Origin of the sequence: Luteimonas sp. TWI596 (genome assembly GCF_039674105.1) — a bacterium.
Taxonomy (GTDB): Bacteria; Pseudomonadota; Gammaproteobacteria; order Xanthomonadales; family Xanthomonadaceae; genus Luteimonas.
Map to the genome: position 1 here is coordinate 54,383 of NZ_JBDJMU010000014.1, position 56,696 is coordinate 111,078.

Consider the following 56,696-nt stretch of genomic DNA (forward strand, 5'->3'; position numbering starts at 1 on the left):
GAACTCGAGGAAGCGCTCGAGAAGAACGAGACCATCACTGGCCGCATCAGCGGCAAGGTCAAGGGCGGCTTCACCGTCGACATCAAGGATGTCCGCGCGTTCCTGCCCGGCTCGCTGGTCGACGTGCGCCCGGTCCGCGACCCGGTCTACCTCGAGGGCAAGGAACTCGAGTTCAAGCTGATCAAGCTCGATCGCAAGCGCAACAACGTCGTCGTCTCGCGCCGCGCGGTCGTCGAGAGCGAGCACTCCGAGGAGCGCGAAGCGCTGATGGAGAAGCTGGTCGAGGGCGCCGTGCTCAAGGGCGTGGTCAAGAACCTCACCGACTACGGCGCGTTCGTCGACCTGGGCGGCATCGACGGCCTGCTGCACATCACCGACATGGCCTGGAAGCGCGTGCGCCATCCGTCCGAAGTGGTGGAAGTGGGCCAGGAGCTCGAAGTCCGCGTGCTCAAGTACGACCGCGAGCGCAACCGCGTCAGCCTCGGCCTCAAGCAGCTGGGCGAGGATCCGTGGGACAACATCTCGCGTCGCTACCCGTCCAACACCCGCGTGTTCGGCAAGGTCTCCAACGTGACCGATTACGGCGCGTTCGTCGAGATCGAGCCGGGCGTCGAGGGTCTGGTGCACGTGTCGGAGATGGACTGGACCAACAAGAACGTCAACCCGTCGAAGGTCGTGCAGGTCGGCGACGAAGTCGAGGTCATGGTGCTCGACGTCGACGAGGAGCGTCGTCGCATCTCGCTGGGCATCAAGCAGGTCACCAGCAACCCGTGGGAGACCTTCGCCGCGATCCACAAGAAGGGCGACAAGGTCGACGGCCAGATCAAGTCGATCACCGACTTCGGCATCTTCATCGGCCTGGACGGCGGTATCGACGGCCTGATCCACCTGTCGGACATCGCCTGGAACTCCACCGGCGAGGACGTGGCCCGCAACTTCAAGAAGGGTGACACCCTCGAGGCCGTCGTGCTGGCGGTCGATCCCGAGCGCGAGCGCATCTCGCTGGGCGTCAAGCAGCTCGAGCAGGACCCGCTGGGCCAGTTCATGGCCAACAACCCGCGCGGCTCGAAGGTCTCGGGCACCGTGAAGGAAGTCGACGCCAAGGGTGCGGTCATCGACCTGGGCGAGGGCGTGGAAGGCTACGTGTCGGCGCGCGACATCAGCGACCAGCGCATCGACGATGCCAGCCAGCATCTGAAGGTCGGTCAGGAGATCGAGGCCAAGTACTTCGGCATGGACCGCAAGACCCGTTCGCTGCAGCTGTCGATCCGCGCCAAGGACGAGGCGGAGACCGCCGAGACCCTGGCCGAGTACAACAAGCAGGCCTCGGACGCGTCGAGCGGCACCACCAAGCTGGGCGCGCTGCTGCGCGAGCAGCTGGGCAACAAGTCGGAGTAATGCGTTCGGCGCCGGTCCGGGGACGTCCCCGGACCGGCGTTTGCGCATCTGCAAGAACGAGACATGACGAAGTCGGAACTCATCGAGCTGCTGACCCAGCGGCAAGCCCATCTCAAGGGCGAGGACGTCGACCTGGCGGTCAAGGCCATGCTCGAAATGATGGGCGGCGCGCTGGCGGCAGGCGATCGCATCGAGGTCCGTGGCTTTGGCAGCTTCTCGCTGCACTTCCGACCGCCGCGGACCGGCCGCAATCCCAAGACTGGCGACGCCGTGGCGCTGCCGGGCAAGCACGTCCCGCATTTCAAGCCGGGCAAGGAACTGCGCGATCGCGTCAGCGACGTGCAGCCGTTGCCTGCGGACGAGTGAGCGCCCTGGGGCGCGCCGTTCCCCGTCCCTTCGGTGTCGCCGCGTGCGGTTGGCACCGCCGATCCCCGAGCGGTTAGGATCGACGGCGGCCCGCAGGCCGTCGCGCGATGCCGTGGCCGCGTGTCCGCTCGCGCCCGCCGTCGCGCGAAAGCGGCGACCTTCCTGATGGAGCGTGATCCATGGCGTTTGTCACCGAGTGGTTCTGGTTCTTCCTTCTGCTGCCGATCGCGGCGCTCAGCGGCTGGGTGATCGGGCGACGCGGCGGCGAGCGGCACAGCGATACCCAGGTCAGCCGGCTGTCGACGACGTACTTCCGCGGCCTCAACTACCTGCTCAACGAACAGCCAGACAAGGCGATCGAGCTGTTTCTGCACATCGCCGAGCTCGACAAGGACACCTTCGAGACCCAGGTCGCGCTCGGCCACCTGTTCCGGCGGCGTGGCGAGGTCGATCGTGCGATCCGCCTGCACCAGGGGTTGGTGCAGCGCCCCGATCTCAACGACCAGCAGAAGGTGCAGGCGCTGCTGGCGCTGGGCGAGGACTACATGAAGTCGGGCCTGCTCGACCGCGCCGAGACGGTGTTCAGCGATCTGGCGCGCATCGATCAGCGGGCGCCACACGCGCTGCGGCACCTGATCGGCATCTACCAGGCCGAACGCGACTGGGCGAAGGCGATCGAGAACGCGACCCGCTACGAGGCGGCGACCGGCGAACCGATGGGCAAGCTGATCGCGCAGTTCGAATGCGAACTGGCCGATCGCCATCGCTCGGCCGGCAACCCCGACGAGGCCCGCGCAGCGGTCGCGCGGGCCTACGCCGCCGATTCGGGATCGGTGCGCGCCGGCATTCTCGAAGGCCGGATCGAAATCGATGCCGGCAACGACGCTGCGGCGATCCGCGCGTTCGAGCGTGCGGCCCGCCACGATCCCGATTTCCTGCCCGAGATCCTCGGGCCGCTGCTGGCCGCCTACGAGCGGGTCGGCGACACGCCTGGCGCGCGCAACTTCATGTCGCAGATGACCGAACACTACCCGGGTGTGGCGCCGGTCCTGGCACTGACCCGACTGGTCGAACAGGAAGAAGGCGTGCACGCGGCGCGGACCTATCTGGCGCGCCAACTCAAGGATCGTCCGTCGGTCCGGGGCGAGGCCGCGCTGATCGATCTCACCCTCGCCGACGGGGTCGATCCGGCCGGCACGCTGCAGGAACTGCGGTTGATCACCGAGCAGTTGCTGGTGCGCAATCCGAGCTACCGTTGCAAGCAGTGCGGCTTCGGCGCCCGCAGCCATCACTGGCAATGTCCCAGCTGCAAGGAGTGGGGCACGATCAAGCCGTTGCTGAACTACGCCGTGGTCTGAGTGCAGCCGCAGGCGCTCATCGCAGTCGTCATTCTGGCTCTGGTCTCGACGTCGCTGGGGACCTGGCTGGCGCGGCGCTATGCACTGTCGCGCAAGCTGGTCGACGTGCCGGGCGAGCGGCGCAGCCACGCGGCGCCGACGCCGCGCGGTGGCGGCATCGCGATCGTGGTCGTCATGCTGGGCGTGCTCGCCTGGATGGCCTGGCAGGCGGCGCTCCCCGGGGTGCACCTGGCGTTGTTGATCGGCCTTGCGCTGGTCGCCGGTATCGGCTGGATGGATGACCACCGGCCGTTGTCGCCATGGTCGCGGCTGGGGGTCCACGCGGTCGCCGCCGCGCTGCTCGCGGGGGCGGTGGCCCATGCCGGCCAGCCCCTGTGGTGGGGCGCTGCGGTATTCGTACTGGCCGTCGGTCTGATCAACGTCTGGAACTTCATGGACGGGATCGACGGCATCGCCACCAGCCAGGCGATGCTGGCCGCGCTGGCGGTGGCGTGGGTGGCCGGGCCCTGGGGCGGGGCCGGCGTGCTGGCGATCGCGCTGCTGGCCGCCTGTGGCGGCTTTCTGCCATTCAACTGCCCGAAGGCACGGATCTTCCTTGGCGACGTCGGCAGCGGCAGTCTCGGCTATGTGCTGGCAGGGCTGATCGCTGCGGCATCGCTCGAGATCGGTCATCCGGCGGTCTGGGCGTTGTGCTTTCCGCTCGCGCCGTTCCTGATTGACGCCTCGTTGACACTCGTTTCACGCATGCTCCGCGGCGAACGCTGGTGGACGCCGCATGTTCAGCATGTCTACCAGCGCGCCGTGCAGGCCGGGCATCCGCATGCGAGGGTCGCCGCAGGCTATGCGGCGCTGTCGATGGTCGGGGTCCTGGTGTGCGGATTGCTCGCCGGGCACGGTGGCCCGGTTATCATCGGAGCCTTGGTCGCATGGTATCTGCTCATTGTCTGTGTCTGGTGCGCGGCTCGTGTCCGCTTGCTCGCCGGGCAACGTTGCCCTCAAGGATGAATCGCGATGCATGATGTAAGGACCCGGCTCGGCGTCCTGGGACCGCGTGTGGCCGTGGTCGCACACGACCTGGCCATGGTCTGGCTGTGCTGGGTCGGCCTGCACCAGTTCCGTCTTTCGGTCATGGCGCAGGCGCCTGCGTTCTCGCCGGTGTCGATCGAGGTCGCGCTGATTCTGCTGGCGCAAGGCGTGATCTTCTGGCGCGTGGGCCTGTATCGTGGCGTGTGGCGCTTTGCCAGCATCCCGGACCTGCTCAACATCGTGAAGGCGTCGGTCCTGGGCCTGCTCGCGATCCTGCTCGTGCTGTTCGTTTACAACCGGCTCGATCTCGTCCCGCGCAGCGTGCTGATCGTCTACCCGTTGCTGCTCGCAGCGTTGCTGGGCATGCCCCGGCTGCTGTACCGGGCCTGGAAGGACCACGGCAGCGTGCGGCTGGACCAGACCGCCACGCGGGTGCTGATCCTCGGCGCCGGCCAGGCCGGAGAGACGCTGGTCCGAGACTTGCGCCGGACCGGGGCCTACGATCCGGTCGGCTTCCTCGACGACGCGCCGAAGTTGCGCGGCAGCCAGTTGCAGGGCGTGCCGGTGCTGGGGCGGGTCGAGGACGTGGAGCGGATCGCCCCGGAGACCGCCGCCAAGCTGCTGGTCATCGCGATGCCCTCGGCCGATGCCGCGGCGATGCGCCGCGTGGTTGCGGCCTGCGAACGGACAGCGCTGCCGTTCCGGACCGTGCCGCGGCTCGACGACCTGCTGGAAGGCCGCTCGCTGCCGGGCGAGTTGAAGGAAGTCGCGATCGAGGATCTGCTCGGGCGCAAGCCGGTGCTGCCCGATTGGAAGGCGATTCGTGGCTGGCTGCGCGGGCGCTGCGTGCTGGTGACCGGAGCCGGCGGCTCGATCGGATCGGAACTGTGCCGACAGTGTGCGCGCCACGGTGCCGCGCAGATCGCGTTGGTGGAGATCGACGAACTCGCGCTGACCCGCATCGAGGCCGAACTGCGGCGCGACTTCCCGCATATCCGGGTCACGCCGGTGCTCGGCGACTGTGGCGATCCGGCGGTGACCGCGCATGCGATGCGGCTGTCGTCGCCGGACGCGGTGTTCCATGCCGCGGCCTACAAGCAGGTGCCGGTCCTGGAGCAGCAACTGCGCGAGGGCGTCCGCAACAACGTGCTGGCCACCCGCAACGTCGCCCGTGCGGCAGTCGAACACCGCGCGAGCACGTTCGTGCTGATCTCCACCGACAAGGCGGTCGATCCGGTGAATGTCCTCGGGGCGACCAAGCGTCTGGCCGAAATGGTCTGCCAGGATCTGGCCGGTGACGGCGGAACTGGCTTTGTAACCGTGCGTTTCGGCAATGTGCTCGACTCGGCCGGTAGCGTGGTGCCGCTGTTCCGCGAACAGATCCGGCGCGGCGGCCCGGTGACCGTGACCGACCCGGAAGTCACGCGCTACTTCATGACCATCCCCGAAGCCTGCCAGCTGATCATGCAATCGGTCGCGATCGGCGCCTCGCAGGCCGTCTACACGCTCGACATGGGGGAGCCGGTCTCGATCCGCCTGCTGGCCGAGCAGATGATCCGCCTCGGCGGCAAGCAGCCCGGTCGCGATATCGCAATCGTCTACTCGGGCCTGCGCCCCGGCGAGAAGCTGCACGAAACCCTGTTCCACGCCGACGAACGCTATCGGCCCACCGTACATCCGAAGATCCTGCAGGCCGAGGCGCGCCCGGTGCATACCGAGAAGCTGGCATCGGCGTTGGCGCGGCTCGACGAGGGCGTCGCGCGCTACGATCTCGAGCAACTGGCAGCGACGCTGCGCGAGGCCGTGCCCGAGTTCAAGCCGGTCGTTGTGGATCCCGCGCTGCAGCGTACCGGTACCACGGCGACCATCGTTGCCTTTCCCCCACGACACGCGAGACAACCATGACGCAAAGGATTCGAAAGGCGGTGTTTCCCGTTGCCGGCCTGGGAACGCGGTTTCTGCCCGCGACCAAGACCGTCCCGAAGGAAATGCTGCCGATCGTCGATCGCCCGCTGATCCAGTATGCGGTCGACGAGGCGATCGAGGCCGGCTGCGACACGCTGGTGTTCGTGACCAACCGCTACAAGCACGCGATCGGCGACTACTTCGACAAGGCCTACGAGCTCGAACATCGGCTCGAGGCGTCGGGCAAGCATGAATTGCTGGAGAAGGTGCGCCGGCCGCTGCCCGACGGGGTGCGCGCGATCTTCGTGACCCAGCCCGAGGCGCGTGGCCTGGGCGATGCGGTCCTGTGCGCGCGGCCGGTGGTCGGCAACGAGCCGTTCGCGGTGATGCTGCCCGACGACCTGTTGTGGAACCGGGGGGGCGATGGCGCGCTCAAGCAGATGGCCGATGCGCATGCGCAGACCGGCGCGAGCATGATCGCGGTGCAGGACGTGCCCCCGGAGAAGACCGCCAGCTACGGCATCGTCGCGACCGATCCATTCGAGGGCCGGCATGGCCGCATTCACTCGATGGTCGAAAAGCCCAAGCCCGAGGAGGCGCCGAGCAATCTGGCGGTCGTCGGCCGTTATGTGCTCGATGGACGCATTTTTTCATTGCTCGAGAAGACCCCGCCGGGCGCAGGCGGGGAGATCCAGCTCACCGACGCCATCTCGGCCTTGCTCGCCGAAAAGCCGGTACATGCTTACCGCTTCCGCGGCACGCGCTTCGATTGCGGAACGCATCTGGGCTTGATCGAGGCGACGATCCGATACGCACTCGACAACGAAAAGCTCAGCGAACCGGCGGCAGCGCTGATGCGCGACGCGCTCGACGAGCTCGGGGTTCGCGACCTCGACTGACGACAGCCCAGCCGCCGGGTCCGCGCGCGCCATGCTGCGCGCTGTCAGGGCGCGACCGTGCAATCGGGAAAGCGGGCGAGATACTCGTCCAGTGGTGGCATTCCCAGGCCGGCGCGCAGCGCGTCGACGCGCTGCGCGTCTTCCAACGGTTGCGGCGCGCGCCGGCCCTCAATGCACGTGACCTGGGTGCCGTAGCGCTGGCTGCCGTCGAGCTTGAGCATGACCCGGTCGTAGAGAAAGCCGTAGCGGGTCGTCAGGGGCGTGCCGACATGGCGCCGCTGCATGGCGCGCAGGGTCTGGTACTGGAGATCGGGCCGCTGGTCTGCGTGTTGGACCAGCAGCCAGAGCTGGGCCTGTGCCTGCTCGGGCAGTGCGGTGGGCGCAGGCCAGCCATCGTGACGGGCCATCAGCTGCGCCGCGTATGCGGCATTGTCCGCGTCGAGCCTGCGGACATCATCGCCGAGCGCGAGCGCGTAGGTCGCGTACAGCGGATCGCCTGGCCCCGCATCGCGGCCGGGCACGCCATCGAGGGCATAGCGCAGGATCTGGTCGTTGAGGGCCCGCCGTTGCAGCTCCGCCGCCACGGTGCGCAGCGCCTCGCCGTCGGGTGGGGAGGCCTGCACCTGGGACGCGATCTCTACCGCGCGGCGCAGGCCCAGCACATAAGGCCAGGCCGCCTTGGCTGCCGCGTCGAAGGCCGGCCAGTCGTCGAACGTGGCGGCTGTCGCCTCCGCATCCACGATCAGGCCGCATCGCCGGTCGCCGTAACAGGCCTCAGGGAGCGACGCGGCATCGATCCCCCGCGTCCGTAAGGTATCGCGCAGCGCCGCGGTGCGTGCGCGGCGCGCGGCCTCGGCCCAGTCCAACAGCGCGCGCCAGCGTGCGCGCTCGGCCGGGTCGGGCGAAAAGCGCGGCTGGACCCAGTCCAGACGGGTGAGGTCGAGCGGCGCGTCTTCGGCGGGGAGGCGGTCGAGCAATGGGGGCGGCGGCGTGCTGCCCCCGGCTGCCGAACCGGCAGCGAACAGAAGCAGCGCGCTCAGCGCTCGCCGCATTGCGCGGAGCATCGATCAAAGGCTGGCCGGGCAGGATGCCCGGCCGGCGTCTCAGGCATCGGCATCGTCGACGACGATGATCTGCGCCGAGACCTGGGCCGAGAGTTGGGTCCGTGAGGTCGTCCCGCCGGCGACGGCGTCGATCTCGCTGTCGGTGAGGTCGCGCGCAAGCTGGCGGCTGAGCAGGCGGTAGCTGCCTGGCGCATCGGCTGCAGGCGATTGGGGCGCGGGTCCTGGCTTCGACATGGCGACGTCTCCTTTGCGATTCGCAGCGCCGTCGACATGGCGGCGTCATCGGTGTCTTAGTGCATCGCGGTGCCAGTGTCAAATCGAGACGGGGCCTGGACCGAGCCGTTGGCGCTGGCGCGTGCTCGCATGGCGGTCGCAGTCTGCGGTAGAACACCCGCATCTCTCTCGTCGGAGCACTTGCATGCCTGGACACCTGCGCGTCGTCACGCATCCCGGAGATGTCCATGCGGGCGCGGTGGCGTGGGCGCTCGCCGATCGCGGGATCGCGACGCGCTGGATGTGCTTGGGCGACTTCCCGGCGCGCGCCACCCATAGCTTCGAATTGCGCGCGGGCACGGACGCGGGCACGGCGGGCGGGCTGCCCGACACCGATTGCGATTTCGTCTGGATTCGCAGGATGGGCGCTCGCCCGGCGTGCCGGCGGGCCTGGATGCCCGCGATGCGGAGGCCTGTCAGCGCGAAAGCGAGCGCTTCTTCTGGGGATTGCTGCATGTGCTTGCACCCCAGGCCTGGTGGGTCAACCCGCTCACGAGCTTCATGACCAGCCGGCACAACAAGTTGCATCAGCTGCGCCTGGCGCAGGCCTGCGGCATGGTCGTGCCCGACACGCTGGCGAGCAACGACCCGGCGCGTATCCGCGCGTTCGTGCGTGCGCACAGTGGCCGAGTCATCGCCAAACCGTTCTTCCCGCATCTGTGGAACACGCGCGACGGCCGGTCGTACGAGTATCTGTCCTCGCTGGTGACCGAGCAGGACCTGGATGATCCGCGCGTGCTGCAGGCGTCCCCGCTGATCTACCAGCACTTCGTCGACAAGGCGTTCGAAGTGCGGGTGGCCGTGTTCGGGCAGGCGGTGATCGCCGCGCGCCTGGACACGCGCGGCGACCCCGACCTGGCCGTGGACTGGCGCCACGCCGCCAAGCATCCGACGGTGACCCCGTTCCAATTGCCCGATCCTGTGCGCGAAGGCTGCTTGCGGGTCATGGCGATGCTGGGGCTGGTGCACGGCTCGTTCGACTTCATCGTCCGGCCCGATGGCGGCTTCGTCTTCCTGGAGGTCAATGAGTCAGGGCAATGCCTGTGGATGGAAGAGGATTGCCCGGACTTGCCGGTGCTTTCTGCGCTCGTGGGCCTGTTCCTGGCGCGTCGGCCGGATTTCTCGAACGCGGATCTGGCGCAGTTTCCCTACCGGTTCGGCGCGTTTCGCGGAAGCCCGGATTACGAGGCGTTCCAGCAGAGCGCGGCGCAGGACCACTTGCCGGTGTCGATGGAAGGGGTGGTCTTCCAGGAGTGACGCGCGCGTTTTGGGTGGCCGGACAGCGACGCGCTCCCGACTGAGGGGAGGGCGGCGTCCGGCTGGTAGGCGGCTGCCGACCCGAAGCTGCACGCTCGTTCTCGCGAACGAGGGAGATGAGGCAAAAAAAAGCACGCCCGCAAGGGGCGTGCTTTCTGTCAACGGTGTCCAAGGACACCGCGGCGGATGGATCAGGCCAGGCCGGCCTGCTTCATCACTTCGGCGGCGTAGTCCTCGACGACCTTCTCGATGCCTTCGCCGACGGCCAGGCGCTGGAAGCGCAGCACGTCCGCGCCGGCGGCCTTGAGCGTGGCCTCGACCGTCTTGTCGGTGTCGAGCACGTAGGGCTGGCCGTAGAGCGTGACCTCGTTGACGATCTTGTTGAGCTTGCCGCTGATGATCTTCTCGAGGATGTCGGCCGGCTTGTTCTTGTCCTTGTCGGACATCTTCGCCAGCTCGATTTCCTTTTCCTTCTCGATGAACTCGGCCGGGACGTCGGTGGCCTTGTTGTGCGGCGGGTTCATCGCCGCGACGTGCATCGCCAGGCCACGCGCGAGGTCGGCATCGCCGCCCTGCAGCTCGACCAGCACGCCGATGCGGCCGCCGTGGACGTAGGCCGCCAGGTTGTGGCTGCTCTCCATCCGCACGATGCGACGCACCTGCACGTTCTCGCCGACCTTGGCGATGACGGCAGCGCGCGCTTCCTCGACGGTCTCGCCCGACGCGAGCTTCGCAGCCTTGAGCGCATCGATATCGGCGGCGCCGGAGGCGAGGGCGGCTTGGGCGACGGCCTCGGTGAAGCGCAGGAAGTTGTCATCCTTGGCGACGAAGTCGGTCTCGGAGTTGATCTCGACCAGCACCGCGGCGCGATCGTCCTGCGTGGCGACGATGCGGCCTTCGGCGGCGACGCGGTCGGCCTTCTTGTCGGCCTTGGCCAGGCCCGACTTGCGCAGGGCTTCGGCGGCGGCGTCGATGTCGCCGGCGGTCTCGCTCAGTGCCTTCTTGCACTCCATCATGCCGGCGCCGGTGCGCTCGCGCAGTTCCTTGACCAGGGATGCGGTGATTTCCATGGATGACCTCAGTGTTCGGTGGATGCGTCGGCCGCGCGGTGCGCGGCCGGTCGTTGGCGGTCGCCGCTCGCAGACGAGCGGCGATCGCGCCGGAGGCGCTGCGGCTGCGCAGCATGGCGCAGCCGCATGTCGCGGCGATTACTCGGCCGCGACGTCCTCGGTCTTCTTGCCGCGCGGGGCGCGGGCCGGCTTGTCGCCGCCTTCTGCAAACTCTTCCTCGCGCACGGTCGCCGCGCTCGGCGCGGCCGCCTTGCCTTCGAGCACGGCGTCGGCCGCGGCGTTGGCGTACAGCTGCACGGCGCGGATCGCGTCGTCGTTGCCCGGGATCGCGTAGTCCACCAGCGCCGGATCGTAGTTGGTGTCGACGACGGCGATGACCGGAATGCCGAGCTTCTTGGCTTCCTGGATCGCGATGTTCTCGTGGCCGATGTCGATGACGAACAGCGCGTCGGGCAGGCGGTTCATTTCTTTGATGCCGCCCAGCGACGCTTCGAGCTTGTCGCGCTCGCGACGCAGGCCCAGCACTTCGTGCTTGACCAGCTTGTCGAACGTGCCGTCGGTCTCGGCCGACTCGAGCTCCTTCAGGCGCGACACCGACTGCTTGACCGTGCGGAAGTTGGTCAGCGTGCCGCCCAGCCAGCGCTGGGTCATGTACGGCATGCCGCAACGCTCGGCCTCTTCCTTGATCGCCTCGCGCGCGCTGCGCTTGGTGCCGACGAACAGGATCATGCCGCGCTTCTGGGCGATGCCCGAGATGAAGTTCATCGCGTCGTTGAACAGCGGAACCGTCTTCTCGAGGTTGATGATGTGGATCTTGCCGCGGGCGCCGAAGATGTACGGCGACATCTTGGGGTTCCAGTAGCGCGTCTGGTGGCCGAAGTGCACGCCGGCTTCCAGCATCTGGCGCATGGTGATCTGAGGCATTTGGATGATCTCGTGATGATGGAATCGAACGAAGCCGGTGTCGTGGCAAGTCCGCACGTGAGATGTGCAGCACTTGGCGATCGGACTCGCATCTCGATTCCGGGGTTGGGCCTCCCTGTCGCCTCCGTGGCCGAACCTCTTGCGAGGCACCCCGGCACGGGTCGATACGACAGGTGTGTATTCGCCGGTGACGCCCGGCGTTGCGTGTCGGACCCGGCGAGCGGGCACGGCAAGCGCGGGATTCTAACCTGCGCCGCAGCCAGCGCGCAATCTGAACGCGCCTCGGCGCTCAGAAGCCGATATCGACTCGGAGGGTGTCGCGGTAGACCCCCGGCGGTGGCGTGGCCTGGGTGGGGTCGATCAGCGCCCGGTACGTGAAGCCCTGGGCCGTTGCGCCGGTGTGGACGCCGGGATTGAGCTCGGCGCCGGCGCTCGAACGCCGCTCGGCACCGACGCTGCCCCAGCGCTCGTCAGAGGCCGCACCCTTATAGAGCGCGTAGCGCAGGAACTGGGTGGGCGCGAGGTCGTCGCGCATGCGCCGCCAGCCCGCCGAGAAGTGCTGTCCGTCATCGATCCCGACCGTGTACGCGGCGCCCGCGCTGCAGCGGACCGTGATGTGCTGCACCACCGGACCGAATGCGCCGGCCAGCGGGGCGCTGCCGAAGTCGAGCGGCGGGGCGGCGATCGCGCAGTCGTTCTCCAGCCGCAGCACGACATTCACGCTCGTTGAAATGCCGGTGCCCCACGCGAGCGGCGTCAGCAGACCGGGGCGCTGGAAGCCCGGACTCTGCGAGTAGGCGCACAACGGTCCGATCCCGAGGGTACAGATCGAGAAGAACCAGCGCAGGTTGACCACACCGGTGTAGGTGCCGGCGCGCAGGCCTGCCGTGGGCGTGGTGCGGATGTACAGCGGCAGGCTGCCGCCAGGTCCGCTGAACAGGTTGAGCAGGTTCAACGCCGAGAAATCGAACTCCTGGCCCTGGCCGAGCTGCGGCCCGGTGCTCTGCGCCAGGACCGTGAACGGAACCGGGGGCCCACCGCCGTCGTGGACCAGTTGGAACGTCGAGGTCTCCAGTCGGACCTTGATGTAGGAGGTGCTGATCAAGGCCAGTGCGCTGCAGGTCAGGCCGCCGCTGCCGGCCGCCTGTCGCGGGCCGTCGGCCAAGGCCAGCGTGCCGGTAGTACCAAGGTCGGCGTGCGCGTTGGCCACCGCGCACGACCCGGTGTCCTGTGCTTGCGCGCCGCTGCCGGCGGCGAGCAGCGCGAGCAGCAGCAGGCGCGGACGTGCGCGCGGCGGCGGGGCGGGGCGGAGACGTATGCGCATCATCGGCAGGCCAGCGGACCGATTCGCGCCAGGCCCTCGGCGCCGGGGTCGAGCGAAAAGCGGACGGTGCACGCAGGCGCGCCGGCGGGATGCGCGGTGAGCGTGTTGTCCGGCGCCAGCCTCGACAGATAGACCAGGCCGTCCCAGCCCACATGCGCAGCTTCGCCCTGCGCGCTGCTCACCGGGGTGCCTGGTGCGAGTTCCGCGCCTGACGCATCGTGCAGCGTGACCAGGGCCGACAGGGTACGCTCGACCGGGAACCGCATCACATAGCCGCTGCCGCGGCGCACCGCGACGCGCTGCTCGACGATCGGCGTTTGCACGTTGGTCGGCAACTGCAGTGGGTCGATCTCGAACTTCGCGGCGTACTGCGCCCCGGACCACGGCACCAGCAGCCGACCGTGGCGATCGGTGGTGCCGACGGTCACGTTCTCGTAGCGCACTGGAATGTCCGCAAAGCCGTTGGTGTCCACCACCACGAAGGCATCGGAGATCCGGTTCGACAGAAAGGTGCCGCCATCCATGCGCACGATCGCGCCGGCGGCATTGGCCCACAGCGTGTGGGCGCCGGCGCCGCCGCGCACGCCGCCGCCGAGCTGGATGTGGCGGTTGCGCCACAGGGCGTCGAGCTCGAGCTGATCATCGCCCGCGGCAAAGCGGCTGTAGCCCAGGCCAAGCCCGAGTCCTCCGTCGCTGGGCACAGGGCGTGTGTAGCGCAGGCGTTGCGCATCGCCGCGTCCACTGGCGCGATCATGCGTTGCGGTGACGTTGCCGCGCCGCAGCGACACCACCAGTTGCGCGACCGCCGACCAGTCGCCGCCGTCGATGTCGCGGTTGCCCGACAGGTAGAGGCCGATGTCCCGCCACGGCGATACGCTCCACGACAGGTTGACCAGTCGGGTCCGCGAAGCGTCGGCGTTCTCCAGCGCGATGTGGCCAAGCCCCACGCTGCCCCAGCGCCCGAGCGCGACGCTGCCGGCGACCACCGTTGTCCGTGGCCGGAACGGCAGCGTGGTCCGCGGGTCGTAGCGGGCCAGGTCCACGAAGTCGCGATCGCTGCGCTGGTGCTGCGCCGACAGCGTCAATCCGCGGCGGGTGTACTGGTAGCCGACATCGACCTGGCCGCCCGAGCGGCCGCGCGATTCGCTATGGCTGTAGGCAGCATTGACCACCCCCAGCATGCCCAGCCGGACGACGCCGCCGGCACCGAGCCGGGTCAGATCGTCGGCGGCCTCACCGAGCGCCTCGACGGTGAGCGCATCGGTGAGGCCGCGGCTGTAGGCGGCCGAGGCCACCACCGGGCCGTAGGCGAAATTCTCGACACCGTAGTCGCGGCGCAATGCACCGGCCGCGAGCGCAAAGTCGCTCAGGCCCGGCGCGAGAAGGCGGCTGCTGACGTAGAACGGCACCGCCGTGGCGACTTGCCGCCCCAGCGCATCGGTGACCACCACCACCGCCTCGCCGGCGCCGTTGATGAACGGCACCTCGGTCAGCGCAAAGGGACCGGGGTCGACGCGCTCGCGCGCGGCGAGACTGCCGTTGACGTACAGGTCGACCGCCGATGGCACGCCGGCCTGGCCCGCGAACTGCGGCAGCGGATAGGTGACGATGTCGGGGCGGAGCGAGAAATCGCGTGAGAACTGCAGCCCGGCCACCCGGACCGGTGAGGTCCAGGCCGGCCCTCGCGTGATCAGGTCGCCGGCCTCCCAGAGCCGTGCCTGCGCTTCGTCGACACGGATCCATCGGGTGTCATAGCGGACGAACGCCCGGCCCGCGGCGCCGCCATGGCGCCAGGCACCCGACGACGACACCGTGCCGGCGTCGCCGAACAGGCGCACGTCGGTCCACAGCGAAGTCGCGGTGGCGGCGTGCGGCGCGCGGGTGGCATACAGATCGTAGTTGAGCAGCAGCCCGCGGCTGGCACGCGAGTCGTGGCGGGCGGGTCCGCCGTGGCGCTCGAAGTGCTGGCTCGGTAGCCAGTCGGCAGGCACCTCGATGTGCAGGCGCAGGGTGGCGACGTCGTACTCGACGGCGACGCCCGGCAGGCGGTCGATCGCGACCCGGCCGTCTGCATCCGGGGCGTCGACGCGCACGTGCAGCGCCTGCAGCGCTTGCGCATCGACCAGGTAGTGCCCATCGCGCAGTTCGACCGGGACCACACGTCCCGATGCCAGCCCGTTGACGACCAGTTCCAGGTGCACCAGGCCCTCGCCGATGGCGTCGGTCGCCCGCGGGGGCGGCGGCAGCCGGCCAGGTGCCGGCGTCGCGGCCTCGGCCGTCGGCGCCGGTGCCAGGCCTGCGCACAGCAGCGCCGAGGCCAGGCACGCCGTCGACGGCCGGGGCATCAGCGCCTCGATGCCTGCACCGGCGGAATCGTGCGCAGGCGCCGGTGGTCGTCGATGTGCGCCTCCAGCGTGCCGTCGGCCTGCGCGGCATCGGTCAGCGGCCAGCGCGCGAAGCTGCCGGCCAGCACGTAGCCCAGCTGCGCATTCTCCAGCGGGACGTGGGCGCCGCCTGGGCGGCGGAATCCCAGCGCGGTCAGGCGCGCGTGGCGCTGGCCGCGGTTGTGGACCAGCACAAAGACCTGGCCGTCGCGCCGTTGCAGCTCCCATGCCAGTTGTGGCCCCACCCGGCCGGTCGCGTCGTCGTGGACGAAGAGCGGGATCGAATAGCGGAACTGAAAGCGCACGCCGGCCGGGGAGCCCACCGGTTCCTGCGCATCCTCGGCGCGCTGGACTGGGATCTCGTCGACGACGATCCGGTAGGCGAGCTCCCCGGCGACGGCCGGGATTGCGGTGGTTCGCGTCAGGCGGACCAGTTGACGCTGGCCGGGGGCGATCCGTGCCATCGGCGGCGAGCCGACGATGGCCTGCTGCGGTCGATAGTCGTCCTCGCCGTCGACCTGGTGCCATTCGAACACGCGCAACTGCAGGTGCGCGGTGGTCCGGCCCTGGTTCTCGATCCAGAGTGCGGTGGCCTGTTCGCCGTGGCGGATGGTCGGATTGACCGGCCAGATCAACAACGAATTGGCGGCCGGCGCGGCGATCGTCGCCAGCGCCATCGCCGCGCCGATCAACCAGCGGATCACACGGGCAAATGGAACGGGGCGGCGTGGGGGCGGGAGCATGACATGTCCTTGTCGATGGCCGGGGCAGACGGCTTCACCAGTCGAGCGTGACGGTGACCGTGTCGGTGTACGCGCCCGGCAGCGCGTCGCCGGGCAGCGTGAGTCGGCCGTGGACCGGCAGCGCGATGCCGAGGGGGGCGGAGCCGGGCACGGTGATCGACTGCGCCTGATCGATCGCGATCTCCTGGGTCAAGGCCGCATCGCGGTAGAGCCGGTACGGGATTCTGCGATCGACCGCGGCGTGGCGCAGTTGCCTGACCCCGCCGGCCGCATGCGCACCGCCATCGATGCGCATGCGCATCACCACGCCCGCCGTGCAGCGCAGCGTGACCACCTGCGCCGCACCGGCATCGGCAGTGTGCACGGCGTTCGACAACGCGCTATCGGTGCCGAAGTCGAGCGTCGCCATCACGCCTGCAGCGCCGCTGCTCCCCAGGCCGTCGATCGCACAGCCCGGAATCACCGTGGCCGAGACCGGAAACGTGGTCTGGGTGTCGGCCTGCAGCGCGCCAGGCAGCGTCGCCAGCAAGCTTGCGAGCAGGCCGCCGAGCGGAGGTGCGCCAGGCCGGCGCGGACGGGCGCGAGCCACGGCTGATCAGAGCGTGATCACGACGCCGATGACATCGGAGTAGGTCCCCGGCAACAGCGCGGCGCCGCCGAACGCACGCCCGTAGACGTTGACCGTCTGCGCGCTGCCGTCGGCGGGCAGCGTCAGCGCGTCGCCATTGGCGATCACTGTCGACCTGCCGGCGTCGGAGTACAGCTCGTAGCTGATGAAACGCGTATCCGCGCCGCTCTGTAGCGCCAGCGCGCGGCTTCCGCCGCCATCGGGCGCCGCGCCGGGATTGAGCCCGCCATCGAAGCTGATGCTGGGAGACACGCCTTCCGAGCATCGGATGGTGATGGCGCTGCCCGCGTTCTGCACTTCGGCGTCGGCCTGATCGAACACGGTGGTCTCGGTGCCGAAATCGAGCGTGCCCAGGGTGCCGACGCTGCCCCCGTCGGCGGTATCGACGCCGTTGATGATGCAGCCGGCCTGCAGGGTCATGGTGGCGTCGATCTGTCCGGTGATCTCGGCGTGGGCGGTCGCACCGACCAGCCCGAGCAGGGCGGCGGCGGTCAATGGCATCAAGCGCATGGAACATCTCCGTCGTGTTGGATCGGAAGGGCATGCGGGCAAGCAACGAACTTGGCCCGCTTGCGGGGGGCTGGGCGCAGTGTCTCGATGCGGGTCGCGGGTCGGGGCGGCGATGTCCGGCGGCATGGCGGTCTCCTGTCCGCGGCGGCAGGCTGCGCTGATGCGGCCCGCTCGTCGTCACTGCGTGTTTAGCAAAATAGGCAGTCGTCCTGTGCCTGGCGATAGTGCTGCGGCGTGCGGTGAAGGTCCTGTGAGTCGTCGCAAGCGGCGTCGCGCGGCCGGCGCACGGACTGCGTTCGGCCCCGGCCGCGCGGCAAGACGCAGGCGATCTGCGATAATGACCCGATGAGCATTCAGACCAAGACGCCCGACGAGATCGAGAAGATGCGCGTGGCCGGCCGCCTGGCCGCCGAAGTCCTGCAGGTCGTCGCCCCGCACGTCAAACCCGGGGTGACCACCGACGAACTGGACCGCATCTGTTACGAGCACATCGTCAATGTGCAGGGCGCGGTCCCGGCCAACGTCGGCTACAAGGGCTATCCCAAGACCACCTGCATCTCGGCCAACAACGTCATCTGTCACGGGATCCCGAGCGATGCGAAGGTGCTCAAGGATGGCGACATCATCAATATCGACGTGACGGTCATCAAGGACGGCTGGCACGGCGACACCAGCCGCATGTACGTCGTCGGCACGCCGTCGGTGATGGCCAAGCGGCTGGTCGAGGTGACCCGCGAGGCGATGTGGCGCGGCATCCGCGCAGTGCGGCCGGGCGCCACGCTCGGCGATGTCGGCCACGCGATCCAGAAGTACGCCGAAAGCGAGCGTTTCAGCGTGGTGCGCGAGTATTGCGGACACGGCATCGGCAAGGTCTATCACGATGAGCCGCAGGTGCTGCACTACGGCACGCCGGGCACCGGTGTCGTGCTCAAGGAAGGCATGACCTTCACGATCGAGCCGATGATCAACGAGGGCACGCGCTTCACCAAGGTGCTGCCCGACGGTTGGACGGTGGTCACCAAGGACCGCAAGCTCTCGGCGCAATGGGAGCACACGGTCGCCGTCACCGCCGACGGTGTCGACGTGTTGACCCGGATTCCGGGCGACGACAACGACGCGTTCCTCTGACGTGGGCGAGCGCACCGCCGCCACCGCACCTGCCGCCGACGACGGCGACGCGGCTTGGGTGGCGGAGGCGCGCGACGCGCTCGCCGCGCACGACGCGCGGCTGATCCAGGGCTTCGACGCCGGCCAGCACATCGATCGGCTGCTGGCCGCGCGCGCCAACGCCGTCGACGGTTGGGTCCGCAAGGCTTGGGCGCGCTGCATTCCGGGCGAGGCGGTGTTGGCGCTGTTCGCGGTCGGGGGGTACGGCCGCGGCGAACTGTTCCCGCATTCGGACATCGACCTGCTGATCGTCGGCGAGCCGCAGGTGCAGGCCGCGCATGCGCAGGCGCTGAGCCGGATGCTGGCGCTGCTGTGGGACCTGGGGCTGCCGGTCGGCCATGCGGTGCGCAGCTTCGAGGAGTGCACCGAGGCGGCCGCCGACGCGACCGTACTGACCGCGCTGCTGGAGGCGCGCCCGCTGCTGGCCAACATCGGCGAGGTGCGCGCGCTGATCGACGCGATCGCCGATCCCAAGGTCTGGCCGGCGGCCGCGTTCTTTCATGCCAAGCGGCGAGAGCTCGAAGTCCGCCACGCGCGCTTTGGCGACACCGCCGACAACCTCGAGCCCAACATCAAGGACGGTCCGGGCGGCCTGCGCGATGTGCACAACCTGCGTTGGATGGCGCGGCGCGTGCTCGGCATCTACGGCCTGGAAGAGCTGATCGCCCTCGGCCAGCTCGGGGTCGACGAGCACGCCACGCTCGAACGCGAGCGGCGCACGCTCTCCAGGCTGCGTTTCGGGCTGCACCTGGTCGCCGGCAAGGCCGAGGAACGGCTGCGCTTCGATTACCAAAAGGCGTTGGCCGCGCGACTGCACCATGTCGAGCAGGCCGACAACCCGCTGGTCGAGAAGATGATGCAGGAGTTCTACCGCAGCGCCTCGGTGGTGCAGCGGATCAGCGAACGCCTGCTGCAGCGATTCGAGGAGCAAATTGAGGGCGAAGGCGCGCTGCGGCCGCTCGATGCCGAGTTCGGCGTGCAGCGCGGCTATCTGGTGGCGCGCGACGATGTCTGGCCGGGCGGCGACATCGCGCGGGTGTTCGACCTGTTCGCGATCTGGGCCGACCGCCAGGAACTGCGCGGCCTGCACTCGCAGACCGCGCGCGCGCTGGCCGAATCGCTGCACGCGCTGCCGTCCTGGCGCAGTGCCTCGCCGGCGCTGCGCGAGCAGTTCATGGCGCTGTTGCGTGGGCCCACACCGGTGCGCACGCTCGAGCGGATGGCCAGGCTCGGCGTGCTCGGCGTGTGGATCCCCGAGTTCGCCAACGTCACCGGGCGGATGCAGTTCGACCTGTTCCATGCCTACACCGTCGACCAGCACACGCTGGCGGTGCTGCGCAACATCGCCAGCTTCGCGTCCGAGGCGCCGGACGAGCGCTTTTCCACCGCGCACGAAGTGTGGCCGCAATTGCGCAAGCCCGAATTGCTGCTGCTGGCCGGGCTGTTCCACGACATCGGCAAGGGGCGTGGCGGCGACCATTCGGAACTGGGCGCGGTCGATGCCCGCGCGTTCTGCGAGGGCCACGGCCTGGGCGAGACCGACACCGCGCTGGTGGAGTGGCTGGTGCGGCGTCACCTGTTGATGTCCACCAGTGCGCAGAAGCTTGATATCTCCGACCCGGCGGTGATCCACAAGTTCGCCGCCGAGGTCGCCGACCGCGAACGGCTGGATTACCTGTACCTGCTGACCTGCGCGGACATCGCCGGCACGTCGCCCAAGCTGTGGAATGCCTGGAAGGACCGGCTGCTGACCGACCTGCGCATTGCCACGCGGCTGGCGTTGCGCCGGGGGCTCGAGCACCCGGTGGCGGCGATCGAGCGCATCGCCGAGGCGCGTGACCGCGCCCGCGGCCTGCTGTCGGCCCACGGCATCGACGATGCTCAGGCTGACGCCTTGTTCGCGCGGATCCCGCAGGAGAGCTTCCTGCGCGGACGCGCCGATCAGGTGGTGTGGCAGGCGCTGGCGCTGCGCGACAGTGCGCAGGGCGGACTGGTGGTGCGGGTGCGGCGGCTCGCGGCCGGGGCGCAGGCGCTGGAGGTCTTCGTGCACTCGCCTGACCGCGACGGTCTGTTCTCGGCGATCGTGATCACGCTCGACCGCCTGGGCCTGGCGATCCAGCAGGCGCGCGCGCTCGACGGCCCGGGCGGCACGATCTTCGACGTCTTCCAGGTGCTGCCGATGGACACGCGCCATCCGCTGGAACTGGCCACGATCGAGCGCAAGCTCGCCACCGTGCTCGGCGGCGCGCTCGACCTGCGCCCGGCGCGCCGGGCCCAGCCGCGCCACCTGCGGCATTTCCGCGTGCCGCCGCGGATCGAGTTCAACCCCGGCGCCGACGGCCGGCACACGGTCTTCAGCCTGGTGTGCACCGATCGGCCGGGGCTGCTGGCCGATGTCGCCCACGTGCTGCGCCAGCAGGACGTGCGCGTGCACGACGCACGCGTGGCGACGTTCGGCGAACGCGTCGAGGACGTGTTCCGGCTCGTCGGCGGCGATGGCCAGCCGCTCGACGAGGCAGCGCAGGCGCGGCTGCGGGCCGCGTTGCTCGCTTCGATCGACGGCGACATGGCACGATAGCGCCCCGTTTTTCCCCACGAAGACCTGCCATGACCCAAGCGCTGCAGACGTTGATCGAGGACGCGTTCGCGCGTCGCGCCGAACTCACCGCCCAAGAGATCGGGGATGAGGTCAAACCGGCGGTCGAGCAGGCGATGGCCGGCCTGGAATCGGGCGAGCTGCGCGTCGCCGAACCGGATGGCAACGGCGGCTGGCAGGTCAACGAGTGGCTCAAGAAGGCGGTGCTGCTGTACTTCCGCAGCAACGACATGGCCGTCGTCGACGCCCAGCCGGCGCCGTTCTGGGACAAGGTCGAGGCGCGCTTTGCCGGCTACGACGAGGCCCGGTTCAAGGCCGCCGGCGTGCGCGTGGTGCCCGGCGCCGCAGTGCGCCGCGGCACCTACTTCGGCCGCGACGTGGTGTTGATGCCGAGCTTCGTCAACATCGGCGCCTACGTGGGCGAGGGCACGATGGTCGACACCTGGGCCACGGTGGGCTCGTGCGCGCAGATCGGCAAGCACGTGCATCTGTCGGGCGGCGCCGGCATCGGCGGCGTGCTGGAGCCGCTGCAGGCCAGTCCGACGATCATCGAGGATCACTGCTTCATCGGCGCGCGCTCGGAAGTCGTCGAGGGCGTCGTGGTCGGCCACCACAGCGTCATCGGCATGGGCGTGTTCCTTGGTCAGTCGACGCGCATCTACGATCGCGCGACCGGCGAGATCTCCTACGGTTACGTGCCGCCGGGCAGCGTCGTGGTCTCGGGCCAGTTGCCGGCCAAGGACGGCTCGCATTCGCTGTATTGCGCGGTCATCGTCAAGCAGGTCGACGAGAAGACCCGCAGCAAGACCTCGGTCAACGACCTGCTGCGCGGCCTGGCCGACTGACAGTGACCGCGGAGGCGGATCTCGCGGAGGCCGCAGCCTACCGCCATCCTCGCGCCACCGTATTGGGGCGGATGCTGCCGTCACTGCTGCATGCGCCCCGCTGGACGCGGGCGCGTCGTGCGCTGTTCCGGCGCTGGCGCATGCCCGCGCTGGTCAGCGACGTGCGCGATGTGGTCTATGTCAGCTGGTGGGTGGACGTGCGTCATGCGCCCCCCGCACCTGCGGGCTATCACTATGTCGTCCATGCCGGCTGTACCCCTTACACCATCCTCAGCTATCGCCATGGGCATCTGGGGCCACAGCGAGCGGGGCCTGTGCGTGCGCTGATGCCATCGCCTCATCAGAGCAACTGGCGCTGGTACCTGCGCCGCGATGATCGCCCCGACGGCACGCCCGTGGTGCTGTTCGACCGCAATGTGATGGACCAGTTGCTGTTCGTCGTCGGCGCGCGCGCATGCAGCGATGCCATGCAGCCGCATCTGTCCGCCCACTTTGCGCATGCACTGCGGGCCAACGGCAGCGGGCATACCCGTATCGATGGCGGGCAGGGCAGTGCGCCGGCGCTGGGGCTGCAGTGGCGGGCGAGCGAGGATTGGCATGACAAGGCGTGGACTGCGGCGTTCGGCGATCGGCAGGCGCTGCTGCGTTGGTTGACGTGCCAGGATCAAGCCATCGCCCGCACCGTCGATCGGCGCTGGGCATGCACGCGCATCGACCTGCCGGTGGACCTGGCTGCGCTGCGGCCGCTGCGGCTGGACGGGCCACTGCATTGTCCGCGTCTGGAGTCGATGGGAGTGAAGCTCGACGAAGGCTTGGCCTTCAGCCTGCCGAAAGTCCCGTTCCGGGTCGTGTCCGAACGTCTGTTGTGACATTCTGCGCGTCTGTTTTCGCTTAGCGGATGGCTATGCATACCGTTTTCGGCCTGAAGAACTGCGACACCTGCAAGAAGGCGCGCAAATGGCTCGATCGCTTCGGCATCGCACACACCTTCGTCGACTACCGCGACGACAAGCCGACGCCCGAGACGCTGGTCGCATGGGCCGGGCAACTGGGTGGTTTCGAGGCGATGGTCAACAAGGCCTCGACCACGTGGCGGCAGTTGCCCGACAACCGCAAGGGCGCGGCCAGCGACGCGGAATGGAAGCTGCTGCTGCGCGAGTACCCGCAGTTGATTCGGCGTCCGGTCGTGGTCACCGACGACGGCACGGTCACTCAGGGCTTCAGCGACAACGGCTTCAAGAAGCGCTTCGGCATCGACTAACAAGCGCCGGCGCAACGTCTCCCGGCAGGCGCGTGATGCCATCGTGCCGGGTCACGCGCCTGGGGCGCGCCTGCGCGCCGCCGACACCAGTCCCAAGAGAGCTGCCATGTCCGACGTCCTCGATCTCACCTGCGACCTGATCGCGCGCCGCTCGGTCACACCCGATGACGCCGGCTGTCAGGCGCTGCTCGCCGGGCGCCTCGCCCAGGCAGGTTTCGCGATCGAGTCGCTGCGCTTTGGCGAGGTCGACAATCTCTGGGCCACGCACGGGAGCGGCGGCCCGGTCCTGGCGCTGCTTGGCCATACCGACGTGGTGCCGAGCGGGCCGGCCGAGGCCTGGCATTGCGATCCGTTCGTGCCCGATGTGCGCGACGGCATGCTGTACGGACGCGGGGCGGCCGACATGAAGGGCAGCGTCGCCGCCTTCGTGATCGCCGCCGAGCGCTTCGTCGTCGCGCACCCCGACCATCCCGGCACCTTGGCGTTGCTGCTGACCTCCGACGAGGAAGGCGCTGCGATCGACGGTGTGCGCCGAGTCGCCCGCACGTTCGCCGAGCGCGGCACGCGCATCGACTGGTGCATCACCGGCGAGCCCTCGTCGACGCAGCGTCTGGGCGACCTGCTGCGCGTGGGCCGGCGCGGCAGTCTGTCCGCAACGCTGACCGTGCACGGGGTGCAGGGCCACGTGGCCTATCCGGACAAGGCGCGCAACCCGATCCACCTGCTGGCGCCGGCGCTGGCCGAACTCGTCGGCCGGCACTGGGACGATGGCTTCGACTCCTTTCCGCCGACCAGCCTGCAGGTCAGCAACATCGCCGCCGGGACAGGCGCGACGAACGTCATTCCCGGCAGCGCGACGGTGCAGTTCAACCTGCGCTACAACCCGCACTGGGACGCGCTTGGCCTGGAAGCCGAAACTGCCGCGCTGCTGGACCGTCATGGGCTGGAGTACACGCTCGACTGGCACCGCAGCGGCGAGCCGTTCCACACGCCGGAGGGGCCGCTGCGCGCGGCTGCGCGCGAGGTACTGACGGCCTTCGCCGGCACGGCCCCCGAGGAAAGCACGGGCGGCGGCACCTCCGATGCCCGGTTCATCGCGCCGCTGGGCGCGCAGTGCATCGAGATCGGTCCGGTCAACGCCAGCATCCATCAGGTCGACGAGCACGTCCGCGTCGCCGATCTCCAGGCGCTGCCGTCGCTGTACGAGGCGTTGGTGGCGCGGCTATTGCTGCCTGCCGCGCCGGACTGAGCGTCCGCACGGCAGGCTCGCCGCGGCGGGGCTCGCTACAATGCCCGGCTTCCCGCCGCAGGCCCGTTCCGATGCCTTACACCCCGATCGTCGCTACGCTCGGTTACGTGCTGTCCCCCGATCGCCGGCGGGTGCTGATGATCCACCGCAATGCGCGGCCCGGCGACCAGCACCTGGGCAAGTACAACGGCCTGGGTGGCAAGATCGAGCGCGACGAGGACGTGGTTGCCGGCATGCGCCGGGAAATCCGCGAAGAGGCGGGCATCGAGTGCGACAGCTTGCGCCTGCGCGGCACCATCAGCTGGCCGGGCTTCGGTCGCAACGGCGAGGACTGGCTGGGCTTCGTGTTCGTGGTCGACGCCTGGCATGGCGCGCCGCTGACGTCCAACCCGGAAGGCACGCTGGAATGGGTCGAGGCCGATCGCGTGCTCGACCTGCCGCTGTGGGAAGGCGACCGCCAGTTCCTGCCGCTGGTGTTCGACGACGATCCGCGCGCCTTCCACGGCGTGATGCCGTATCTGAACGGTTGCATGCAGTCCTGGTCGTACTCGCGGGTGTAGGCCGTCTTTCCCGCCGTTTTCGGGGGGCGCGGGACGCCTGAACGGGACGCATTGACCGGCGCTGCGTGTGCGCATGTCCCAGACAGACGCCGGTGTATGCTCCGCGGCCTTCGTGCCCTGCGATTGCCGTGGGGCGCACGCGCGAGGTGGGCATGGCAGGGTCGATGCGACGTTGGCTGCAGACGCTCAGCGCGTGGTCGATCGCGCACGCCGAGGCGCTGCGCCGCATCGGGCTCATCGCCGGTGTGCTGGCGATCGGCACCCTGCTCGCGGTCGCCGTCCATGGCTTCTGGCACGAGCTGCGCTACGACGAGATCGTCGCTGCGATCGAGGCCACGCCGGGCCTGCGGATCGCGCTGGCGATCCTGGCCACCGCGATCAGCTTCGCTGCGCTGGTCGGCTACGACGCGAGTGCGCTGCGCTATGTCGGCGCGCGCGTGCCGGTGCGGACGGTCGCCAAGACCGCGTTCGTCGCCTACGCGCTGAGCAACACGATCGGCCTGGGCGTGTTCACCGGCGGCGCGGTGCGCATGCGCCTCTATGGGGCTGCGGGCGTCGAGCCGGGCGAGGTGTCGCGCGCGATCGTCTTCAACGCATCGGCGTTCGGGCTCGGGGCCTGCGCCGTCGGCGGCGCCGGGCTGTGGTGGGATGCCGCGGCGCTCGCGCCAATGCTCCACTTGCCGGCCGGAGTCGTGGCTTGGCTGGGTGCGCTGGCGGTGGCCGCGGTGCTGGCGCTGCTCGTGGTATGCCAGATCCGCGGACGCGTGGGTCGTCTCCGCCTGCCGACGCCCGGCCTGGCCTGGACCCAGCTCGCGCTGTCGGTGGTCGACATCACAGCGGCCGCCGCGGTGCTGTGGTTGCTGTTGCCCGAAGGCGGGGTCGGCTTCGCGACGTTCCTCGGGTTCTATGCCGCGGCGGTGGTGGTGGGGGTGATCAGCCATGTGCCCGGCGGGCTGGGCGTGTTCGAGGCGGTGATGCTGGTCGCGCTCGCCGATCGCGTGCCGGCGGGCACGCTGGCCGGAGCGCTGGTGCTCTACCGCCTGGTCTACTACGTGCTGCCGCTGCTGATCGCGCTGGGCGTACTGGTGCTGCACGAGACCGGGCGCCTGGCGTCGCCGGCCCGCCGGTTCCTGGCCGGGCTGGCGCCGCGCGTGCTGGCGGGCGCGACCCTGGTGGCGGCGGTGATGTTGCTGGTCTCCGGGGTGACCCCGGCCACCGGCCGCGCGCTGCGGATGCTCGCGCTGGTCCCGCTGCCGCTGGTGGAGGCGGCGCATTTCCTCAGTTCGGTCATCGGTGTGTTGCTGTTGTTCGTCGCACGCGCGCTGCTGCGTCGGCTCGATGCTGCCTGGTGGGCGGCCGTCGTGCTGGTGACGCTGGCGCTGGCGTTCGCGCTGCCCAAGGGCGTGGCCGTGACCGAAGCGACGGTGCTGGCGGCGCTGTTGCTGGCGCTGCTCGCCTCCAGGCGCCAGTTCACGCGCCGCGCGTCGTTGCTGGCAGTCCCGTTCACCGGTGGCTGGCTGCTGGCGATGGCGGTGATCTGTGTCGCGTTGGTCGGCCTGCTGTTCTTCGCCTACCGCGATGTCGCCTACGCCCACCAGTTGTGGTGGCAGTTCGCGTTGTCGGGCGAGGCGCCGCGCTCGTTGCGGGCCTTGGTGGCGATGGCAGTGGTCGCCCTGGCGCTCGCGCTCCGGCAACTGGTGCGTCCGGCCGTGCCGCCGCCGCCGTTGCCCGATGCTGCGCAACTGGCGCAGGCCCAGGCGATCGTGCGCGCGCACGACAGCGCCGACGCGGGGCTGGTGCTTACCGGTGACAAGCATCTGCTGTTCTCGGCATCAGGCGATGCCTTCCTGATGTACGGACGCCAGGGGCGGTCGTGGATCGCACTGTTCGATCCGGTCGGCCCGTACGCGGCCTGGCCGGACCTGGTCTGGACGTTCCTGGAGCGCGCGCGCGATGCGGGCGCGCGCGGGTGCTTCTATCAGGTCGGTCCGCAGGCGTTGCCGCTGTACCTCGATGCCGGCCTGCGACTGTTCAAGCTCGGCGAGTATGCGAGCGTGCCGCTGCCTGGATTCTCGCTGCAGGGCAGGCGGCGGGGCAGCCTGCGCACCGCGGTCAACCGGGCCGAGCGTGCCGGCCTGCGGTTCGAGATCGTCGACACGCCGGCCGTGCCGGCGTTGTTGCCGGCCTTGCGGCCGGTGTCCGAGGCTTGGCTCGCCCAGCATCGGACGGCCGAAAAGCGGTTCTCGATCGGCGCCTTCGACCCTGCATACCTGGCCTGCAATCCAGTCGCGGTGGTGCGTGACGAGACGCGGATCATCGCGTTCGCCAGCCTGCTCGTCGCTGGCAACCCGGCGGGCGAAGCGTCGGAGGCGAGCATCGACCTGATGCGGCACCTGCCCGATGCGCCGCCCGGCACGATGGATTTCCTGTTTGCGCGCCTGCTGCAGCAGTTAGCCGCAGACGGCTACCAGCGCTTCGGGCTGGGCATGGCGCCGTTGTCGGGCATGGCGACCCATGCGCTGGCGCCACAGTGGCACCGCATGGGGCGGCTGCTGTTCGCGCGCGGCGAGCAGTTCTACAACTTCCGCGGGCTGCGCGCGTTCAAGGACAAGTTCGACCCGCAGTGGAGTGCGCGCTATCTCGCCTCGCCCGGCGGTATCGCGCCGCTGTTGGTGCTGGCCGATGCCGCGGCATTGATTGCGGGCGGTTACCGAGGAGTCCTGTCGAAATGAAGCATGTCGTGAGGTGGGGCGTGGTGGCGGTCTTGCTGCTGGCCGGGCCGGCGGGTGCGCAGGAACGGCTGCGGCACGGATTCTTCGAGGAGGTCGTACTGACACGGCCGGCCGGGCAGGCGACGCATACCGTGTTGTTGCTCGACCAGGGCGAGGGTCGCGCTATCGCGCAGGCGCTGGCGGCCGACGGTGCCCTGGTCGCCGAGATCGACGTGCCACGGCTGCAGGCGGCGCTGGCGCGCGACGGCGGGGCCTGCGCGTTCCCGGATGGCGATCTGGAGAATCTCTCGCACTGGCTGCAGGGCTATGCGCGATTGCCGGACTACCGGCCGCCGGTGCTGGTGGGGCAGGGCGCGGGGGCGGCGATCGTCTACGCGATGGCCGCGCAGGCCCAGCCGGGCGTGTTCGCCGGTGCGGTCACGCGCGGCGCATTGCCGCCGCTGGCGTTGGGCAAACCACCGTGTCGCGGCGCGGGCACGCTGTTTGCCGCCCGTACGCCTCAGCCCGACACGGTGGCGCTGCAGCCGGTGCGCGCACTCGCCATGCCCTGGCTGGCACTGGGAAGCGCAGCCGAGCTTTCCGAACTCCAGCGCTTCGCGCGCGGCATCGATGGCGCGGCGGTGCGCGCGCACGGCGATGCGCCAGCGCCGTTGCGTGCCGCAGTCCAGCGCCTGGCGCGCCTGTCGGCCCGCGCGCAGCCGGCCGCGCCGCCTGCGGATGTGCGCGATCTGCCCTTGGTCGAGGTGCCCGCGCACGGGCCGGCGCAGCCAATGTTTGCGATCCTGCTCAGCGGCGACGGCGGCTGGGCCGGCCTCGACACCGAGGTTGCCGATGCGCTGGCGGCGCGCGGCATCGCCGTCGTTGGCTTCGATTCGCTGCGCTACTTCTGGTCGGCGCGCACGCCCGATGGTCTGGCGCGCGACATCGATCGCGTCATCCGGCGCTACGCCGCGCGCTGGGGACGGACGCGCGTGTTGCTAATCGGCTACTCGCAGGGTGCCGACGTGCTGCCCTTCGCGGTCAACCGGCTGCCGGCGGCGACCCGCGCGACGGTCGCGCACACGGTGTTGATCGGGCTGGGCCGGCGTGCCTCGTTCGAGTTCCATGTCGGCAACTGGCTGTCGGCGGAGGATCCCGATGCGCTGGAGATCGCGCCAGAAGTGCGACGCCTGTCGGCCGACCACGTGCTGTGCATCGAGGGCGAGGGCGACCATGACGCCACGTGTGCGGCCTTGCCGCCCGGCCATGTCACGGTCCGGACCTTGCCCGGCGGCCACCATTTCGACGGCGACTACGCGCGTCTGGCCGGCACGATCCTGGGCAGCGTCGGCGGGGCGGAAGCGCCGCGCTGAGCGTCAGCGCGGGCTGGTGTGCAGGACGCCGATGAAGGCGTCCACCAGATCGGGGTCGAGCCTGCGGGCGGCATCGGCCCGGAGCCGCGCCAGCGTCTGGTCGACGCCCAGGGCGGGGCGGTAGGGGCGGTCGCTGGTCATCGCGTCGTAGCTGTCGACGACTGCCAGCATGCGCGCCTCGAGCGGGATCGCTTCACCGATCAGCCCATCGGGATAGCCGCTGCCGTCGACCGCCTCGTGGTGGTGGCGGATGATCCGCGCGACCTCGTGGGCGTCCTGGCGACCGGTCGCGACGAACACCCGCGCGCCGCGTGCCGAATGGGTGCGCATGATCGCCAGTCGCTCCGGGTCCAGCCGATGCGGGTGCAGCAGCACGTCGTCGGGAATGCCGATCTTGCCAATGTCATGGAACCGCGCGGCCAGCACCAGCGCATGCCGGCGCGCGTGCGACAGACCGAGGCGGCGGGCCAGGGCGCTGGTCAGTCGCCCGACGCGGTCGCAGTGGCCATGGGTGTAGGTGTCGCGCTCGTGCAATGCCACCGTCAGCACATGCAGCGAGGCGACGAGGTCGTCGGGCGCGCGGTCGACATGCATGGCGGTGGAGGGCATCAGCGGACGGGCGATGACGAGGACGGGGCGAGGGCGATCAGCAGGCCGCGCGCGGTCTTGATCCGCGACTCGGCATCGGGCAGGTCGAGCATGACGCGCAGCTTGTCCGGCCCGTCCATACGGTAGCGCTGCGGCTGCCCCTGCACCAGTCCGATCACCGCCAGCGGGTCGACCTTGGGCTTGTCGACGAACTGCACGCGTCCGCCGCCCTCGCCCAGGTCGAGCTTGCGGATCCCCAGCGCGGTGGCCTGCAGCTTGAGATCGGCGACCTGGAACAGGTGCTTGGCGGCGTCGGGGAGCAGACCGAAACGGTCGATCATCTCCACCTGCAGCTCGCGCAGCCGCTCGGCGTCGCGCGCGCCGCTGATACGCTTGTAGAGCATCAGGCGGGTGTGCACGTCGGGCAGGTAGTCTTCGGGAATCAGCGCCGGGACGTGCAGTTCGACCTCTGCGCCACGCGCATCGGCTTCGTCGACGTCGGGCAGCTTGCCCTGCTTGATGCTGCGCACCGCCCGTTCGAGCAGTTCGGTGTATAGGCTGAAGCCGACCTCGGCCATCTGTCCGCTCTGGCCTTCGCCCAGCAGTTCGCCGGCGCCGCGGATCTCCAGGTCGTGAGTGGACAGCGTGAAGCCGGCGCCGAGTTCGTCCATCGAGGCGATCGCCTCCAGACGCTTGCGCGCGTCGCTGGTGATGCTGCGCAGGTCGGGCGTGACCAGGTAGGCGTAGGCGCGGTGATGCGAGCGGCCGACACGGCCGCGCAGCTGGTGCAGCTGGGCCAGGCCGAACTTGTCGGCGCGGTTGATGATGATCGTGTTGGCGTTGGGGATGTCGATGCCCGACTCGATGATCGTCGAGCACAGCAGCACGTTGAAGCGCTGCTTGTGGAAATCGAGCATGACCCGCTCCAGTTCGCGCTCGGGCATCTGGCCGTGGGCGATGCCGATGCGCGCGTCGGGCACCAGCTCCTGCAACTGGCGCTGCATGCGGCCGATGCTCTCGACATCGTTGTGCAGGAAGTAGACCTGCCCGCCGCGGCTGAGCTCGCGCTGGAACGCCTCGCGCAACTGGGCATCGTCCCAGGGCACGACGAAGGTCTGCACCGCCAGCCGGTGCGCAGGCGGCGTGGCGATGATCGACAGGTCGCGCAGGCCGGCCATCGCCATGTTGAGCGTGCGCGGGATCGGGGTCGCGGTGAGGGTCAGCAGGTGCACATTGGCGCGCAGCGCCTTGAGCGCCTCCTTCTGGCGCACGCCGAAGCGCTGCTCCTCATCGACGATCACCAGCCCCAGGTCCTTGAACTTCACGTCCGGCTGCAGCAGGCGATGGGTGCCGACGATGACGTCGATCTCGCCGCGGGCGAGCTTCTCGAGCTCGGCCTTGATCTCCTTGGTGCTCTTGAAGCGCGAAAGCACCTCCACGCGCAGCGGCCAGTCGGCGAAGCGGTCGGCCATCGTGCGGTAGTGCTGCTCGGCCAGCAGCGTGGTCGGCACCAGCACTGCGACCTGCTTGCCGGCGGCCGCGGCGACGAAGGCCGCACGCACGGCGACCTCGGTCTTGCCGAAGCCGACGTCGCCGCAGACCACGCGGTCCATCGGCTGGCTGCTGCCCAGATCGCGGATCATCGCCTCGATCGCGGCGTGCTGGTCGGGCGTTTCCTCGAACGGGAACGCGGCGGCGAACGGCTCGTACATCGACCGGTCGACCTCCAGCGCCAGTCCGGCCCGCGCCTGGCGCTTGGCCTGGATCTCCAGCAGCTCGGCGGCGACATCGCGGACCTTGTCGGCGGCCTTCTTCTTGGCGCGGGTCCAGGCCTCGCCGCCGAGCGAATGCAGCGGCGCGGTCTCCGGCGATGCGCCCGAATAGCGGTTGACCAGGTGCAGCTGCGACACCGGCACGTACAGCCGGTCGCCCTTGGCGTACTCGATGTCCAGGTACTCGCCCGGCTGGCCGCCGGCTTCGAGTACGACCAGGCCGCGGTAGCGCCCGACGCCGTGGTCCTCGTGCACGATCGGCGCGCCCTCGCTGAGCTCGCCCAGATCGCGGATGATGGTCTCGGGATCGCGCCCGGCCCGGCGTCGACTGCGCGGCTGCGCGGCGCGCTCGGGGAACAACTGGCGTTCGGTGAGCACCGTCATCTGCGGGGCATCGAGCGCGAAGCCGTCTTCGAGCGGCGCCACTGCGATCGCGAAGCGCGCAGCGTCGTCGACGAACGCATCGAAGTCCGCCAACACCGTCGGGCGCAGTTCGGCGGCCTGCAGCACCTCCAGCAGCGCTTCGCGGCGGCCGGCCGAATCGGCCGCGATCAGCACGCGCCCGGGGTAATGGCCCAGGAAGGTCTTGAGCGCCTGGGCCGGGGCCTGGTCGCGGGCGGCCAGCGGCAGCTCGGGGGCCGGCTGCTCGCCGAGCGCGGCGGCCTGGTCGCGGCGCGGGTGCGTGGCGTCGCACAGCTCGATCCGGGTGCCCTGGTTGAGGCGTTCGCGCAGCGCGTCGGGCGCCAGCCACAGTTCGGCCGGCGGCAGCAGCGGACGCTCGATGTCGTGGCGCAACTGGTCGTAGCGATGGTCGATCTGCGCCTGGAACTGGTCGCTGGCCGCGGACACCCCGACATCGAGCACCGGCAGCGCGTTCGCGGGCAGATAGTCGAACAGCGTGGCCGTGCTCGGCGCGGGAGCGCCGCGTTCGGCCAGGGCGCGCCGGGGCGCGTCGAAGAACAGCGGCAGGTAGTACTCGATGCCCGCCGGTGCCGCACCGGCCTTGAGATCCTGGTACAGCCCGCTGCGCCGGGTGTCGATGTCGAAGCGCTCGCGCAGCGCGTCCATCGCGCGTGCCAGCGACGCTTCGTCCAGCGGCACCTCGCGGCCGGGCAGCATGCGTAGGGCGTCGATCTTCTCCAGCGACCGCTGCGACTCGGGGTCGAAGGCGCGGATCGTCTCGATCGCGTCGTCGAACAGCTCGACCCGGTACGGCTGGCTGGCGCCCATCGGGAACACGTCGAGCAGCCCGCCGCGCACGGCGAAGTCGCCCGGGTCGTGGACCTGCGGGACATGGGCGTAGCCGGCGCTTTCCAGGCGACGTTTTTCGGCGTCGAGATCGAGGGTCTGGCCGACGGCGAGGTCGAAGCTGCTTCCAGCGATGTGCTTGACCGGCGCCAGCCGCTGCATCAGCGTCTGTACCGGCACCACGACGATGCCCCGTGTCAGCCCAGGCAGGCGGTGCAGTGCGGCCAGGCGCTGGGAGACGATGTCCGGATGCGGGCTGAAGCGGTCGAAGGGCAGCGTCTCCCAGTCCGGGAATGGCACCACCGGCAACGCCGGGTCGTCGCCGCCGAGCGTGCGCAGGTCGTGTTCGAGCTGATGGGCGCCGTGGTTGTCGCGCGCGACCAGCAGCAGCGGCCCGGCGTGTACGCGGGCGGCTTGCAGTACCGCCCAGGCCAGCGCACTGCGGCTGGCGGGCGCGCGCCACCAGGCGCGGGGATGGCCGGCACCGGGCAACGGCGGGGCGGTGGCGGAAGCAGGGGAGTTGGGCATCGGAACGTCGGGAAGCGGCACGGCGGCGGAAATGAGGCAAAACGACGACAGCGCCGGACGCCCGTCGGGCTTCCGGCGCGATCAACCTGTCAGTCTAAACGAAGCGGTCTCGCACCCTGAGACAGGGCGCGGCACGCGGTGCGGCGCGAGGGGGCCATCGCCGGGACCCGGCGATGCCGCGCCAACCTCGGCAGGCCTCAGCCCAGCGGCGGATGCGGCGCTTCGGGGGCTGCGCTCTCGGGCGAGCGCTTGAGATCCAGCGAGACCCGGATCATGCCCGGTGCCTCGCCCGCGGTCTGCTGGAATCCGAGCGACTTGGCCAGCGCGCGCATCGGCTCGTTCTCTTCGAGCACATCGCCGTACAGGCGGTCCAGCCGCTTGCCCTTGGCCCAGCGCACCAGGCGCCGCATCAAATGGCGCCCCAGTCCCATCCCGGCAACGTAGTGGCTGACCAGGATGTGGAACTCGGCATGCCGGGTGCCGGGCAGGATCGCGGCGCGCGCGACCGCGCCGACCAGTGCCTCGCCCGGGGTCATGGGCTCGGCGGCAACCAGCACGAACTCCGACTTGGGGTTGGGCTGGGTCAGCCGGAGCGCAGTCTCGGGCGAGAGCTCCTTCTTGGCGTACAGAAAGCGCTGGCGGACCTCGTCGGGTTCCAGCAGCGCGAAGGCCGCGCGTAGCGGGTCGGCATCGGCGGGACGGATCGGCCGGATCAACACCTGGCGGCCGTTCGCGAGACGGATTTCCTCGTGCCAGGGAGGGAGGCGGTTGCGTGCGGTCATCGAAGGTCGGGCTGGAAGGGTGGGGCCGACCATACCCAACTCCGCGATTCAGGTACCGTGAAGGCAGGCCGCGAACCGCCGCAGCCACCGCCATATCCTGCGCAGTGTTCAGGCCGGTTCGCGCAGCCAGTGCAGGCGGGTGTCGGCACCGGCCTCGCCCAGGGCGTCGCGCAAGGCCTCGAGCGCCGGCGCGAGCGCATCGGCCAGCGCCCACGGCGGGTCGACCAGCAGCAGCCCGCTGCCGTTCATCCGCAACGGCGAGTCGTCGCCGCGGACCAGCAACTCCACCACCAGCGTCGAGCGGCTTTGCAGCCGGCCGGCTGCGCGCAGGAATGGGGCGAGCGTGCGCCGCTGCTTGATCGGGTACCACAATGCCTGGACCGCCTGCGGCCAGCGCGACAGCGCATCGCGCATGGCGAGCAGGGCGGTGTCGAACTCCGCGCGCTGCGCTTCGTAGGGCGGGTCGATCAGCACCAGGCCGCGGGCGAACTTCTGCGCGCCGTGCCGCGGCGGCAGCAGCGCGCGGCAGGCCTCGTAGCCGTCGCGTGCATGCACCGCCACGCGCGGGTCGCAGCCGACCGCCTGGCGCAGCGCGGCCAATGCGCCGGGCTCGATCTCGCAGCAGGCGATCCGGTCCTGTGCGCGCAGGGCGTGGGCGAGCAGCCAGGGCGAGCCGGGGTAGGCATCGGCGCCGTGGGCGGCGCGACAGGCCGCGACGGCGTCCAGATACCGCGCGATTGCGGGTGTCGCCCTGGGGGCGGCCAGCAGCCGGCCGATGCCCGCCTGCGCTTCGCCGGTCCGCTGCGCGGGATCGTCGCTCAAGCGATAGAGACCGGCGCCGGCATGGGTGTCGAGCGCGAAGCAGGGCGCCGGCTTGACGGCGAGCGCGTCGCAGATCGCGAGCAACACGACGTGCTTGAGGACGTCGGCGTGGTTGCCGGCGTGGAAGGCGTGGCGGTAGTTCATCGACATAGGGTAGCGGCGCGCGACGGGCCTCGCCGTATGCTGTGCGCGGTTTCCATTCGCGCCGCGCCATGTCCCGCATCCTGCTCGTCGAGGACGAGCCTGCCATCGCCGATACCGTCGCCTACGCGTTGCGCGCAGAGGGCCACCAGATCCGGCATTGCCTCGACGGCCGCACGGCGCTGGCCGCGGCGGCCGCACAGACATTCGATCTGGCCATCCTGGATGTCGGGCTGCCGGACGTCAGCGGCTTCGCCCTGTGCGCGGACCTGCGTCGGCAGTCGCTGTTGCCGGTGATCTTCCTGACCGCGCAGTCCGCAGAGGCCGAGCGCGTGCTCGGCTTCGAACTCGGCGCCGAAGACTATATGGCCAAGCCGTTCTCGCTGCGCGAGCTCGTTGCCCGCGTGCGGGTGGCGCTGCGGCGCGGCGTGGCGGCCAGCGAAGGCCGCGATGTCGCCAGTGCAGGCGCGTTCGAGCACGACCGTGCTGGGCTGCGCATCCGCTACCGCGGCCAGCCGCTCGAGCTCACCCGCTACGAGTACGGCCTGCTGGCGGCGTTGCTCGCGCGTCCGGGCGCGGTGCTCTCGCGCGCGCAGCTGATGGACCGGGTCTGGGAGGACGCCCCCGACAGCGGCGACCGCACCGTCGATACCCACGTCAAGACCTTGCGCGCCAAGCTGCGTGCGATCACCCCCGAAGCCGATCCGCTGCGCACGCATCGGGGGCTGGGGTACTCGCTGGACGTGGACTGACGGCGCGCCATGCGGATCGGGCTGCGGATCCTGTTGGGATACTTCGCGATCGTCGCGATCGCCGCGCTGCTGTTGCTGCGGGTGTTCACCCAGGAGGTCAAGCCAGGGGTCCGCCAGGCCATGGAGGACACGCTGGCCGACACTGCCGGCGTGCTCGCCGAGCTGGCGACCGACGACTTCCTGGCCGGGCGCATCGACGACGGCCGGTTCGCCGCGCGCATCCGCGCCCTGGCCGCGCGCCGTGTCGACGCCGAGATCTGGGGCTTCCGCAAGTCCGATGTCGCCTACCGGGTCTATGTCACCGATGCCGCGGGCATCGTGGTGTTCGATTCGAGCGGGCGCGACGTCGGACGCGACTATTCGCGCTGGAACGATGTCTACCTGACGCTGCGCGGCCGCTACGGCGCCCGGTCCAGCCGTCTGGATCCGGACGACGACGCGAGCTCGGTCATGCACGTGGCCGCGCCCATCCGCGACGGCAACCGCATCGTCGGCGTGCTGACGGTGGCCAAGCCCAACCGCACCATCGCGCCGTTCATCGCCCGCAGCCAGGCCACGATCATGCGCTGGGGCGGCGTGCTGCTGGGCGCGGCGTTGGCGATCGGTCTGCTCGCGGCCTGGTGGCTGTCGCGCCAGCTCGGTGCGCTGCGTCGCTATGCTGATGCGGTCACCGCCGGCGAGCGCGCGTCGCTGCCGCGCAGCGCCGGCGAGTTCGCAGACCTGGGCCGGGCGCTGGAGACGATGCGCGAGCGGCTCGAGGGCAAGCAGTACGTCGAGCGTTACGTGCACAGCCTGACCCACGAGCTGAAGGCGCCGTTGTCTGCGATCCGCGGCGCCGCCGAACTGCTCGAGCAGCCGCTGCCCGACGAGGACCGCGCGCGTTTCGCGGCGAGCGTGCGCACGCAAAGCGAGCGCATGACCCAGACGATCGACAAGCTGCTGGCGCTGGCGGCGGTCGAGCATCGGCAACGCATCGAGCGGCCCGAGCGCGTCGTGCTCGCCGATGTGCTCGATGCCGCGGTGGCGCCGTTCGCGGCCGATCCGGGACGGGTGCCGGTGCAGCTGAAGATCGACCCGGCCTGCCGCGATGCGGTGGTCTCGGGGGATGCCTATCTGCTGCGGCAGATGATCGCCAACCTGATCGACAACGCCTGCGACTTCTCTCCGGACGATGCCACGGTCGAAGTCGCCGCGGCGCCGTCGGACATCGGGGTCCGGGTGACGGTCGGCGATCGCGGACCGGGCATTCCCGACTACGCCCGGGCACGCGTGTTCGAGCGGTTCTACTCGCTGCCCAGGCCCGGTGGCGGCAGCCGCAGCAGTGGCCTTGGCCTGTCCTTCGTCGCCGAGGTCGCCGCGCTGCACGGCGGCCGTGCCGGACTCGACAATCGCGACGGCGGCGGTGCGCTGGCCGTGGTCGAGTTGCCACGCGATACTGCGACGCGCCCGACTTCATAGCCACTTCACACAGCCGCCATCGTCGCCCCATCGCGCCCGGGCACGCTGCCGCCACGTTCCCGGATTTGGAGTGGTGTCATGCGCTTGGCGTTGAAGATCGTGATCGTGGCCGGGTTGAGCCTGGCGATCCTGTTGCCGTTGTTGATGATCCGGGGCGTGATCCTCGATCGTCAGCGCTACCGTGCCGACGCGGTCGAGCGGATCGCACGCAGCGAGGCCGGGAGCCAGACCCTGACCACACCGGTGCTGGTGGTGCCGTACGTGGAGACGGTCGAGGTGGACGAGAAAGATGCCCAGGGGCGATCGACCGGGACCGTGCAGCGCGAGCGTGAGAACCGCTGGATCTTTTTTCCGAGCACGGCGGACGTGACCGGGACGATGGCGCCCTACACCCGACGGTTGGGGCTGCACGAGGTACGCATGTACGTGCTCGAAGGCCAGTTGCGGGCCGGCTTCGATGTGCGCATTCCCGACGATCGCGATGCCGTCGCGCCGCGCCGGATCGGCCGGCCTTACATCAGCTACGGCATCACCGACGTGCGCGGCCTGCGCGGAACGCCGCGACTGCGGCTCGACGATGTGCAGGTGGCATTGGCACAAGGCGCCGGCGGCGACCTGGGCTCGGGCCTGCATGCCGCGCTGGCGCCGCCCGCGGCCGGCGACCGGCTGCAATTGCGCACCACGCTGGATCTGGCGCTGTCGGGCAGCGAGGCGCTGGCGGTGGTGCCGCTGGCCGGCGAGACCCGGGTCGCGGTCGATTCGCCCTGGCGCCATCCGCTGTTCAACGGCCGCTTCCTGCCCACGACGCGAGAGATCGGCCAGGACGGCTTCCGCGCTGAGTGGGCGGTGTCCTCGCTGGCCAGCGATGCGCAACTGCAGGTACGCAACGGCGCCCGCGCCGATCGCGATACTGCGGCGATGCTGCGCGAACACGGCGAGGCGGGGATCGATGCGCTGGGCATCGCCCTGGTCGACCCGGTCGATGCCTACGTGCGCGCCGATCGCGCCAGCAAGTACGGCGTGCTGTTCGTCCTGCTGACCTTCGCCGGGTTCTTCCTGTTCGAGATGCTGCGGCAACTGCGCATCCACCCGATCCAGTACGCGATGGTCGGACTGGCGCTGGCGATCTTCTTCCTGTTGCTGGTCGGCCTGTCGGAGCGCATCGCGTTCGGCTGGTCGTATCTGGCCGCCAGCATCGCCTGCATCGGCCTGATCGGCGTTTATCTGTCGGCGGTGCTGCGCAGCCGCGCCTGGGGCGCCGGTTTCGCCGGGATGCTGGCGATCCTCTACGCCGCGCTCTACGGCCTGCTGATCTCGGAGGACAACGCGCTGGTGCTCGGAGCGGGCCTGCTGTTCGCGATCCTGGCGGCGATCATGCTCACGACACGGCGCGTGGACTGGTACGCCCTGTCGGAAGCAACGGCGACTGCCACGCCGCCGCCGCTGCCCGATCGCTGACGCGCGTCAGCGACATGCGACGCAGCCGCGGGCTTCGGTCCGCGGTTGCGTCGTTTTCAACGGTGAGTGGGCGGTGCGTCGGTGCGGCAGACGCGCTCCAAGGTCCCTCAGAAGCCGGCAACCCACAGCGCGGCGGCGCCCAGTGCGCCGCCGATCGCGGTCGCGGCGAGTACGTCGCTGGGGTAGTGCAGGCCGAGCACCACACGCGAGGCCGCGACCGCGGCTGCGAACGGCACCAGCCACCAGGCCAGCGCCGGGTAGTGCGCGATGGCGACGGTCGAGAATGCGACCGCATGCAGGGTATGGCCGGACGGAAAGCTGAACTCGTCAAGCGGCGCGACCCAGGCGCGGATGCGTACGTCGGCCGCGAACGGCCGCGGCCGCTTGGTCCAGCGCTTCAGGCGGCGGTACAGCAGCAGGGCCACCGCGCCGGTGGCCGCCATGTGCGCGGCCGCGAATGCGCCGTCGAGGCCATCGAGCACCACCAGCGCAGTCATCAAGGCGTACCAGAACACGCCGTCGCCGAGCCGGCTGACGGTCGCGAACCCACGGCGGATCCACACACGGGTGCAGGCACGGTTGGCGCGCAGGCACCAGCCCATGTCGTGGAGGTACAGGCGGCTACGCGGCGCGGTGTGCATGGCGATCGACCTGTCGGACGGGAACAGAGGCGGCGCGCGCGCGTGGCGCGGCCAGCAGCGCATCGAGGTCGGCGGCGACCTGGGCCGGCGTCAGCCGTTGCATCGCCCGGCGCCCGGCGCGGGCCATCGCCGCGCGGCCGGCATCGTCCTGGGCCAGCCGCAGCGCTGCGGCGACGAAGGCGGCGTCGCCGTGTGCATCGTCCGTAATCCGGGCGCCGTGCAGGCCGTCGACCAGGTGCTCGGAGGCCGCGCCCAGGTCGAAGGCCACCTGCGGCACGCCGCTGGCCATGGCCTCGAGCACGACATTGCCGAAGGTCTCGCTGCGACTGGGGAACAGGAACAGGTCGGCGCTGGCAAAATGCCGGCCGAGCGCGTCGCCGCGCTGCGCGCCGGCGAACACGAGATCGGGATGGGCGTGCGCGAGCGATTCGCGCAACGGACCGTCGCCGACCAGCACCATCCGGGCATCCGGCCGCTGCTGCTGCAGCCGACGGAAGGCGTGGATCGCCAGCGGCAGGTTCTTCTCGGCTGCGATCCGGCCCACATGGACCACCGCCAATCCGCCTGGCGGGAGGCCCCAGGCCGCGCGCAGCGCCGGGTCGCGCCGCGCCGGGTCGAACTGTGTGCAGTCCACCGCGCGCGACAGTACGACCGCATGGCCGATGCGCTGGGCCTGCAGCCAGGTGGCGAGCGCCTGGGTCGCGACCACCGTGGCATCGGCGCCGCCGTGGAAGCGCCGCATCCACGCCAGCGCCAGCGGTGCCAGCGCGCGCAGGCCGTAGTCGGCCATGTACAGGTCGAAGCGGGTGTGCAGCGCGGTGACGACCGGGATGCCGAGCGCGCGCGCGGCGCGGATCGCCGAGCCGCCGAGCAGGGTTTCGGTGGCGACGTAGACCGCATCGGGGCGCTGCACACGCCAGGCCGCCTGCAGGCGGGTCTGGATCGGCAGCCCGACGCGCAGCGACGGATAGCGCGGCACTCGCAGGCCGCGGACCCGCAGCGCAGCATCATCGCTGCCCGCCGGCTCGCCCGGCTGGCGGGGGTGGATCACCTCGACCGCATGGCCGCGCGCGCGCAGGCCGGCGACGTAGGCCTGCAGGGTCAGCGCCACCCCGTTGAGGTCGGGCGTGTAGGTGTCGGTGACGATCGCGTAGCGCATCGTTCGGTCCGCTGCCGTGGCAGCCGCGATGATCGCGGTGCGACATGCCCGTGCAATGACCGCACGGCGACGGAACGATGACAGCAGCAGGCGGGCGCCCCAGCCCGCGCTGCGTTCACTCCGCGGCGAGCACCAGCTTCACGCCGAGCGCGCCGAGGTCCTCGGGTTCGCATTCCAGGTCCACGCGCAGCAGCGGCCGGGCATCGAGCCAGTGGCGGGAAACCTGCAGCCGCAGCGCGTCGCCGTAGACGCTTGCTTGCAACTGCGGGATCTCGTCGGGCTCGTGGCTGCGGTGCAGCAGCACCGCCAGCCGCAGCAGGGTGGCGGTGTAGCGGGCCTGGCGCAGCAGGCGGTCGGGCAGGGCGTCGAAGGCCGACTTGGGCACCTTGCGGCGGTGGCAGCGCACCAGCGCGGCCAGGAACTGCTGCTCCTGACGCGAGAAGCCGGCGATGTCCGAATGCGCCAGCACGTAGGCGCCGTGGACGTGGTACTGACTGTGTGCGATGACCAGGCCGATCTCGTGCACGCGTGCCGCCCAGGCCAGCATGCGCAGGTCGTCGCCGTCGAGCTGCCAGGGGCGCGCGACCTGGTCGAACAGCCGCAACGCGGTCGCCTCCACCCGCGCCGCGTGGGCGCCGTCGATGCCGTAGCGCTGCACCAGCGCCTCGATCGAGGTCTCGCGCGGGTCGGCCTCGCCGCGGCGGCCGAGCATGTCGTGCAACACACCCTCACGCATCGCCGCCTTGCTGACGTGCATGCGCTCGATGCCCAGGACCTCGAACGCGGCCTCGAGCACCAGCACGCCGCCAGCGATGATCGGCCGACGGTCCTCCGACAGCCCGGGCAGGTCGATGGCATCGATCTGGCCGGCCTGCAGCAGCCGGTCGCGCACGACCGGCAGCGCGTTGGCGGTCACCGCGCCTTTGGTCAGCTTCATCGCCGCGCAGATTTCGCCGATCGCCTTGTTGGTGCCCGAGGCGCCGACGACTTCCTGCCAGCCGAGTGCGCGGTAGGTGCTGGCGAATTGCTGGAACTCGGCGGCGACTTCGGCCAGCGCCTCGCGCCAGCGGCGCCGGGTCAGCTTGCCGTTGGCGAAGAAGCGCCGCGTGCTGGCGATGCAGCCCACCTGCAGGCTCTCGCGCTCGAGCGCATTGAAGCCGCTGCCGATGATGCATTCGGTCGAGCCGCCGCCGATGTCGATCACCAGCCGGCGGTGGCCCGGCTTGGGCGGCTGCGCGTGGGCGACGCCCAAATAGATCAGGCGGGCCTCCTCGCGGCCTGCGATGATTTCGATCGCATGGCCCAGCGCGGTCTCGGCCGGCACCAGGAAGGCCTGCGGCGCGGCCAACCGGCGCACGGCGTGCGTGGCCAGCGCCCGCACGTGCTGCGGCGGGATGTCGCGGATGCGCTCTCCGAAACGCGACAGGCACTGCAACGCACGCTGGCGCACAGCCGCGTCCAGGCCGCCGCGTGCGTCCAGGCCTTCGGCCAGGCGCACGGTCTCGCGCAACCGGTCGACCACGCGCAACTGGCCCAGCGTGTAGCGGGCGACGATCATGTGGAAGCTGTTGGATCCCAGGTCGATTGCGGCGAGCATGTCGCCGTCCTCGATCGGCGGCGTCAGCGCATCGGCGAGTGCGAGCGTGTCCTGTCCGGTCATCACGGTCCTGCGTGGCGCGACGCGCGCGGCGCCACGTGGCGGTGGGAAGTGCGCATGGTAAAGCATGCGGTGGGCGCGCAAACCGTGATGGCGTGCGCGATGCCGTGCATCCCGGCGCAGCGCGCGCCCGCCGACCGTCGTCGCGTCAGCCGCACAGGCGCGCGAGCAGCCAGCCCTGCGCCGAGTGCGGCATCGCATCGCCCTCGGGCACAAGCCGCTCGTAGCTGCCGTCCTCGCGCAGTTCCCAGGCGTTGATGTTGTCGGCCAGATAGTTGTCCAGGGACTCGGTGCGCACCCGGGTCGCGACCTGGGGATCGAGGATCGGGAAGCACGTCTCCACGCGCCGCAGCAGATTGCGCTCCAGCCAATCGGCACTGGCGCAGAACAGCTCAGGATCGCCATCGTTGGCGAACCAGTAGACGCGATGGTGCTCCAGGAACCGTCCGACGATCGAACGCACCCGGATGTTCTCCGAGATGCCCGGCACGCCCGGTCGCAACGCGCAGGCGCCGCGCACAATCAGTTCGATCTTCACTCCGGCCTGCGAGGCCGCGTACAGCGCGCGCATGACCTGCGGCTCGTTGAGGGCGTTCATCTTGGCCACGATCCGCGCCGGGCGGCCCTGCGCCGCATGCCGGGTTTCGCGCTCGATCCGCGCGATGATGCCGGGCTGCAGCGTGAACGGCGATTGCAGCAGGCGTTCGAGCTCGATCGCCGGCGCCAGCCCCGAAAGCTGCTGGAAGATCAGGTGGACATCATTGCCGATCTGCGGGTCGGCGGTGATCAGCCCGAAGTCGGTGTAGGCGCGCGCAGTGCCGGCGTGGTAGTTGCCGGTGCCCAGGTGCACGTAGCGGCGCAGCTTGCGTCCCTCGCGGCGCACGATCAGCAGCATCTTGGCGTGGGTCTTGAAGCCGACTACGCCGTAGACCACCTGCACGCCGGCCTCCTGCAGCCGGTCGGCGAGGCCGAGGTTGGCCTCCTCGTCGAACCGCGCGCGCAGCTCCACGACGACCGTGACGTCCTTGCCGTTGCGCGCCGCGGTGACCAGGTGCTCGACGATCGCCGAATCCTTGCCGGTGCGGTAGAGCGTCTGCTTGATCGCCAGCACATTCGGGTCTTCCGCCGCCTGCTTGATCAGCTCGAGCACCGGCGCGAAGGAATCGAAGGGATGATGCAACAGCACGTCGCCATCGGCGACGATCTCGAACATCGCATCGTTGCCAGGCAGCTGGCGCTGCTGGAAGGTCGGGAACTTCAGATCCGGGCGCTGCACCAGGTCGAAGATCTGGCTGACACGGTTGAGGTTGACCGGCCCGTCGATCCGGTAGACCGCGTTCTCGGGCAGGTCGAAGTTCTGCAGCAGCGTGCGCACGATCGCCTTGGGACAATTGGCCGCGATCTCCAGCCGCACCGCGCGCAGGTAGCCGCGGCCGGCGAGTTCGTCGCGCAGCGCCAGCGCCAGGTTCTCGACCTCCTCCTCGTCGACGATCAGTTCCGAATTGCGGGTGACCCGGAACTGGTACGCCCCGCGCACGTCCATGCCGGGGAACAGCTCGTGCACGAATTCCGACAGCACGGCCGACAGGAATACGAAGTCGTACTCGCCACCCGATACGCGCTCGGGCAACTGGATGATGCGCGGCAGCGAGCGCGGTGCGCGCACGATCGCCAGATTGCCGATCCGGCCGAATGCGTCCTTGCCCTTGAGCACCACGACGATGTTGAGCGACTTGTTGAGGATCTTCGGAAACGGGTGTGCGGGGTCCAGCCCGAGCGGCGAGAGCACCGGCATCACTTCTTCGCGGAAGTACGCCCGCAGCCAGCGCTTCTGCCGCGCCGTCCAGGTGTCGCGGCCGAGGATCCGCACCCCGGCTGTGCCCAGCGCCGGGCGCAGGATCTGGTTCCAGCACGCGTACTGCGCCTCGACCAGGGCGGCGGCCCGCTCATGGATGCGCTTGAGCACCGTCGCCGGCGGCAGGCCATCGGGGGGCAACGGCATGCCGAAGTCCTGTGCGTGGCGGACGGTCGCGGCCCGGATCTCGAAGAACTCGTCGAGATTGGTGCACGAGATGCACAGGTACTTCACCCGCTCGAGCAGCGGCACCGATTCGTCGAGCGCCTGGGCCAGGACCCGGAAGTTGAAATCGAGCTGCGACAGTTCGCGGTTGAGATACAGCGCAGGATCGAGCAACGGATCGCCTGCGGTCGGCGGCGGCGCGGCGTCGCGTCCGGTGGTGCGCGCCGGCCGGCGCGGACGCGGCGGCTTGCCGGGGGCGGGGGGATGGCTCATCCGAAGGCTCCTGTGACGTGGGGGTCGCGCGCGCGGACGCGCTCGGCGGTGAAATGGCAGGCGAAGCGGCTGCCGCGCCCGACCTCGCTGTCGATCTCCAGCCGCGCCTGGTGCAGATGCAGCACGTGCTTGACGATCGCCAGCCCCAGCCCGGTCCCGCCCGACTCGCGCGAGCGGCTGGTCGAGACCCGGTAGAAGCGCTCGGTGATGCGCGGCAGGTGCGCGGCCGGGATGCCGTAGCCCGAATCGTCCACAGACAGCGCGACCCCGCCGTCGCGCGTGGGGGCATAGCGGATCGCGATGCGCCCACCCGGCGGCGTGTAGCGCACCGCGTTGCTGACCAGGTTGGAGAACGCGCTGTGCAACTCGCGGGTCGAGCCGACCAGATCGGTGTCCGAGGCATCCTCGACGTCGATCCTATGCCGGCCCTGGCTGAGCATCTCCAACTCCCGGCGGAGCGAGGCCAGCATCGAGGCCATCGACACGATCTCGTCGCCCACGCCCTCCTGCGCCTCCAGCCGCGACAGCGTCAGCAGGTCCTCGACCAACTGGGTCATGCGCTGCGACTGGCGTTGCATCTCCTGCAGCATCGGCGCCCATTCGGGCTGCTCCTCGGGGTCGAGCATGTCCAGATACCCGTGGACCACGGTCAGCGGCGTGCGCAATTCGTGCGAGACGTTGGCGACGAAATCGCGGCGCATTTGCTCCAACCGGACCAGGCGGGTGACATCGCGCACCAGCAGCAGCCACAGATCGTCGGAATAGGGAATCAGCCGCAGCTCCAGCCGGGTGCCCGACGAGAATGGCGAGGGCACGTCCAGCAACGGCTCGGCGCGCCGGCCCTGGGCCAGCCAGTGCGCCAGCGGCAGCGGCTGCAGCGCCGCGCCGACCGGGCGGCCGACATCGCGCGGCATCTGCAGGCCGAGCAGCGTCGTCGCCGCGCGGTTGACCCACTGCACCCGCTGGCTGTTGCGCTCGACCACCACGACCGCATCGGGCAGCGCCGCGGCGACCGCGCGATAGGCACGCAGCATCGCGATCAGGCGCCGCTTGCGATTGCGCATGTCCTGCTGGCCCCGGTGCAGCAGCCGGTCGGCCTCCTGCCAGACCCCGTCGCCCTGTGGTGGCGGCACCCGGCTGCGCGAGGTCAGCCGCCGCAGCAGGTCGTAGAGCTTCCAGTAATGCCAGGCGATCACGCCCAGCGCGGCAAGCGCCAGCGCCATCCACGCGTGGCCGGCGAGGGCGCCGGCGATCGTCGCGGCCGCGAGCACGGTCCCGAGCTGCAGCAGCGTACGGGTCCAGGCGGCGTGGAGACGAGGTGGCATGACGGCAAGTCTAGGCAATGTGGGCGGACAGGTCTGCGTGGGCGAGCGCAGCGTCGTGCGCCTGCGGCGTGCGGCGCTGTGCGGCGTCGCCGCGGGGCAGGGCGAGGGAAGCGCGCAGGTGCGTGCCAGGTGGCGCGGCGCTCACACCGACGCCGAGAATCGGTAGCCGGCGCCGCGAACCGTCTGCACCATGCCGTCCAGTCCGCTCGGCTCGAGCGTCTTGCGCAGCCGGCGGATGTGCACATCGACCGTGCGCTCCTCGACGTAGACACTGCCGCCCCAGACATGATCGAGCAGTTGCGAGCGGCTGTAGACGCGCTCGGGATGGGTCATGAAGAAATGCAGCAACCGGTACTCCGTCGGGCCGATCTGGACCGGTTCGTTGCCGGCGAACACCCGGTGCGCCGCGCCGTCGATGCGCAGCGTCCCCACTGTCACGCTGCCGTCCTCGTCGTCGTCGCGTGCCCGGCGCATCACCGCGCGGATGCGCGCCAGCAACTCGCGGGCCGAGAACGGCTTGACCACATAGTCGTCGACGCCGGCTTCCAGCCCGCCGACGCGATCGTTTTCCTCACCGCGCGCGGTGAGCATGATGATCGGGATATCGCGGGTCAGCGCATCCTTGCGCCAGCGCCTGGCCAGTTCCAGGCCGCTGGTCCCGGGCAGCATCCAGTCGAGCAGGATCAGGTCGGGCACGCGGTCGACGATCGCAGACTGGGCCTCGCGCGCGTCGCCGGCGTGCATCGGTTCGAATTCGCCCTTGCGCAGCGCGAACGCGACCATATCGCGGATCGCCGGTTCGTCGTCGACGATGAGGATGCGCTTGTGCATGGAGCTTTCCGTAGGACCGGGGAGTCCCCATTACACGACAGTTTTATGACGGTCCGGTGACAGGGGGGCGGCAAGGCGTGTCGGCGCTGCGGCGGCGCAGCGGCGCCGGCGCCGACGATCCGCCGGCCGGGCGCGTCCCGGCGCCCGTGACCAGCCCGTCAGCGCCGGCGCAGGTCCTCGTCGCGGACACCCTGGCGGTGCAGTTCCAGCACCATCGGGGTGATCGCGGCGATCCGCGCATCGATCCGCGCGCGGGCGTAGTAGTCCAGGTCCTCGCGCTTCTTGAGCGTATTGAGCTGGATCAGCGCCTGTTCCGCGCGGCCTCCCAGGAATGCCGCCTCGGCCCAGGCCTCGCCCGCCCGCACCGGGTCGCCGGCCATCTCGCTGGCGCGGGCGAATGCACGCTGGAAGGCCGGGTCGCCGCTCGAGCCGTTGAGCAGCGGCCGCAGCAGCGCCTGGGCGCGGCGCCCGGATTGGGCAGAGTCGCGCTCGAGCAGCAATGTCGCGTAGCTCAGCACGACCGCCGGATTGCGCGGCATCCGTTCGACCAGCGCCTCCAGGCGCCGGTCCGCGGCCGCGGACCGGCCGGCACGCGCATCGGCCTCGGCCATGCCCAGCGACAGCCAGACATCGCCGGGGTAGGTGTCGAGCAGGGCCGAGAGCTCGCGCGCGGCGACCTCGGCCTCGTTGGCGCGCAGGCGGGCAAAGGCCAGCCCGTAGCGCTGGGCATCGGTCAGGGTGCCGCTGCGGCGCATCGCCTCGTACTCGCGGATCGCCTGCGCCGGCGTATTGGCGCTGAGCACGCGCAGCCGCTCGCGCGCCCAGCCGAACTGGACCGGATCGGTGCCGCCGGTGGCGCCGGGCGGCAGGCGCAACGCGGCCGGCAACAGCGGGTTGTCGAGCGCGCGCAGCGGCGCCTCGGGCGCGCCGTCCACCGGCACACGCTCCACACGCGAGCCCTGCGGGGTCGTGGTCGTGACCTGCACGGTCTCGCGGGTCATGCGCTCGGCGCGATCGCGCGCCTCGCTGATGCGGGTCGTGGTGACCGGATGGGTCTTGAGATAGTCGGGCAGGCGCTCGCGTTCGCCGCCCTGGTTGGTGCGCGAGACCGCCTGCATGCGCTCGAACATCGAGGCCATCGCATCGGGGTCGTAGCCGCTGCGCGCCAGTGTGCGGATGCCGAGCCGGTCGGCCTCCGACTCGTTGGAGCGGGTGTAGTCGATCTGGCGCTGCAGGGCCAGGCCCTGGGCGCCGGCCAGCACCGCCATCGCCGCATCGTCGGAGGAACTGCTGCTGCTCTGCGAGGCCACCGCGATCGCGCCGAGCATCGCCAGCAGCATCGGGATCTGGTCGCGCTGGGCACGCTCGACGCCGCGCAACACATGCGACTGGGTCACATGCGCGACCTCGTGCGCGAGGACCGCGGCGACCTCGTCCTCGCTTTCGGCCGCCAGCACCAGGCCGGCGTTCATGCCGATGTAGCCGCCGAGCGTGGCGAACGCGTTGATGCTGCGGTCGCGCATCATGAAGAAGGTGAAGGGTTGCTGCGGCCGGTCGCTCGAAGCCGCCAGCCGTGTGCCGGTGGTGCGCAGCCAGTTTTCGACCAGTGGATCTTCCAGCACATAGTTGTAGTGCCGCAGCTGCGCCAGCAGCATCTGCCCGTACTCGGATTGCTTGGCGGGGCTGAGCACGGTGCCGGCCGACGAGCCGATATCGGGCAGCCGGGTGTCCTGGGCCGGCACGCCGAGCGACGCGACGACCAGCGTCAGCGCGATCGCCGAGGGCAGCAGGCGGACGCGGAAGGGAAAACGGCGAGGTCGGATCGTGGGCATCGGCTCGGTATCGAAGGGGCGGGGCCGCGCAACCAGCATGCCGGCGCGCTCGGCCACGGGCGTGAATCCCATGTTAAGCGGGCGGTGCGTCGTGATCGCAACATCATCGCCCCGCGACCCGGCTTTGACCGACAATGGCCGCACAAGTTTCCCCGGAGACCGACTTGACCAGCCAATCCCCCGACCCGGCGGCGCCGGAGATCGTCATGTACACCAGCGCGATCTGCGGATACTGCGCGGCCGCCAAGAACTTCCTCAAGAGCCAGGGCCTGTCGTGGCGCGAGGTGCGCGTGGACCTGGATGCCGACGAGCGCCAGCGTATGGTCGAGCGTGCGCGCCGCACCAGCGTGCCGCAGATCTTCGTCGGCCAGACCCACGTCGGCGGCTACGACGACATGATGGCGCTGCACCGCCAGGGCGGCTTCCTGCCGCTGGTCGAGGGCGCGGCGTCGTGAGCGGCGACCGGACCGAAGGCGAGGGCGACCGACTCGCCGAATTCACCACATTCCGCAAGCGCATGAACGAGCGCATCCTCGCCGAACCCAATCAGGTGGTGCGGCGCTTCTTCGCGCTCGACACCCAGACCTACCAGGCCGGCGCGCTCGACGTGAAGACCAAGGAGTTGCTGGGGCTGGTGGCCTCGCTGGTCCTGCGCTGCGACGACTGCATCAGCTACCACGTCGCCCAGTGCAAGGACGCCGGTGCGAGCCGCGAGGAACTGTTCGAAACGTTCTCGGTGGGCTTGGTCGTGGGCGGCAGCATCGTCATCCCGCACCTGCGCCGCGCGGTCGATTTCCTCGACCGGCTGGAGCAGGGCGAGGCCGCCGCGCCGGCCGGCCACGACCACGGCTGACCCAGCCGCGCGCCCTGTGCGCCCGGTTGCCCGGTTTGGGGCCATCTGCGCGCATCGGGCATAATACGGCGGTTTTCTTCCTTCATTTCACCCTGGCGCCGCGCGCAGCGCGGTGCCCCTGCGCAGGGACCTCCCCCCGACATGACGCACACGATTACGGTTATCCGCGGCGACGGTATCGGCCCGGAGATCATGGACGCCACGCTGCACGTGCTCGACGCGATGCAGCTGGGCCTCAAGTACGAAGACGCCGACGCCGGCCTGATGGCGCTCGACAAGCACGGCGAGCTGCTGCCGGCCGCGACACTCGAATCGATCCGCCGCAACGCCGTTGCGCTCAAGAGCCCGCTGACCACGCCGGTGGGCGGCGGCTTCAGCTCGATCAACGTCGAACTGCGTCGCCAGTTCGATCTCTACGCCAATGTCCGCCCGGCGACCTCGTTCCCGAACACCCGCTCGCGCTTTTCCAGCGGCGTCGATCTGATCACGATCCGCGAGAACACCGAAGGTTCGTACATCAGCGAAGGCCAGGAGGTGTCGGCCGACGGCGAGACCGCGGTGTCGATCACCCGTATCACCCGCAAGGGCTCGGAGCGCATCGTGCGCTACGCATTCGAGCTGGCGCGCAAGACCGGCCGCAAGAAAGTCACGATTGTCCACAAGGCCAACATCCTCAAGAGCACCTCGGGCCTGTTCCTGAAGATCGCCCGCGAGGTCGCGGCCGAGTATCCGGAGATCGAGGCCAACGAGATGATCGTCGACAACACCTGCATGCAGCTGGTGATGCGCCCCGAGCAGTTCGACATCATCGTGACCACGAACCTGTTCGGCGACATCATCTCCGACCTGTGCGCCGGTTTGGTCGGCGGGCTGGGCCTGGCCCCGGGCGCCAACATCGGCAAGGACGCGGCGATCTTCGAAGCCGTGCACGGCTCGGCACCGGACATCGCCGGCAAGGGCGTGGCCAATCCCTGCGCGCTGCTGCTGGCGGCCGCGCAGATGCTCGACCATCTGGCGCTGCCCGAGCAGGCGCAGCGGTTGCGCGCCGCGATCGTCGCCACGCTCGATGCCAAGGACGGCGTGACCCCGGACCTGGGCGGCACCGGCACCACGATGGGCTTCGCGCAGGCGATCGCCTCGCGGCTCTGAGGCCATCGGCAGCACACACGACAAGGGCGCCGTTCGGCGCCCTTGTCGTGTCCGGCGTTGCTGGGGATGACCCCGGCGCATGGCGGCTCAGTCGCGCGACTGCAACTTCGCCAGCAGGCGGAGGAACTCAACGTACAGCCACACCAGCGTGACCATCAGGCCGAACGCGCCGTACCACTCCATGTACTTCGGTGCGCCGTGCTCGACGCCGGTCTCGATGAAGTCGAAATCCAGCACCAGGTTCAGCGCGGCGACCACGACCACGAACAGACTGAAACCGATGCCGATCAGGCCCGATTCGTGGATCAGCGGCACCTCGATGTTGAACAGCCTCAGCACGATCGTCGCCAGGTAGACCAGCGCGATACCGCCAGTGGCCGCGGCCACACCGAGCTTGAAGTTCTCGGTCGCCTTGATCAGGCCACTGCGATACACCGCCAGCAACGCGAACAGCGTGCCGAAGGTCAGCATCACCGCCTGCATCACGATGCCCGGGAAGCGTGCCTCGAACATCGCCGAGATCGCGCCGAGAAAGCACCCTTCGACCAGGGCGTACATCGGGGCGGTGACCGGCGCCCAGGTCTTCTTGAATACCGTGACCAGCGCCAGGATCAGGCCGCCGATCGCGCCGCCCCAGGCATACAGCCCGAAGCTTTCCGTCGGCGTGCCGTCCGCGTTGACCGACTGCGTCCACGCGAACGCGGCTGTCAGGACCGCGAGCAGGAGCAGCAGGCCGGTCTTGTTGACCGTGCCGTTGAGCGTCATCGCCTCCCCGTCGCGGGTGACGACGCTGCCGCTGGCGAGGTCGAGGAACGTGGATTCCTGAAGCGTGGGATTGCCGCTGCGCATCGAGTAAGCCCCTGATGGTTCATGTTCGGATCGCCGGGCAGGATACACCGCGGCGTCTGGGCGGCGCGTTGACAGCGCGGCTGCGCCTTCCGACAATGCCGAGGTCCTCCGGCCCACCGGCGGGCGATTCGACCGCTCGATGTCCGGCGGGGTATAGCGCAGTCTGGTAGCGCGCCTGCTTTGGGAGCAGGATGTCGGGGGTTCGAATCCCTCTACCCCGACCACCCGGCGAGCCCGGTCGCAGCGTGTCCCGCGGGCGCCCGTAGCTCAACCGGATAGAGCACCGACCTTCTAAGTCGGGGGTTACAGGTTCGATTCCTGTCGGGCGCGCCATGGGCACGCGACCGTATGTGCATTCTCGTTGCCGCGTCATTGTCGTCACGCCGCAGCTTCGCGATCCCCAGCAGTGGCCTGTCGGCTGATAGGGCTGTAACGACGCGTGCATCGAACGCGTCGTCACCTCTGTCGGTCAGGCGTTCTCGGCCGCGGCCTGGTTGCCGCCGTGTTCTGCCAACAGCGTCAGCTTCTCGTCGGTGGCTTTTTCCTCGGCCAGCGTTTCCTGCAGCAGCTTGACCGCGTCGGTGTGGCCCAGTTGCTTCGCCAGCGCGCACAGCGTGCCGTACGACGCGATCTCGTAGTGCTCCACTTTCTGCGCGCCGCCGATGAGTGCGGCGTCGCGCAGCGGGCCTTTGTCGATCGAATCGATGACGTCCTTGCTCTCTTCGACCAGGCCTTCCATTGCGGCGCACTTGATGCGCTTCAGGCGCGCGTCCAGCAACTCGACCACACGGTCGAGGCGCTCGATCTGCAAGGTGGTCTCTTCCAGATGCGTTTCGAACGCGGCCGCCAGTGCCGGATTGTCGGCCGCACGGACCAGGCGCGGCAGCGCCTTAGCCATTTGGCGTTCGGCCGAATGGGTGTCCGAGAGTTCGTGGATGAACAATTCTTCGAGCGTCTTGACTGCCATTGCGATCTCTCCTGTGGGGTGGAGAGACTGTGTAGGGACCGCATCGTCCCGGGGGCGTGAGTCCGTGGGTCCGGTCGAATGCAATCCCTGCAGGAGTGGCGGGGAGGGGGGCGCGGAGCTTGTGTCCGGCGAAGCGCACGCCGCAGTGCGGGCAATGTGGCGGGGAGCGGCAGGTGTGTGGCACGCCTGAGGGGCGGGAAGCGAGCTGGCCGCGCCGCTTGTCCGTCATCGGGTCGAGTGCTCGTCCGGGGGCGCGACAGCGGCGCCTGTCATTCCAGCATCGGGGGCGGGCGCCGTGTCGCGGGCCGCTGGCCGTAGCCGTGCGCTTGGGCCAGGGTCAGCAGCCGTGCGAACGCGGCGGCCGCGAGCGCGGCCCGCTCCGGCGTGACCAACTGTTCGATGACCGCCTCGCGCTCGCGCCAGTGTTGCCAGAATTCCTCGATCCCGGGCGTTGCTTCGAACAGCAGCGCGAGTTCGCTTTCCCAGGCATCGAACAGGGCTTCGAGATTCTGGCGACGCATGCACCGACCGAGGAGCGCGGAGACAGATCCAACATGGGGGATCATTTCGAGACGGCGTTGTGAATGCGCCCGTCACAGGGTCGACGAGCTGCGACGATGTTGCATGGCGCTGCGCTGGAAGCGTGGTGTGGCAGGCGTCGGCGATGCGTATCTGTCGTTTCGCAACGTGGCCGGCGGAGGGGGGGCGGAGCGCCGGGCGCCTGTCGAGGCGAAGCGAGGCGACCCTCTGCCACGGCAACGTCGACAGCCAGCATGTGTGCATCGAGTCGCCTGAGCAGCAAGCAGGCGGTTGTCGACATGCCGGCGATCAGCAAGCAATGCGCTGCCATTTCGGCCGATGCCGCGCTACAATGCGCGCCCGCCGCGCGGGTCGTGTCGAAAGCATGTCGTTCGCCATGCGTTTCGGGATAGAATGCGCGGCCGCCGGGCGACCCTTGGGTCGGCAGGCGATGCGGGTCTGTGGTGGCTGTAGCTCAGTTGGTTAGAGTACTGGATTGTGATTCCAGTGGTCGGGGGTTCGAATCCCCTCAGCCACCCCACCGTTTCAAGATGCAATGCCCCTCCGGTGTTGCATCGGCGCGCAAGGCGGTATTACAATGCGCGCCCGCTTCATCGGGCCGTTAGCTCAGTTGGTAGAGCAGTTGACTCTTAATCAATAGGTCCAAGGTTCGAATCCTTGACGGCCCACCAGTTACGAAAAGCGCCCGGCACCGCCGGGCGTTTTTCGTTTGGGCGTTTGGCCGCGGGATTCGAACCTTCGGTTCGCCTGCTGCGCAGGTCCGGCCATGCGCAGCGCGCATGGCGTTCGCCCGGGCGCGAACCGGTGGTTCGCAAGCCGCCCGGGCTCACCCTTGACGGCCCACCCGTTACAAAGCGCCCGGCACCGCCGGGCGTTTTTCGTTTGGGCGTTTGGCCGCGGGATTCGAACCTGCGGTTCGCCTGCTGCGCAGGTCCGGCCATGCGCAGCGCGCATGGCGTTCGCCCCGGGCGCGAGGGGAGGGGCGGGATGGGCGCGGAGGCCGGGATCGACTACGATGCCGCCGTCCGCCAGGCGGGCACGATGCGAAAGTGGCGGAATTGGTAGACGCCCTGGTTTTAGGTACCAGTGCCGCAAGGCGTGCGGGTTCGAGTCCCGCCTTTCGCACCAGCCCAGGTGAACCCCAAAGCGGCAGACATGAAGAACGCGCGCTCGCGCGCGGGGATCGTGACGCCGCGGGCTTTTGAAGAGGGCCTTGGGAGCGCAGCGCGCCGTCGCGCGCCCGGGCCGTGACGCCGCGGGCTGTTCGAAGCTTCCCCGATGAAGAACGCGCTCGCGCGCGGGGATCGTGACGCCGCGGGCTTTTGAGGAGGGAGTTGGAGCATGGCGCGCCGTCGCGCGCCCGGGCCGTGACGCCGCGGGCTGTTCGAAGCTTCCCCGATGAAGAACGCGCGCTCGCGCGCAGGGATCATGACGCCGCGGGCTTTTGAAGAGGGCCTTCGGAGCGCAGCGCGCCGTCGCGCGCCCGGGCCATGACGCCGCGGGCCATCTCCGCAGGCGCGCCGGCGGCACGATCGCTCCCGTTCGCCGCTTGCGAAGGCGGCCACGCATCCAACCCCGCGCCGCGCCGTATCGCGCCCCCGGTCGACCTATGGCGTCCCCCCGACGCGCCGCCCGGTGGCGGCCGGCCCCCGAATCGGCCAAACTACGCCGTTCCGTCGCCAGCCGCGCAGGTCGCGGGCGGCCGGCCGCCGTCGGAACCAATTCCCAACAAGTCAGAGTCGTGCGGCGCCGTCCGCAGCGCAGGAGTGGATATGCAAGTTTCGGTCGAATCGCTGGGCACCCTGGAACGCCGGATGACGTTCCGTGTGCCATCCGAACGCCTGGAGACCCAGGTCGCTGGCCGTCTGCGCGAGATCGCGCGGACCACGCGGCTCAAGGGCTTCCGGCCTGGCAAGGTGCCGGCCAAGGTCGTCGAGCAGCGGTTCGGCGAGCAGGTCCGTGCCGAGGTCCTGGACGGCCTGCTACGCGAGGGCTTCGACCAGGGCGTGCGCGAGAACGCGCTGCGCCTGGCCGGCCAGCCGCAGATCGCGCCGTCCGAAGCCGCGGACGAGGGCGAACTGGCGTTCATCGCCACGTTCGAGGTCGTCCCCGATTTCGGCGACATCGAACTGGAGAAGCTTCAGGTCGTACGCAACACCGCCGAGGTGGCCGAGGACGACATCGATCGCATGATCGAGAACCTGCGCCTGCAGCGCCGCAGCTGGAGCGCGGTCACGCGCGGCGCGCAGACCGGCGATGCCGTCGATGTCGAGACCTGGTCGCAGATCGGCGACGAGCGCCTGCCGGCCGAGGGCGCCGAGCGCGGCGTCACCGTGCTCGGTTCGGGCGCGATGTTCCCGCAGATCGAGGAGGCGCTGGTCGGCCTGTCGAAGGGCGAAGAGAAGGCGATCGAGGTCAGCTTCCCGCAGGACTGGCGCGTGCCGCCGCTCGCCGGCAAGCAGGCCACCGTGCACGTCAAGATCGAGCAGGTGTCCGAACAGCAACTGCCGGAGGTCGATGCGGCGTTCATCCGCAGCTTCGGCGTCAAGAGCGGCGAGATGGACCAGTTCCGCACCGAGATTCGCAGCAACCTGGAGCGCGAGCTCAAGGGCGCGCTGATGAACCGCCTGCGTCGCGAGGTCGGCGAGCAACTCGTCGCCGCGTTCGCGCACGTCGAGCTGCCGCCCAAGCTGGTGGAGGCCGAGGCCCGGTCGCTGCTGCGCCAGACCGTCGAGCAGGCCCGCCGCAACGGCCAGAACCCGAATGTGGGCGAGGATGCGCACACCGGGTTCATGGAGCCTGCGCGCAAGCGCGTGCTGGTCGGGCTGTTGGTGGGCGAGGTTGCGCGCCGCAACGAGCTCAAGCTCGATCCCAAGCGCGTGAACGAGACCATGCGTCTGATCGCCTCCACCTACGAGGAGCCGCAGCAGGTCATTGAGATGTACCGCAACGACCCCCAGCTGATGTCGGGGCTGCAGAACCGCGTGATGGAAGAGCAGGTGATCGACTGGATCGCCGAGCGCGCCCAGCACACCGAGCAGCCGCTGTCCTTCCAGGACGCCATCGCCCCGCAGGGGTAAGTGGCGTCCGTCCGTCCGGCCCAACGGGGCCGGGCGTCCCTCCCGACACGGAACGATTGATGAGCATCGAAACCAAAGCCCTCAACCTGGTGCCGATGGTGGTCGAGCAGACCAGCCGCGGCGAGCGCGCGTACGACATCTACTCGCGCCTGTTGAAGGAGCGCGTGATCTTCCTGGTCGGCGGCATCGACGACCATATGGCCAACGTGATCGTGGCCCAGTTGCTGTTCCTCGAGGCGGAGAACCCCGAGAAGGACATCAATCTGTACATCAACTCGCCCGGCGGCGTGGTCACCGCGGGCATGGCGATCTACGACACCATGCAGTTCATCAAGCCGGACGTGAGCACGATCTGCGTCGGCCAGGCGGCCAGCATGGGCGCGCTGCTGCTGGCCTCGGGCGCGGCGGGCAAGCGTTATGCGTTGCCCAATTCGCGAGTGATGATCCATCAGCCGCTGGGCGGCTTCCAGGGCCAGGCCACCGACATCGACATCCATGCCAAGGAGATCCTGTCGATGAAGCAGCGTCTCAACGAGATCATGGCCCACCACACCGGCCAGCCGTTCGAGACGATCGCCCGCGATACCGAGCGCGACAACTTCAAGAGCGCGCAGGCCGCCCGTGAGTACGGCCTGGTCGACCAGGTGCTCGAGCGCCGTCCCGACGAGACGATCACCCCCGCCTGACGCTCCAAGTCATTGATTCATCAGGCATGAGAGCGCCGGTGCCGTCCCTGAGGGCGGCGCCGGACGCTGTGTTATTCTCGAAACGTAACCGCAATATTGATTTGGCGAAGGCATGAGCGAAGACCGTCAGGGTCGTTCCGGCGACAGCAACAAGATCCTCTACTGCTCCTTCTGCGGAAAGAGCCAGCACGAGGTGCGCAAGCTGATTGCGGGCCCCAGCGTGTTCATCTGCGATGAGTGCGTCGAGCTCTGCAACGACATCATCCGCGAGGAACTCGAGGAGAAGGCGCAGTCGGCGCGCAGTTCGCTGCCCAAGCCGCGCGAGATCCTCGAGGTGCTCGACCAGTACGTGATCGGCCAGAAGCGCGCGAAGAAGACGCTCGCCGTGGCCGTG

Annotated in this window: 48 protein-coding genes and 5 tRNA genes (2 of these 53 running past the window's edge); 30 read left to right on the forward strand and 23 right to left on the reverse strand. The window is 69.7% G+C overall.

The window, feature by feature from the left end; all coding sequences use genetic code 11:
• The 6 genes from rpsA to galU form a co-directional block, all read left to right on the forward strand.
• Positions 1-1,398 carry the 3' portion of a 30S ribosomal protein S1 gene (gene rpsA / locus ABE487_RS11970; RefSeq protein ID WP_047135971.1) on the forward strand. 291 nt of this gene lie to the left of the window's left edge, so only the last 1,398 of its 1,689 coding nucleotides appear in the window; its start codon lies beyond the left edge, outside the window; the stop codon is at positions 1,396-1,398.
• A 48-nt stretch (positions 1,399-1,446) separates the two neighbouring features.
• A complete protein-coding gene (locus tag ABE487_RS11975) occupies positions 1,447-1,764 on the forward strand; it encodes an integration host factor subunit beta (protein ID WP_255350605.1) in 318 nt (105 codons plus the stop codon).
• Between the two features lie 179 nt (positions 1,765-1,943).
• Complete coding sequence (lapB, locus tag ABE487_RS11980; protein ID WP_346452199.1) at positions 1,944-3,122, forward strand: lipopolysaccharide assembly protein LapB; 1,179 nt, start codon at positions 1,944-1,946, stop codon at positions 3,120-3,122.
• Positions 3,123-4,127 carry a glycosyltransferase family 4 protein gene (locus tag ABE487_RS11985; RefSeq protein WP_346452200.1) on the forward strand — a complete coding sequence of 335 codons (1,005 nt, stop codon included), beginning with the start codon at positions 3,123-3,125 and terminating at the stop codon, positions 4,125-4,127.
• Between the two features lie 6 nt (positions 4,128-4,133).
• The gene (locus ABE487_RS11990; protein ID WP_346442219.1) at positions 4,134-6,053 is read left to right on the forward strand and encodes a nucleoside-diphosphate sugar epimerase/dehydratase; all 1,920 of its coding nucleotides are present in this window, start codon (positions 4,134-4,136) and stop codon (positions 6,051-6,053) included.
• Positions 6,050-6,952 (forward strand): UTP--glucose-1-phosphate uridylyltransferase GalU, encoded by a 903-nt coding sequence (galU, locus tag ABE487_RS11995; protein ID WP_346442218.1) that lies wholly within the window; start codon positions 6,050-6,052, stop codon positions 6,950-6,952. The genes ABE487_RS11990 and galU overlap by 4 nt, the downstream gene beginning before the upstream one ends.
• A 44-nt stretch (positions 6,953-6,996) precedes the next feature.
• Here the strand turns inward: galU and ABE487_RS12000 are convergent, their stop codons facing one another.
• On the reverse strand, positions 6,997-7,929 hold the full coding sequence (locus ABE487_RS12000; RefSeq protein ID WP_346452201.1) for a DUF6624 domain-containing protein: 933 nt from the start codon (positions 7,927-7,929) through the stop codon (positions 6,997-6,999).
• 126 nt (positions 7,930-8,055) lie between these two features.
• A complete protein-coding gene (locus tag ABE487_RS12005) occupies positions 8,056-8,250 on the reverse strand; it encodes a hypothetical protein (RefSeq protein WP_346442216.1) in 195 nt (64 codons plus the stop codon).
• Between the two features lie 375 nt (positions 8,251-8,625).
• On the opposite strand from ABE487_RS12005, the gene ABE487_RS12010 reads away from it, so the two are divergent.
• Positions 8,626-9,546, forward strand: coding sequence for a hypothetical protein (locus ABE487_RS12010; protein ID WP_346452202.1), 921 nt, complete (start codon positions 8,626-8,628; stop codon positions 9,544-9,546).
• 191 nt (positions 9,547-9,737) lie between these two features.
• Here ABE487_RS12010 and tsf read toward each other — a convergent pair whose 3' ends face one another.
• The 7 genes from tsf to ABE487_RS12045 all read right to left on the reverse strand — a co-directional run bounded on the left by tsf (position 9,738) and on the right by ABE487_RS12045 (position 17,129).
• A complete protein-coding gene (tsf, locus tag ABE487_RS12015) occupies positions 9,738-10,616 on the reverse strand; it encodes a translation elongation factor Ts (RefSeq protein WP_346442214.1) in 879 nt (292 codons plus the stop codon).
• A 138-nt stretch (positions 10,617-10,754) separates the two neighbouring features.
• The gene (gene rpsB / locus ABE487_RS12020; protein ID WP_346442213.1) at positions 10,755-11,540 is read right to left on the reverse strand and encodes a 30S ribosomal protein S2; all 786 of its coding nucleotides are present in this window, start codon (positions 11,538-11,540) and stop codon (positions 10,755-10,757) included.
• Positions 11,541-11,829: 289 nt separating this feature from the next.
• Positions 11,830-12,864 (reverse strand): spore coat U domain-containing protein, encoded by a 1,035-nt coding sequence (locus ABE487_RS12025; protein ID WP_346447906.1) that lies wholly within the window; start codon positions 12,862-12,864, stop codon positions 11,830-11,832.
• The gene (locus tag ABE487_RS12030) at positions 12,864-15,209 is read right to left on the reverse strand and encodes a fimbria/pilus outer membrane usher protein (RefSeq protein WP_346452203.1); all 2,346 of its coding nucleotides are present in this window, start codon (positions 15,207-15,209) and stop codon (positions 12,864-12,866) included. Before ABE487_RS12030 ends, ABE487_RS12025 begins: the two co-directional genes overlap by 1 nt.
• On the reverse strand, positions 15,209-15,991 hold the full coding sequence (locus ABE487_RS12035; protein WP_346447909.1) for a molecular chaperone: 783 nt from the start codon (positions 15,989-15,991) through the stop codon (positions 15,209-15,211). The genes ABE487_RS12030 and ABE487_RS12035 overlap by 1 nt, the downstream gene beginning before the upstream one ends.
• A gap of 34 nt (positions 15,992-16,025) precedes the next feature.
• A complete protein-coding gene (locus ABE487_RS12040; protein ID WP_346442209.1) occupies positions 16,026-16,580 on the reverse strand; it encodes a spore coat U domain-containing protein in 555 nt (184 codons plus the stop codon).
• A gap of 6 nt (positions 16,581-16,586) precedes the next feature.
• Positions 16,587-17,129 (reverse strand): spore coat U domain-containing protein, encoded by a 543-nt coding sequence (locus ABE487_RS12045; protein WP_346442208.1) that lies wholly within the window; start codon positions 17,127-17,129, stop codon positions 16,587-16,589.
• A 345-nt stretch (positions 17,130-17,474) separates the two neighbouring features.
• Here ABE487_RS12045 and map point away from each other — a divergent pair, with 345 nt between their 5' ends.
• From map to ABE487_RS12090, 9 genes are all read left to right on the forward strand, one after another.
• Positions 17,475-18,257 carry a type I methionyl aminopeptidase gene (map, locus tag ABE487_RS12050; RefSeq protein ID WP_346447911.1) on the forward strand — a complete coding sequence of 261 codons (783 nt, stop codon included), beginning with the start codon at positions 17,475-17,477 and terminating at the stop codon, positions 18,255-18,257.
• A 1-nt stretch (position 18,258) separates the two neighbouring features.
• Positions 18,259-20,874, forward strand: coding sequence for a [protein-PII] uridylyltransferase (gene glnD, locus ABE487_RS12055; RefSeq protein ID WP_346447912.1), 2,616 nt, complete (start codon positions 18,259-18,261; stop codon positions 20,872-20,874).
• Between the two features lie 29 nt (positions 20,875-20,903).
• On the forward strand, positions 20,904-21,737 hold the full coding sequence (gene dapD / locus ABE487_RS12060) for a 2,3,4,5-tetrahydropyridine-2,6-dicarboxylate N-succinyltransferase (protein WP_346442205.1): 834 nt from the start codon (positions 20,904-20,906) through the stop codon (positions 21,735-21,737).
• Positions 21,738-21,739: 2 nt separating this feature from the next.
• Positions 21,740-22,606, forward strand: a complete 867-nt coding sequence (locus ABE487_RS12065) for a hypothetical protein (protein ID WP_346442204.1) — start codon at positions 21,740-21,742, stop codon at positions 22,604-22,606.
• 35 nt (positions 22,607-22,641) lie between these two features.
• A complete protein-coding gene (locus tag ABE487_RS12070; protein ID WP_346442203.1) occupies positions 22,642-22,998 on the forward strand; it encodes an arsenate reductase in 357 nt (118 codons plus the stop codon).
• A gap of 106 nt (positions 22,999-23,104) precedes the next feature.
• Positions 23,105-24,247: a succinyl-diaminopimelate desuccinylase gene (gene dapE, locus ABE487_RS12075; protein WP_346447913.1), complete on the forward strand. Its 1,143-nt coding sequence runs from the start codon at positions 23,105-23,107 to the stop codon at positions 24,245-24,247.
• 71 nt (positions 24,248-24,318) lie between these two features.
• A complete protein-coding gene (locus ABE487_RS12080; RefSeq protein ID WP_346442201.1) occupies positions 24,319-24,807 on the forward strand; it encodes an 8-oxo-dGTP diphosphatase in 489 nt (162 codons plus the stop codon).
• Between the two features lie 164 nt (positions 24,808-24,971).
• On the forward strand, positions 24,972-27,539 hold the full coding sequence (mprF, locus tag ABE487_RS12085) for a bifunctional lysylphosphatidylglycerol flippase/synthetase MprF (protein WP_346447914.1): 2,568 nt from the start codon (positions 24,972-24,974) through the stop codon (positions 27,537-27,539).
• Positions 27,536-28,891, forward strand: coding sequence for an AcvB/VirJ family lysyl-phosphatidylglycerol hydrolase (locus ABE487_RS12090; protein WP_346442199.1), 1,356 nt, complete (start codon positions 27,536-27,538; stop codon positions 28,889-28,891). The genes mprF and ABE487_RS12090 overlap by 4 nt, the downstream gene beginning before the upstream one ends.
• 3 nt (positions 28,892-28,894) lie before the next feature.
• Here the strand turns inward: ABE487_RS12090 and ABE487_RS12095 are convergent, their stop codons facing one another.
• The 4 genes from ABE487_RS12095 to rlmJ form a co-directional block, all read right to left on the reverse strand.
• Positions 28,895-29,485: an HD domain-containing phosphohydrolase gene (locus tag ABE487_RS12095; RefSeq protein WP_346442198.1), complete on the reverse strand. Its 591-nt coding sequence runs from the start codon at positions 29,483-29,485 to the stop codon at positions 28,895-28,897.
• 14 nt (positions 29,486-29,499) lie between these two features.
• Positions 29,500-33,027: a transcription-repair coupling factor gene (gene mfd, locus ABE487_RS12100; RefSeq protein ID WP_346452204.1), complete on the reverse strand. Its 3,528-nt coding sequence runs from the start codon at positions 33,025-33,027 to the stop codon at positions 29,500-29,502.
• Between the two features lie 197 nt (positions 33,028-33,224).
• Positions 33,225-33,809 carry a GNAT family N-acetyltransferase gene (locus ABE487_RS12105; protein ID WP_346447917.1) on the reverse strand — a complete coding sequence of 195 codons (585 nt, stop codon included), beginning with the start codon at positions 33,807-33,809 and terminating at the stop codon, positions 33,225-33,227.
• A gap of 108 nt (positions 33,810-33,917) precedes the next feature.
• The gene (gene rlmJ / locus ABE487_RS12110; RefSeq protein WP_346447919.1) at positions 33,918-34,775 is read right to left on the reverse strand and encodes a 23S rRNA (adenine(2030)-N(6))-methyltransferase RlmJ; all 858 of its coding nucleotides are present in this window, start codon (positions 34,773-34,775) and stop codon (positions 33,918-33,920) included.
• A gap of 68 nt (positions 34,776-34,843) precedes the next feature.
• On the opposite strand from rlmJ, the gene creB reads away from it, so the two are divergent.
• The 3 genes from creB (at position 34,844) to creD (ending at position 38,440) form a co-directional block, all read left to right on the forward strand.
• Positions 34,844-35,524 (forward strand): two-component system response regulator CreB, encoded by a 681-nt coding sequence (gene creB, locus ABE487_RS12115; protein WP_346447920.1) that lies wholly within the window; start codon positions 34,844-34,846, stop codon positions 35,522-35,524.
• Positions 35,525-35,533: 9 nt separating this feature from the next.
• Positions 35,534-36,982 carry a two-component system sensor histidine kinase CreC gene (gene creC, locus ABE487_RS12120; protein ID WP_346447921.1) on the forward strand — a complete coding sequence of 483 codons (1,449 nt, stop codon included), beginning with the start codon at positions 35,534-35,536 and terminating at the stop codon, positions 36,980-36,982.
• A 78-nt stretch (positions 36,983-37,060) separates the two neighbouring features.
• Entirely contained in the window at positions 37,061-38,440 is a 1,380-nt protein-coding gene (gene creD / locus ABE487_RS12125) for a cell envelope integrity protein CreD (protein ID WP_346447922.1), read from the forward strand.
• A 107-nt stretch (positions 38,441-38,547) separates the two neighbouring features.
• Here creD and ABE487_RS12130 read toward each other — a convergent pair whose 3' ends face one another.
• The 7 genes from ABE487_RS12130 to ABE487_RS12160 all read right to left on the reverse strand — a co-directional run bounded on the left by ABE487_RS12130 (position 38,548) and on the right by ABE487_RS12160 (position 48,178).
• Positions 38,548-39,081, reverse strand: coding sequence for a phosphatase PAP2 family protein (locus ABE487_RS12130; protein ID WP_346447924.1), 534 nt, complete (start codon positions 39,079-39,081; stop codon positions 38,548-38,550).
• Positions 39,062-40,240 carry a glycosyltransferase family 1 protein gene (locus tag ABE487_RS12135; RefSeq protein WP_346447925.1) on the reverse strand — a complete coding sequence of 393 codons (1,179 nt, stop codon included), beginning with the start codon at positions 40,238-40,240 and terminating at the stop codon, positions 39,062-39,064. The genes ABE487_RS12130 and ABE487_RS12135 overlap by 20 nt, the downstream gene beginning before the upstream one ends.
• A gap of 115 nt (positions 40,241-40,355) precedes the next feature.
• Positions 40,356-41,900 carry an exopolyphosphatase gene (gene ppx, locus ABE487_RS12140; protein ID WP_346447926.1) on the reverse strand — a complete coding sequence of 515 codons (1,545 nt, stop codon included), beginning with the start codon at positions 41,898-41,900 and terminating at the stop codon, positions 40,356-40,358.
• Between the two features lie 145 nt (positions 41,901-42,045).
• Positions 42,046-44,190 carry a polyphosphate kinase 1 gene (gene ppk1, locus ABE487_RS12145; RefSeq protein WP_346447927.1) on the reverse strand — a complete coding sequence of 715 codons (2,145 nt, stop codon included), beginning with the start codon at positions 44,188-44,190 and terminating at the stop codon, positions 42,046-42,048.
• The gene (gene phoR / locus ABE487_RS12150; RefSeq protein ID WP_346447928.1) at positions 44,187-45,515 is read right to left on the reverse strand and encodes a phosphate regulon sensor histidine kinase PhoR; all 1,329 of its coding nucleotides are present in this window, start codon (positions 45,513-45,515) and stop codon (positions 44,187-44,189) included. The genes ppk1 and phoR overlap by 4 nt, the downstream gene beginning before the upstream one ends.
• A 141-nt stretch (positions 45,516-45,656) precedes the next feature.
• Positions 45,657-46,346 (reverse strand): phosphate regulon transcriptional regulator PhoB, encoded by a 690-nt coding sequence (phoB, locus tag ABE487_RS12155; RefSeq protein WP_346442186.1) that lies wholly within the window; start codon positions 46,344-46,346, stop codon positions 45,657-45,659.
• Between the two features lie 158 nt (positions 46,347-46,504).
• Positions 46,505-48,178: a M48 family metalloprotease gene (locus ABE487_RS12160; RefSeq protein ID WP_346452205.1), complete on the reverse strand. Its 1,674-nt coding sequence runs from the start codon at positions 48,176-48,178 to the stop codon at positions 46,505-46,507.
• 206 nt (positions 48,179-48,384) lie between these two features.
• On the opposite strand from ABE487_RS12160, the gene grxC reads away from it, so the two are divergent.
• From grxC to ABE487_RS12175, 3 genes are all read left to right on the forward strand, one after another.
• The gene (gene grxC / locus ABE487_RS12165) at positions 48,385-48,633 is read left to right on the forward strand and encodes a glutaredoxin 3 (RefSeq protein WP_183425979.1); all 249 of its coding nucleotides are present in this window, start codon (positions 48,385-48,387) and stop codon (positions 48,631-48,633) included.
• Positions 48,630-49,031, forward strand: a complete 402-nt coding sequence (locus ABE487_RS12170; protein WP_346442184.1) for a carboxymuconolactone decarboxylase family protein — start codon at positions 48,630-48,632, stop codon at positions 49,029-49,031. Before grxC ends, ABE487_RS12170 begins: the two co-directional genes overlap by 4 nt.
• A gap of 141 nt (positions 49,032-49,172) precedes the next feature.
• The gene (locus ABE487_RS12175) at positions 49,173-50,180 is read left to right on the forward strand and encodes an isocitrate dehydrogenase (RefSeq protein WP_346442183.1); all 1,008 of its coding nucleotides are present in this window, start codon (positions 49,173-49,175) and stop codon (positions 50,178-50,180) included.
• A gap of 87 nt (positions 50,181-50,267) precedes the next feature.
• On the opposite strand, the gene ABE487_RS12180 is transcribed toward ABE487_RS12175, so the two are convergent.
• The gene (locus tag ABE487_RS12180; RefSeq protein ID WP_346447931.1) at positions 50,268-51,029 is read right to left on the reverse strand and encodes a Bax inhibitor-1/YccA family protein; all 762 of its coding nucleotides are present in this window, start codon (positions 51,027-51,029) and stop codon (positions 50,268-50,270) included.
• Between the two features lie 147 nt (positions 51,030-51,176).
• Here ABE487_RS12180 and ABE487_RS12185 point away from each other — a divergent pair.
• Both ABE487_RS12185 and ABE487_RS12190 read left to right on the forward strand, forming a co-directional pair.
• Positions 51,177-51,253, forward strand: a tRNA-Pro gene (locus tag ABE487_RS12185).
• A 32-nt stretch (positions 51,254-51,285) separates the two neighbouring features.
• Positions 51,286-51,362: transfer RNA gene (locus tag ABE487_RS12190), tRNA-Arg, on the forward strand.
• 136 nt (positions 51,363-51,498) lie between these two features.
• Here the strand turns inward: ABE487_RS12190 and ABE487_RS12195 are convergent.
• Positions 51,499-51,996, reverse strand: a complete 498-nt coding sequence (locus tag ABE487_RS12195) for a DUF892 family protein (RefSeq protein ID WP_346442181.1) — start codon at positions 51,994-51,996, stop codon at positions 51,499-51,501.
• Positions 51,997-52,265: 269 nt separating this feature from the next.
• Positions 52,266-52,517, reverse strand: coding sequence for a hypothetical protein (locus ABE487_RS12200; RefSeq protein WP_346452206.1), 252 nt, complete (start codon positions 52,515-52,517; stop codon positions 52,266-52,268).
• A gap of 462 nt (positions 52,518-52,979) precedes the next feature.
• On the opposite strand from ABE487_RS12200, the gene ABE487_RS12205 reads away from it, so the two are divergent.
• The 6 genes from ABE487_RS12205 to clpX form a co-directional block, all read left to right on the forward strand.
• Positions 52,980-53,056: transfer RNA gene (locus ABE487_RS12205), tRNA-His, on the forward strand.
• 75 nt (positions 53,057-53,131) lie between these two features.
• Positions 53,132-53,207 (forward strand) — tRNA-Lys (locus ABE487_RS12210).
• A gap of 372 nt (positions 53,208-53,579) precedes the next feature.
• A tRNA-Leu gene (locus ABE487_RS12215) sits at positions 53,580-53,664 on the forward strand.
• A 644-nt stretch (positions 53,665-54,308) separates the two neighbouring features.
• Positions 54,309-55,616, forward strand: coding sequence for a trigger factor (tig, locus tag ABE487_RS12220; protein ID WP_346442179.1), 1,308 nt, complete (start codon positions 54,309-54,311; stop codon positions 55,614-55,616).
• A gap of 59 nt (positions 55,617-55,675) precedes the next feature.
• Positions 55,676-56,302, forward strand: coding sequence for an ATP-dependent Clp endopeptidase proteolytic subunit ClpP (gene clpP / locus ABE487_RS12225; RefSeq protein WP_346442178.1), 627 nt, complete (start codon positions 55,676-55,678; stop codon positions 56,300-56,302).
• A gap of 112 nt (positions 56,303-56,414) precedes the next feature.
• Positions 56,415-56,696, forward strand: the 5' portion of a protein-coding gene (gene clpX, locus ABE487_RS12230; RefSeq protein ID WP_183425696.1) for an ATP-dependent Clp protease ATP-binding subunit ClpX. It continues 1,008 nt past the right edge of the window; the window shows 282 of its 1,290 coding nt (coding positions 1-282); it begins with the start codon at positions 56,415-56,417; its stop codon lies off the right edge, out of view.

What these genes read in the sequence shown, in the direction of transcription:
- lapB (WP_346452199.1), top strand. Translation starts at nt 1,944, where the DNA reads ATGGCGTTTGTCACCGAGTGGTTCTGGTTCTTCCTTCTGCTGCCGATC.
- ABE487_RS11990 (WP_346442219.1), top strand. Translation starts at nt 4,134, where the DNA reads ATGCATGATGTAAGGACCCGGCTCGGCGTCCTGGGACCGCGTGTGGCC.
- galU (WP_346442218.1), top strand. Translation starts at nt 6,050, where the DNA reads ATGACGCAAAGGATTCGAAAGGCGGTGTTTCCCGTTGCCGGCCTGGGA.
- ABE487_RS12005 (WP_346442216.1), bottom strand. Translation starts at nt 8,250, where the DNA reads ATGTCGAAGCCAGGACCCGCGCCCCAATCGCCTGCAGCCGATGCGCCA.
- tsf (WP_346442214.1), bottom strand. Translation starts at nt 10,616, where the DNA reads ATGGAAATCACCGCATCCCTGGTCAAGGAACTGCGCGAGCGCACCGGC.
- rpsB (WP_346442213.1), bottom strand. Translation starts at nt 11,540, where the DNA reads ATGCCTCAGATCACCATGCGCCAGATGCTGGAAGCCGGCGTGCACTTC.
- ABE487_RS12025 (WP_346447906.1), bottom strand. Translation starts at nt 12,864, where the DNA reads ATGCGCATACGTCTCCGCCCCGCCCCGCCGCCGCGCGCACGTCCGCGC.
- ABE487_RS12030 (WP_346452203.1), bottom strand. Translation starts at nt 15,209, where the DNA reads ATGCCCCGGCCGTCGACGGCGTGCCTGGCCTCGGCGCTGCTGTGCGCA.
- ABE487_RS12035 (WP_346447909.1), bottom strand. Translation starts at nt 15,991, where the DNA reads ATGCTCCCGCCCCCACGCCGCCCCGTTCCATTTGCCCGTGTGATCCGC.
- ABE487_RS12045 (WP_346442208.1), bottom strand. Translation starts at nt 17,129, where the DNA reads ATGCGCTTGATGCCATTGACCGCCGCCGCCCTGCTCGGGCTGGTCGGT.
- map (WP_346447911.1), top strand. Translation starts at nt 17,475, where the DNA reads ATGAGCATTCAGACCAAGACGCCCGACGAGATCGAGAAGATGCGCGTG.
- dapD (WP_346442205.1), top strand. Translation starts at nt 20,904, where the DNA reads ATGACCCAAGCGCTGCAGACGTTGATCGAGGACGCGTTCGCGCGTCGC.
- ABE487_RS12070 (WP_346442203.1), top strand. Translation starts at nt 22,642, where the DNA reads ATGCATACCGTTTTCGGCCTGAAGAACTGCGACACCTGCAAGAAGGCG.
- dapE (WP_346447913.1), top strand. Translation starts at nt 23,105, where the DNA reads ATGTCCGACGTCCTCGATCTCACCTGCGACCTGATCGCGCGCCGCTCG.
- ABE487_RS12080 (WP_346442201.1), top strand. Translation starts at nt 24,319, where the DNA reads ATGCCTTACACCCCGATCGTCGCTACGCTCGGTTACGTGCTGTCCCCC.
- mprF (WP_346447914.1), top strand. Translation starts at nt 24,972, where the DNA reads ATGCGACGTTGGCTGCAGACGCTCAGCGCGTGGTCGATCGCGCACGCC.
- ABE487_RS12090 (WP_346442199.1), top strand. Translation starts at nt 27,536, where the DNA reads ATGAAGCATGTCGTGAGGTGGGGCGTGGTGGCGGTCTTGCTGCTGGCC.
- ABE487_RS12095 (WP_346442198.1), bottom strand. Translation starts at nt 29,485, where the DNA reads ATGCATGTCGACCGCGCGCCCGACGACCTCGTCGCCTCGCTGCATGTG.
- mfd (WP_346452204.1), bottom strand. Translation starts at nt 33,027, where the DNA reads ATGCCCAACTCCCCTGCTTCCGCCACCGCCCCGCCGTTGCCCGGTGCC.
- ABE487_RS12105 (WP_346447917.1), bottom strand. Translation starts at nt 33,809, where the DNA reads ATGACCGCACGCAACCGCCTCCCTCCCTGGCACGAGGAAATCCGTCTC.
- rlmJ (WP_346447919.1), bottom strand. Translation starts at nt 34,775, where the DNA reads ATGAACTACCGCCACGCCTTCCACGCCGGCAACCACGCCGACGTCCTC.
- creB (WP_346447920.1), top strand. Translation starts at nt 34,844, where the DNA reads ATGTCCCGCATCCTGCTCGTCGAGGACGAGCCTGCCATCGCCGATACC.
- creC (WP_346447921.1), top strand. Translation starts at nt 35,534, where the DNA reads ATGCGGATCGGGCTGCGGATCCTGTTGGGATACTTCGCGATCGTCGCG.
- creD (WP_346447922.1), top strand. Translation starts at nt 37,061, where the DNA reads ATGCGCTTGGCGTTGAAGATCGTGATCGTGGCCGGGTTGAGCCTGGCG.
- ABE487_RS12130 (WP_346447924.1), bottom strand. Translation starts at nt 39,081, where the DNA reads ATGCACACCGCGCCGCGTAGCCGCCTGTACCTCCACGACATGGGCTGG.
- ABE487_RS12135 (WP_346447925.1), bottom strand. Translation starts at nt 40,240, where the DNA reads ATGCGCTACGCGATCGTCACCGACACCTACACGCCCGACCTCAACGGG.
- ppx (WP_346447926.1), bottom strand. Translation starts at nt 41,900, where the DNA reads ATGACCGGACAGGACACGCTCGCACTCGCCGATGCGCTGACGCCGCCG.
- ppk1 (WP_346447927.1), bottom strand. Translation starts at nt 44,190, where the DNA reads ATGAGCCATCCCCCCGCCCCCGGCAAGCCGCCGCGTCCGCGCCGGCCG.
- phoR (WP_346447928.1), bottom strand. Translation starts at nt 45,515, where the DNA reads ATGCCACCTCGTCTCCACGCCGCCTGGACCCGTACGCTGCTGCAGCTC.
- phoB (WP_346442186.1), bottom strand. Translation starts at nt 46,346, where the DNA reads ATGCACAAGCGCATCCTCATCGTCGACGACGAACCGGCGATCCGCGAT.
- ABE487_RS12160 (WP_346452205.1), bottom strand. Translation starts at nt 48,178, where the DNA reads ATGCCCACGATCCGACCTCGCCGTTTTCCCTTCCGCGTCCGCCTGCTG.
- grxC (WP_183425979.1), top strand. Translation starts at nt 48,385, where the DNA reads ATGTACACCAGCGCGATCTGCGGATACTGCGCGGCCGCCAAGAACTTC.
- ABE487_RS12175 (WP_346442183.1), top strand. Translation starts at nt 49,173, where the DNA reads ATGACGCACACGATTACGGTTATCCGCGGCGACGGTATCGGCCCGGAG.
- ABE487_RS12180 (WP_346447931.1), bottom strand. Translation starts at nt 51,029, where the DNA reads ATGCGCAGCGGCAATCCCACGCTTCAGGAATCCACGTTCCTCGACCTC.
- ABE487_RS12195 (WP_346442181.1), bottom strand. Translation starts at nt 51,996, where the DNA reads ATGGCAGTCAAGACGCTCGAAGAATTGTTCATCCACGAACTCTCGGAC.
- ABE487_RS12200 (WP_346452206.1), bottom strand. Translation starts at nt 52,517, where the DNA reads ATGCGTCGCCAGAATCTCGAAGCCCTGTTCGATGCCTGGGAAAGCGAA.
- tig (WP_346442179.1), top strand. Translation starts at nt 54,309, where the DNA reads ATGCAAGTTTCGGTCGAATCGCTGGGCACCCTGGAACGCCGGATGACG.
- clpP (WP_346442178.1), top strand. Translation starts at nt 55,676, where the DNA reads ATGAGCATCGAAACCAAAGCCCTCAACCTGGTGCCGATGGTGGTCGAG.